Here is a 54692-nt window from a genome sequence, read left to right on the forward strand (position 1 = left end):
GGCCGCGATGCCTCGGCAGGAGGCTTCGACCTCAACGAAACACCGCTCGAAGTCGTCCTGATCGCCGTACCAGGGGTCGTCGATCTCCAGCGTCCCCGCCGCGACGGCGGCCGGGTCGAACGACCGGATCAGGTGCACCTTCGCGGCGTCCTCGCGGGTCCGCGCCCAGCGGCGGAGAACCGTTGCGTGCCCGTTGTCCGCAGCGAGGACGAGGTCGGTGGCCGCCATCCACTTCGGCTCGAAAACCCTTGCCACATGGGCCGATCCGTCATATCCATGGGTGCGCAGCTCGGCCCGCGCTCTTGAGTCGATCGGGTTGCCGACCTCCCAGCGGGTCGTCCCTGCGGAGTCGACGTGGACCGCGTCACCGACGCCCGCCTCCTCCAACAGGTCACGCAGGATGACCTCGCCCATCGGCGAGCGGCAGATGTTGCCGGTGCAGACGAACGTGACGCGCAGCGGTCGTGAGACGGCAGGCATACCCTCACTCATCCGGGGGGGCGGCGTCCTCGTAGCCGTGCGGGTTCTCGCTCTGCCAGCGCCAGGTGTCGGCGCACATGTCGTCGATGGTGTGGGTGGCGCGCCAGCCGAGCTCCTCGTTGGCCCTGGCCGGATCCGCCCAGTACGCCGGCAGGTCACCGGCTCGTCGGGCTACCACGTCGTAGGGGATGGTTCGCCCCGAGGCCCGCTCGAAGGCGTGGATCACCTCCAACACCGAGGTGCCCGTGCCGGTTCCGAGGTTCCAGGTGCGAATCGGGCTGTTGGACATGGCGATCCGGTTCAGGGCCGCGACGTGTCCGGCCGCGAGGTCCTCGACGTGGATGTAGTCGCGCTCGCACGTGCCGTCGGTCGTGGGGTAGTCGGCGCCGAAGACCTGCAACCGGTCCCGCTTGCCGACCGCGACCTGGGCGATGAACGGCATGAGGTTGTTGGGGATCCCCTGGGGGTCCTCGCCGATGGTGCCTGACGGGTGAGCGCCCACCGGGTTGAAGTAGCGGAGCACCGCGATGCGCCAGACCGGGTCGATGTGGGCGACGTCGCGTAGGACGTGCTCGATCATCACCTTGGTGCGGCCGTAGGGGCTCGCGGCGCTGAGCGGTTCATAGTCCTCCTGGTAGGGGACCGGGGCGTTGTCGCCGTAGACCGTGGCGGAGGAGGAGAAGACCAGGGACGAGCACCCGTGCCGGCGCATCGCCCGGAGCAGCGAGAACGTGGACTCGAGGTTGTTCTGGTAGTAGTCGAGCGGGATCTGCACGCTCTCGCCCACCGCCTTGAGCCCGGCGAAGTGGATGACCGCGTCGATCTGCTCGGAGGCGAACAGGTGCTCGGTCTTGTCCTTATCCGTAAGGTCGAACGCGTGCACGGGAATGTTCGTCTCGGTGAGCGCCTCCAACCGGTCGATCACGGCTGGCTTCGCGTTGCCGAAGTTGTCGACGACCACCACGTCGTGCCCTGCCGCCACGAGACGCACGACCGTGTGGGATCCGATGTACCCGGCGCCGCCACTGACGAGTACGCGCATGCGCATACCGTATGTGGTTGCCAGACCGGCGTGGAAAGGTGGTGTCTGTGGGCAAGCACAGTGAGGAACCCAATGGCGGCGTCCCGAGGCTTCCGATGGTCGCGGGGCTTGCCGTAGTCGTGCTGGTCGCCGGCGGGCTCCTCGTCCACCGGGCGGCGAGTGAGAACGGAACCGCGACGACGACCTCGGCGCAGACTTCCCTGACCCGCACCGCAACGGGCACGACCACGTCACCGAGCCCGACGTCCATCCCGTCTGAACCCACCGTCGCCCCGACGACCGCCTCGTCCAGCTCGACCACGACGTCGGCTGCTCAGGCGGCTGCTCAGGCGGCTGCTCAGGCGGCCGACGGGACCGTCCGTGCCGCGCTGGCCGCCTGTGTCTCGCGTCAGGACGCGGCCCAGCCCGTCGTCGGCGCGGTGGCCACCGGGTCACAGCACTGGAGCGAACACGTGCAAGCCGAGACCGACCTCGAGTCCGGTGCGCGCAGCCTCATCGACGTCAAAACGAACACCTGGGGCCCGACCAGAGCATCCGGTCCGGGCGACGTGGCCGCCTACGACGCGTCGGTGGCCGCGTATGCGACTGCTCCGGCATGCCAGTCGCCCGACCCTGCGGTCGTCGCCCTCGCTCCCAACCCAGGCGCGAAGCTCAGAGCGTGCCTTGCCCGGGAGCAGACCCTCGACGCCTACCTCGCCGCCGGGGCCGCGGTGCTGCAGGACTGGCGCGCACACCTCGGTGAGATGGCCGACCACGCGGACGGGCATACGAACTCTGCTGTGGCGCAGGCAAACTGGATCAAGCGCTGGCGCGAGGCCCCGACTCACCTCGTGCCGTACGCGGCCGCGAACGCCGCGCTCGCCGCGGCACCCCCCTGCACCTCCTGACTCGAGGGCTGCGGTCTGGCGACGGTTCCGGCTGCGGTCGCCGGCCACTCAGCGCGTCGTGCAGGACTGTGCCGAGCAGTCGCGCGACAACAACGCGTCGATGAAGACCTGCCGGATGTCCTGCGGGTCTTGGGCCACGTAGCTCTTGCCGCCCGTGACAGCCGCCACCGCGCTGAGGGAGGTCGTGTCCACATCCTGGCCCATGCCGACCGTGATGATGACGACCGGCTTGGCCGGGTCCTTGACCGCCTCGATCCGGGCGAGCAGCTGCTGCAGGGTCAGTCCGGCGGGGTCCTCGTTCTTGCCGTCGGTGAGCAGGATGACCGAGTTGACGCGGCTGGGCACATACGAGGCGACCATCTTCTCGTATGCCGCGAACAGGCTGTCGTAGAGACCGGTCCCACCCGACGGCGCCCCGACCAGGGCCGGCAGGGCATCACTCAGGACCTGGCGCTGCGGTTTGCCGCCCGCGTCGGGCACCGCCTCGTCGAGCTGACGGATCGGCACGGCCTCCTGCCAGTCCTGTCCGGGTCCGCCCTTGTCTATCCCGAAGGTCCAGAGGCCCACCTGCGAGGAGTCGGGGAAGATCGAGACGGCGGTCTGGGCCGCCTCGCCAGCGAGCGCCATCCGGGTGCGGGTGCCCTCCACCTCCTTCATCGAGCCGGAAGTGTCGACCAGGGCAAGCATCCGCGCGTCGGTCTTGACGCTGCTCCAGGTCTTCAGCAGCGCCGTCTGTGCGTCAGCCGTCGGCGTGGGCAGATAGCTGACGGTGCTCGGCAACCCTGGGACGTCGGGCCCCTTCGCTGCGTTGGCACCCGCCGGCCGGAACCCGGCTGCGGTCAGGTCCGCGGTGCCCGTGGTGATGGTGAGCTGGTCGCCCAAGGCCCTGACCGCGCGGCTCGCGGCGGCGCTGATGCCCGACACCGTCGCCAAGGCGTAGTCGTACCGGCCGGTGCCCTCTTTGGGGACGACGGCAACCAGGCTGCCGGGGTGGGCGCGCAGGGTGGCCGCGACTGCTTGCTCGGAGGTGGGGACCAGGCCGGGGCTGCCGGTCACGTTTGCCGCCAGCAGGTCCTGCTCACTGCGCATCGCGGTGTGCGACCAGGTGAGCAGGACCTTGCCGAGGGCCAGCCGGGTGGCGGGGGTGCTGGGGATGGCGGACGAGGCGTTCAGCAGCACGAGTCGGCCGCTCGTCGAGTGCTCCGGGTCGGTCAGCTTCACCGGCACCGTGCTCTGTGCAGGGTCGCCGGAGACCAGGGTCGACCAGGAGGGGTCGGCCAGCGCAGCTCCGGCGGCGGTCGCGACGGCGCTGGGCAGCGCGAACACCAGAGGACTGGTGGCAATCGGGCGGACGTCGGCGGCGAGGACGTCCGGCGCCGCCCCCCGGACGGCATCGAGGAAGACGGACGAGTCGCTCACCCAGGCAGCCGGTTTGTCGCCAGGCCTGCTCAGGGTCGCCGCCTCGTCGGCCGACTCGGCGCTGGTGACCGTGAAACTCTGGCAGGGGTTCATGGTCGTGGTGCGGGCGGCGGCCTGCCTCACCACGGTCAGGGCAGCCGGTGCGACGGTGACGGCGACCGGCGTGGTGGCGCACGTCGGGGTGGCTGAGGGCAGGGTGGTCGTTGCGAGTGCGTCGGCGACCGGGGTGGTGCTGTCCCGCCTGCTCAGCCAGATCCCACCGGTGGCGAGCGCGGCGACGACGACGAGCGCCAGGACCACCAGCGCAGCGAGCGCGCCCGTAGGACGACTCGGCGGGGCGTCCGCCGCGTGTCTTCCCACCACAGGCTCCTGTTCCGGCTGGCGTACCCTCCCTGAGGCGAGCGGACGCGCCCGGGCAGTGTATGCAGCGACTCCCCGATGCGGAAAACCGCGCTCCAGAACACCTCGCGGTCGGTGCTCAGCCTCGTCGCCCGGTCGCGAGTCACGGGGGTGGACAGCTGGTGGACAGCTCGAGGAGCGTGTCGAAGCGACGTGCCTCGACCGGTTGATGGCTGACGACCACGACCGTGATGCGCGGGTCACCAGCGAGCGCCTCGTCGAGCACATCCCGGGCGGTCGCCCGGTCGAGGTGCGCGACGGGCTCGTCCATCAGGATGACCGGTCGCTCAGACAGGTGCGCTCTCGCCACGGCCAGCCGGGCCCGCTCGCCACCGGAGACGCCCCGGCCACCAGTGCCGAGGCGCGTGTCCAGCCCGTCCGGTAGCGAGGCGTACCAGTCGGCCAACCCCGCCCTGGCCAGGGAACGGACGAGGTCGTCGTCGGTGACGGCGCTCGCCTCGGCGGCTGACCCGCCCTCGCCGTGGTCATCCAGGCCTCCGACCGGGGCAGCCAGACGCAGGTTCTCGCGCAGCGAGCTCGTGAACACCCAGGGCTCGTCGTCGACCACGGCAACCAGCGCCCGGACGTCACGCAGCCGCAGGGTGCCGACGTCGACGCCGCCGACGGAGTAGGACCCGTCCGACAGCTCGAGCTGACGCGCCAGCAGCGCGACCAGGGTGGACTTTCCGACGCCGTTGGGTCCGGTCACGAGGACGTGCGTCCCCGCCGGAACCTCGAGGTCGACCGGCCCGAGGTCCGAGCCATCGCCATGCCAGGACGCCCTGGCCCGGCTGAGAGCCAGCCGGATGCCTGCCGCTCGGTCCGCTCGAGGCGGTTCGGCCGCAGCGGTCGGCGGGTCCACGACCGCGGGCTCCTGGTGCAGCACCGCGTCGAGGCGGGCCTGTGCGCCCGCTGCGCGCGCGGCGGCGCGCACGGCGTCGACGAGAGGGGTGAGCGCGTCGACCAGTGCGACCGGCGTGAGCAGAAGCAGTCCCTTGACCGGAGCGGAGACGTCGAGTTCCTGGCACTGGTACGCCACGGCCACCGTCGCTGCTCCTGCGAGGACGAACACTGCGGCCGACAACATCGAGCGGCCACGACTCTGCTGCGCCGAGGCACGACGCAACAGCCGGTGAGCAGCATCCACCCACCCGAGCGCGTCCGCCTCGGCGCCGGCGGCTCGCAGCTCCAGGCTCTGGTTGGCAACCAAGCTGCTGACTCGGGCGACCTCGGCCCGGGCCGCCAGCAGCTCCTGCTGCGACCGGGACTCCAGCCGGTAGGACACGGCGCCGACGACCGCCAAAGCGGCGAGCAGACCGGCCATGACCATGCCCACGGTAGGAGCGACGAGGCCGGCCAGGACCGTCGTGGACCCCCCCGCGACGAAGGCGCCCAGCACCGGGACGGTCACCCGCACCTGCGCCTCGACGACATCGGTCAGGTCGTCGACGACGCTCGCGAGCAGGTCGCTGCGCCTGCGGCGTCCGAGCTTGGCCGGCGTGAGGGGCACGAGCCGGGCATACGTGGCGGCTCGTCGCTCGGCCAGGTCGCGAAGGGACGCGTCGTGCGAACGCAGTCGTTCGGCATAGCGCAGCGCCGGCCGGGCGATTCCGAAGGCGCGGACGGCGACGATCGCCGTGAGCAGCGTGAGGATGACGGGTCGCTCGTCGGCGCGCACGATGAGCCACCCCGACGTCGCGGTCAACGCGATGCCGGCGGTCGTCGATGCCGCGCCGAGCAACGCCGCGGAGACGACCCGCGGGCTGAGCAGGCCGGAAGGGCTGCTGCCGAGATGGTGTGCGGTCATGTCGACGCGGCCACGGTCGGTGTCGCGGGGCTGGCCCCGCTCGGGCGGGCACGGTCGCCGGCCGGCCGGGCGAGGCATACCTGCTGGTCGGCGAGGGCGGCCAGCTCGGGGCGGTGCGAGACGGCGACGACGATGCGGGTGCGTGCGAGGGCGACGATCAGCGCGTGGACAGTGGTGACGGACGCGGAGTCGAGGTGCGCCGTCGGTTCGTCGAGCAGGACGACCGCCGCGGGGGAGAGGGCGGCCCGCGCCAGGGCGAGCCTGGCGCGCTCACCCGCCGAAAGGCCGAAGCCGTCGTCGCCGAGAACGGTGTCCAGGCCGCCGGGGGTCTGCGCGACCACGCCCGCCAGACCCGCGGCACGCAGTGCGTCCCACAGCCTCCTGTCGTTCCACTGGTGCGGCTCGTCCGGTGCTTCCGTCTGGTTGGCAACGCTCGTGCCGAGGGTCAGGTTGTCGCGGATGCTCGCGGGCAGCAGAAGCGGTCGCTGGGTGACCAGGTGCGCCGCTGGACCGCTGACCTGCCCCGCGCTGGGTTCGCGCAGCCGCGCGGCGACTTCGAGCAGCGTGGTCTTGCCCGCGCCGGAGGGTCCGGTCACCACCGTCAAGCCTCGGGGGGCGACCATGTCGACCTCGTTCAGCGCCAGACATTCGGCGCCGGGGTGCTGGTAGGTCACGGCCTGCATGCGGAGCTTCGGCTCGGCAGCGGACGGCCCCTCACCACCGTCGGCGTCGGCGGCTGGACCGGCGTCGAGGGCGGACACGATGGAGTCGAGCGCGGCGGCACCGTCTGCGGCCGCGTGGAACTCCGCTCCGACCCGGCGGATCGGCCAGTACGCCTCCGGTGCGAGCAGGATGGCGATCAACCCGACTCGCAGGTCCAGACCGCCGGAGGCCAGCCGCAGCCCGACCGTGACCGCCACCATGGCCACCGAGATCGTCGCGAGGAGCTCGAGCGCGGCGGAGCTGAGGAACGCCAACCGCAGCGTCGCCAGGGTCTCGACGCGGTGACGCTCGCTGGTGCGGCGAACCGTCACCACCTGATGCTCGCCGCGTCCATACGCCACCAGGGTCGGCAGCCCCTGGACGACATCGAGGAAGTGTCCGGCGAGCGATCCCATCGCAGCCCAACGGCGTTCGGTGGCTTCGCGGGTGGTTCTACCGATGAGGGCCGCGAAGAGCGGGAGAAGGGGGAGGGTGAGTACCACGACGAGTGCGCTCGGCCAGTCCGTCACGGCCAGGGTGACGATGGCCAGGAGCGGGACGACGACGGACGTCACCAGGGCGGGAAGGTAGCGGGCCACGTAGGTCTCGACCGAGGTGGTGCCTTGCGCAGCCAAGGTCGAAGCAGCGTCCGGTGGTGGTTGGTGCTCGGCTGTCTGCGCGAGCCAGCCGGCGAGCAGCGACCGGCGCAACGCCACCGACACCTCGAGGCCCGCTCGTGCGGCGACCCGCTCCGACGCATAGCCGAGCGCGGCCCGCACCCCGAAGATGACCGCGACCCCTGTTGCCGGGCCGGTCAGGCTGGTTCCCCGCACCACTGCGACGACGAGAGCGGCGAGCGCGAAGGCGCCCAGGATTGCCGCGACTCCCTGCGCGGCGCCCACGAGGACGAGGAGTAGGACCGGACGTCGAGCGCTGGGCACCAGCCGGAGCAGCCGGGGGTCGGTGGGTCTCACCGTGCGTCGGGGGTCAAGCGGTCGAGACGGGTCATATGGGGATGTGGTGGACCGCGATCCGCTTGCGGAAGACCCAGTAGGTCCAGCCCTGGTAGAGCAACACCACTGGGGTGAAGATCAGGGCGACAGTGGTCATGATCTTCAGCGTGTAGTCGGTGCTCGACGCGTTGGTGGTGGTCAGCGACCACGCCGGGTCGAGCGTGGACGGCATCACGTCGGGGAATAGCGCGAGGAACAGGGTGGCGACGGCAAAGGCGATGCAGACGAAGGTGCCGGTAAACGCCCAACCTTCAGAGTCACGCAGGTTCGCGACGAGCGCGCCGACCAGGGCGAGGGCGGCGATGACGGTGGTGACCCAGGACGCCGCGGATCCTTGCTGGACACCGATGACCGCGAGGTAGACAACCGCGAGCACGGCGGCGACAATACCGGTACGCGTCGCGAGCCGCCTTGCGGCGGAACGGATCTCGCCGTCGGTCTTCAACGCGGTGAACAGCGCGCCGTGGGTGAGGAAGAGCGTGAGCGTGACCAGACCGCCGAGCAGGCCCATCGGGTTGAGCAGGGTGAAGAGGTTCCCGGTGAACTCCTTGTGGGCGTCGATCGGGACGCCGCGGACGATGTTGGTGAAGGCGACCCCCCAGAGCAGGGCGGGGACGAACGACCCGACCACGATGGCGAGGTCCCACCGGGCCTTCCAGGTGGCGCTCTCTCGCTTGTGCCGGTACTCGAACGCGAGGTTGCGGACGATGAGGGCGACGAGGATGAGCAGCAGGGGGAGGTAGAAACCGCTGAACAGCGTGGCGTACCAGTGCGGGAAAGCAGCGAAGGTCGCCCCGCCGGCGGTGATCAGCCACACCTCGTTGCCGTCCCAGAGCGGGCCGATCGTGTTGATCATGACCCGGCGGCGACGCTCGGTGTCGGCGGCGTCGCGTCCGCGGCCGAGGACGGGCAGCAGCATCCCCACCCCGAAGTCGAAGCCCTCGAGGATGAAGTACCCGGTCCACAGGACACCGATCAGGATGAACCAGACGGTTGACAGCTCCATGCCGGCTCCCCTCGCTCAGTAGGCGAACACGAGAGGCGCGTCGTGGTCGACCTGGTCGGGCGGCACCGGTTCGACGAACTCGTCCGGGCCTTTGCGGACGTAGTGCAGGAACAGCTTCACCTCGACGACGGCAAGCACGCCGTAAAGCAGGGTGAACACCCCCATGGAGGTGAGCACCTCACCGGCGGATACCGATGGGGAGACTCCGGTGGCAGTGGTCATCGTGCCCCAGACGAGCCAGGGCTGGCGCCCGGTCTCGGTGAAGATCCAGCCGAACGAGCAGGCGAAGACCGGCATGAGCGGAGTGAGGATGGCGGCCCACGTCCAGGCCGGGTCCCAGCGACTGTCGCTGCGGGTCAGCACTCGACCGCGTCGCGTCGCCCAGAGGACGACCAGCGCCACCAGGGCCGAGAGCATCCCGACTCCGATCATCAACCGGAAGCTCCAGTAGGCCAGGGGGATGTTCGGGAGATACGTCGAGTCGACGAGCAGCGGGTTGCCGGACTGCCCGAACTCCTGCAGGTAGGTCTGCTGCAGGGGGTTTATGCCTTCGACCTTGCCCGAGAAGGTGCCGGTCGCGAGGAAGCTGAGCACACAGGGGACTGTGACGGCGAAGCGCTCCTGGGTTCCGTCGAGGGACCCGACCGTGACGATCGAGAACGGTGCGCAGCTGTCCGATGTCTGGTAGAGGGCCTCTGCCGCAGCCATCTTCATTGGCTGCACCTCGGTCATGATCTTGCCCTGGACGTCACCGGTCACGGCGACGAGCACCCCCGCGACGAGAGTGAGAATCGCGCCGATACGCGTCATCCGGCGATACATCGAGGCGTCAGACCCGACGTTGCCCGTGTCGGCTCGACGCATCCGGTAGATGCCGACGCTCATCACGATTGCCCCACCCGCCATATAGGACGCGACGATCGTGTGGGGGAACGTGACCAGCTGGACCTTGTTGGTCAGCACCGCGGCGAAGTCGGTGAGCTCCGCGCGTCCGCTCGCCGGGTTGAGCCGGTAGCCAACCGGGTTCTGCATAAAGGAGTTCGCGGACAGGATGAAGTACGCCGACAGCACGGTGCCGACGTGCACGATCCACATCGTGGCGGCGTGGAGCTTCTCCGGGAGCTTGCCCCACCCGAAGATCCACAGCCCGAGGAACGTCGACTCGAGGAAGAAGGCGAGGAGCGCCTCGATGGCCAGCGGGGCGCCGAAGATGTCGCCGACGAACCGTGAGTAGTCGGACCAGTTCATCCCGAACTGGAACTCCTGCACGATCCCCGTGACCAAGCCGAGTGCGAAGTTGATCGTGAACAGCTTGCCGAGCCACTTCGTGATGCGCAGGTCGTCAGGGTTGCGGTGTCGCACCCAGCGCGTGTGGTAGTAGGCAACGACAGCAGACAGCCCGATCGTGATGGGCACGAAGAGGAAGTGGTAGACGGTCGTGATGGCGAACTGCCATCGAGCCAGGGCCAAGGCGTCCACGGGCATCCTCACTGCCGCCAGCGGCGACCTCGCTGCTGGCAACGTACGCCTGCCATCTTGCGCCGCGTTAGGGTCAAAGGTCCCGGCGTCGCTGGTCGACCACGCGGCGCGCCTTGCCCACCGATCGTTCGATCCCGCCCGGGTCACGGACCTCGACGCGGCAGCTGGTGCCCGCCCTCTCCTTGATCCGGGCGGTCAACCGCTCGGAGACGACCTGCCTGTCCACCTCGCCCCAGGTCTCGTGGGTCTCGACCAGGACGGTCAGCTCGACCATCCGGCCCGGCTGGGTGAGGACGCACTGGAAATACGGTGCCAGACCCGGTTCCGCGAGCACGAGCTCCTCGATCTGCGTCGGGAAGACGTTGACTCCACGGATGATCATCAGGTCGTCGGATCGCCCGGTGATCTTCTCGATCCGCCGGAACCCCGGGTATGCGGTACCCGGCAGCAGCCGGGTGAGGTCACGAGTGCGGTAGCGCAGCACCGGCATCGCTTGCTTGGTCAGGCTCGTGAAGACCAGCTCACCGCGCTCTCCCTCCGGCAGCACCTCCCCGGTCAGCGGGTCGACAATCTCGGGGTAGAAGTGGTCCTCCCAGACGTGTAGCCCGTCCTTAGTCGCGGCCGCCTCCTGCGCGACGCCGGGACCGATCACCTCCGAGAGGCCGTAGATGTCGACGGCGTCCATGGTGGTTCGGTCTTCGACCTCGCGGCGCATCGACTCGGTCCACGGCTCGGCGCCGAAGATCCCCACTCGCAGCGACGTCGCCGCCGTGTCGACGCCTTGCCGCTCCATCTCGTCCAGGACACTGAGGAAGTAGCTCGGCGTCACCATGATCACCCGCGGCTCGAAGTCCAGGATCAGCTGGACCTGCCGCTCGGTCATGCCTCCGGAGACGGGAACCACGGTGCAGCCGAGGCGCTCGGCGCCGTAGTGGGCGCCGAGACCGCCGGTGAACAGGCCGTAGCCGTAGGCCACGTGAACGATGTCGCCGGGCCGGCCACCGGCCACGTGGATGGACCGGGCCATCACGTCCGCCCACATCCGGATGTCGTCGGATGTGTAGCCCACGACGGTCGGGCGGCCGGTGGTGCCGCTGCTGGCGTGGATGCGGACTACCTGGGTACGGGGGACCGCGAACATCCCAAAGGGGTAGTTCTGCCGCAGATCTTCCTTGCTGGTCAACGGGACTCGAGCAAGATCGTCGAGGTCTCGGATGTCGTCCGGGTGGACGCCGGCGGCGTCCAGGGTGCTGCGGTAGTGCGGGACCTTCTCGTATGCCTGCGCGACCGTCGCCTGCAGACGCGCGAGCTGGCGCGTGCGCATCTCGTCGAGGCTCCAGGCGAGAGGATCGAGAACGGGGTTCTCGGCGCGGCCGACCGGGGCGGTCACTGCCCGACCGCCGGCGTGACCTCCCCGGAGCCTTCGGGGACCGGGGCGTGTTGATGGACGGGGGTGTCCTGGACGGAACTGCCCTGGTGCGCCTCGTCGGCCCGCATCCGGCGCAGGAAGCCCTGGGTCCGTTCGTGCTGCGGGTTGTCGATCACCGAACGAGGGTCCCCGGACTCGACGACGACGCCGTCGTCCATGAACACGACCCGGTCGGCGACACCCCGGGCGAACGACATCTCGTGCGTGACGACGATCATCGTCATCCCGTCGTTCGCGAGCTCCCGCATCACGTCGAGCACCTCACCGACCAGCTCCGGGTCCAGGGCGGATGTTGGCTCGTCGAACAGCATCAGCTTGGGGCTCATCGCCAGTGCGCGCGCGATGGCGACCCGCTGCTGCTGCCCGCCGGACAGATGACTGGGGTAGGCGTCGCCCCGGTCGCCGAGACCGACGCGCTCGAGGAGGTCGCGTGCGCGCTGTCGCGCTGCCGACTTCGACTCACGCTTGACCTGGATCGGCGCTTCCATGATGTTCTGGACGGCGGTCTTGTGGGGGAACAGGTTGAAGCGTTGGAAGACCATCCCGATCTCTCGGCGTTGGGCCGCGATCGCTTTGTCTCCCAAGCGGTGCAGCTTCCCGTCTGGTGTCTTGGGGTCGGCATAGCCCATCAGGTCGCCATCGACCCAGATGCGCCCGCCGTCGATCGTCTCGAGCTGGTTGATGCAGCGCAGCAACGTCGTCTTGCCCGAACCCGAAGGGCCGAGCAGGCATACGACCTCACCGCCGGCGACGTCCAGGTCGATGCCCTTGAGGACCTCATTGCCGTTGAACGACTTCATCACGTTGACGGCGTGGACCAGAGGCAGGTCGACCATCAGGCACCCCCCGCCCCACCCGGCCGAGCGGCCCGTTTGTCGGGTGGCCCGGACGTCCCGAACCCGCGGCCGTAGTAGCGCTCGAGGTAGGACTGGCCCACCATCAGCACCGAACAGATGATGAGGTACCAGGCGGTCGCGCCCACCAGCGCCGGCATGATCTGAAGGGTTCGGGTACCGATCGCTCTGGTCTGGAAGAACAGCTCGCTGATGACGGGGATCGCCGACAACAGCGAGGTGTCCTTGACCATGGCGATGACCTCGTTTCCCGTCGGGGGCACGATCACCCGCATCGCCTGCGGCAACACGATTCGCCACATAGCCTTGCCGCTGCTCATGCCCAGCGCCTGGGCTGCCTCGGACTGCCCGCGGTCGACCGAGGCGATTCCGGCGCGGGCGATCTCGGCCATGTAGGCCGCCTCGGAGAGGCCGAGCCCGATGATGCCGCCGACGATCGTGCTCGAGATGGCGTAGACGTCGACCGTCGCGAAGGTGAGGTCGTTAGACCAGCCCAGCCACGAAGCCAGCTGCTTGGCGAACGGGACACCGATGTCGAGGGTGCTGTAGAGGTAGCCGAGGCCCGAGCCGATGACAACGAGCAACACATACCGCGGCACCGCACGGAAGAACCAGGTGAAGACGAAGGACACCCCGCGCATCACGGGGTTGCTGGACAGCCGCATCACGGCGATCGGGATGCCGAGACCGATGCCGATCGCCATCGCGCCGAGGGTCCCGATAATGGTGCCTTTCCACAGCCCCTCGAGGACGGGTGACTGGATCATCACCTGGAGCGCGACCGGGAAGTTCCACCGGGCGTTGGTAGCGAAGGAGCTGACGATCATCGCCACGACGACGGCGATCACCGCGAGCGCCACCCACCGCCACGGGTGGGGAACCGGCCGGGCGTCGATGAGGCCCGGCCGGTCCTGCGGCTGCGCTGCCATGTCTGTGGTCGTGGTCAGGGGTTGACGGCGAAGTCGGTGATCGCGCCGGAGTCGATGTTCCACTTGGCGAGGATCGGCTTGTACTGCCCGGCCGCACTCAGTGCCTTGACGGCATCCGCGAGGGCCTGGGCGAAGTCCTTCTGGTCCAGCGGGACGACCCAGCCGTAGGGCGCGGAGTCGTAGGTGTTCCCTAGCTTCTCGAGGGCGCCGCTCGTCTGCTTGATCGCGTAGAGGCCCACGGGTGAGTCGGCGGCCATCGCCGCGGTCTTGCCACCGACAAGGTCGGCGGTGACCTGGTCCTGACCTTCCTGGATGACCAGGTTGATCGCCTGCTTGCCGGCATCGGTGCACTTCTTGCTGCGCGCGGTGAGGTCGTCCTGCTGGGTCGTGCCCTTCTGGACCCCGATGCTGAGGCCGCACGCGTTCTCGGCGTCGACCTTCTTGGGGTTGCCCTTCTGGGTGACCCACTGCGTCCCGGCGCTGAAGTAGCTGACCATGTTGACCTGCTTCTTGCGCGCATCGGTGATCGAGAAGCTGGAGATCCCCACGTCGTACTTGCCACCGGTCACCCCGAGGATAATCGAGTCGAAGCCGGCCGGCTGGTACTCCACCTTGACTCCGAACTTGGCGGCAACGGCGTTGAAGAGGTCGACGTCCATACCGACCACGGTCTTGCCGTCGGCGTCCAGGAACTCGTTCGGCGCATACGTCGCGTCGGTGCCGACGACGATCTTGCCCGCCGTCTTGATCTTGGCGGGCAGCTTCGCGACCAGTGCCGGGTCGACCGTCGCGCTGGCCGCAGCCGTCGCAGCGGAAGAGGAGACACCGCCCGCCGGGGCGTCGGTGGACAGGGAGTTGGAACCGCACGCGGTGAGCGTGACGGTGACGGCGCCGACGAGGGCGAGGCTGAAGGTGGCGCGGCGAGGCATACGGGGGTCCTCTCGGGGGGAATGTTGGTGGCATCCTGCCACCCCGTGTTAGTGAGGGGACGCCTCCGGCTCAGTCAGCGGCCAGGTGACGACGCAGGAAGTGGATCGCAGCCGGGTATGCGTCGAGCCGGTTCTCGCGCTTGGCGAGGCCGTGTCCCTCGTCGCCGTAGACCCGCAGCTCGCAGGGGACGCCCTTCGCGGTCAGGGCTGCGGCCATCTGCTCGGCCTCGGACAGCGGCACCCGCGGGTCGTTGGCGCCGTGGATGACGAACAGAGGCGCCCGCATCTGGCCGAGGTAGGTGATCGGGGACGCGCGCTCGAGGAGCTCGCGGTCGTGTTGGAGGCTGCCGTACTCGCGCTCGCGGTAGGCCCGGCGATAACCGGAGGTGTTCTCGAGGAATGTCACCAATGACGAGATGCCAACGATGTCGACCCCGGCGGCCCACAGCTCGGGCTGCATTGACACGCCAGCAAGCACCATGTAACCGCCGTAGGACCCGCCCCAGAGCGCGGCGCGAGCGGGGTCGAGGCCTTGCGTCGGCAGCCACTCGTGCAGGGCGGCGAGGTCGGCCACGGAGTCGAGCCGCAGGTCGACGTCGTCGAGGGAGTACCACCTCTTCCCGTACCCGACCGAGCCGCGGACGTTGGGGGCGAGGACGGTGAACCCGCTCAGCGCGAGCGCCTGGATGACGGGGACGAAGGTCCGCCAGGCGGCGCTCTCCGGGCCACCGTGGACGTGCACGACGCTGGCTCCGACCGTGTGCGGGTCGGCGTCGCTGCCGGCGTAGACAAAGCAGGGCACCTGCTCCCCGTCGGGAGTCGGGACCTGGTGGACGGTCGGGGTGACGAGCAGGTCGCGCACCTGCTCCGGGATGCCCTCGCGCGCGTCGACGAGCTGAGTCACCGATCCCGTATGCGCGTCGGCCAGGTGCAGCGAGCCGGGGTCGGTGGGTGTCGCGAGCGAGACGACGAACCGGTTGCCCTCCTCGGCCCAGACAACGGTGGGTACGCCGGCGGGCAGGTCGACGTCGCAACGGTGCTGCCCGTCGCCGTCGTGGACGGCGAGTAGGACGGCGCCGTCCTCGACCGTGCCGACGACGAGGGACGCCCCGTCAGGGCTCGCCCAGAGAACGAGGTCGTGGGCGTCGTCCTCGACCAGCGTGTGCCAGGGGCTCCCGTCGACGGGCGCGCTGACGATGGCGGCGAACTCGCGGTCGTGGTTGGAGGTCATCACGATCGCGCCGTCTGGTGCTGACCACGAGAGGTTCTCGTGGGCGGCGTGGTCCTGGGGGTCGGTGATCGAGCGGGTGAACGGGCCGGTGGTCTGCTGGTCGCTGTCTGCGGCGGCTGACCGCACGACCGCCACTGCGGTGCCGTTGGGCTGCAGGTTCAGGGTGAGCACGGCGACGGACTGCTCGTCGTGGGAGACGACGCTGCCGACCACGTAGCCGCCCGCGTCGAAGACCACCCTCTCCGCACCGGAGTCGAGGTCGCGCACGACGACGTCCATGTCGACGTCGTTGCGACGGTTCGTGGAGTAGATGACCGAGGTGGCGGTGACGTCCTCCAGCACGTGCATGTGGGCCGGGTCCGCGACGAGGGGCGTCAGGTCGGCCAGGGTGGCCGGGTGGTCGAGACCCTCGAGCGCCAGCCAGGACAGCTGCATGTTCTCGTCGCCGCCGGTGTCGTGCTGGACGACGACGGCGCGTCGGCCGGGTGCATACCGTCCAGAGCATTTCGAGGGGAGCGCCGTGAGGGCGGTGCGGCGGCCGTCGGGTGTGATCTGGACGAGCTGGACGCTGCCGAGATCGTCGCTCCCGGCAAGGACCCGGCCCTCGTCATCGACGTCGAAGGCCACCCAGGTGCGGATGTCGAGGAGCCGCTCGACGAGGTCGGAGACGTCGGGCTCTGGCACGGAGGTCATCGTTGGAACCTATCCGCACTCTGCACTAGTGGTTCTGGGCGCTCGGGATTCCGAGCGTTCGACACCATCAGTGGGTCAGTCGGCGGCGAGGAGTCGTTCGAGGTAGGTCTCGAGCGGGCTGGTTTCGGGGGTGGCGTAGTGGAGCCGAGCCCTGGGGAGGCCGGGGATGACGGGTGGGGCGGTGGATCGGTGTCGGTGGCCGGTGGGGGTGGTGAGCTCGACGGTGTGCCGCTCGTCGGGTTCGAGGTCGTCGGGTTCCAGCGCGTGGCCGGTATTGGGCTTGTGGCCGGGTCCTGGCCGCTTGGTGAGTCCCGGCGCGTGGTCGAGTCGGTCGACGAGCTCCTGCCAGTGTCGGGAGCTCGATGAGAATCTCGTGGTCACGGGCGCGCCCGGGGTCCGGTCCTGACTCGTCCCCGTTGTCGAGATGCTGAGTGATCCGGTCGCCTAGGAGGCTGGTGTCGTGGGCGGGGGTGATGGTTCGGGCCTGCCAGCCGGGGAGCTGTTTGGTGTGGTTGCAGGGTGTCTGATCCTGGGCCGGTCGCGGCGAGGAGGGCTCGGTCGGTGATGACGAGCTGGACCTCGACCGGGACCGCGGCGGCGGCGTCCTGTCCGGGGACCCGGCAGACCAGGGTGTCCGCCATCAGCTGACCCTTCGACCGCACGTCACCGCCACTGCCGGCGCCGGCGCCGGCGCCGGCGTGTGCGGTGCCGGCGCCGGCGTGTGCGGTGCCGGCGCCGGCGTGTGCGGTGCCGGCGCCGGCGTGTGCGGTGGCTGCCGTCAGGGCGGCGTGCACGGCGACTCCTTGAGCGACCGGCAGCAACGCGGTCACGTAGGTCATGGTGTCCGGCGCTGGCCGGATCGTGACCCGCCGCTCGCTCACGGCCCGAACGGAGCGGGCCAACACGCAGGCGGCGTCCACCCGGTAGGCGACCGCTTTCACCTGCCTGACCAGCTCCTTGTCCCCCAACCGGGCCAGGCCACCATCGAAGGGGTGGGTCCCGTCCACCCCCAGCGTCGCTGCCAGTTCCTCGTCGACCGAACGCCGGTCCCCGGGGCTCAGCACGGCGGTCTCGGCGACGACCAGTCCGGCCCGCCACTCCGTGACCGCCCCGACCTCGAGGGGGCGGCCAGCATCGCCGGCATGTCCCGCACCAACACCACCGCCTCCCGCACGTGCCGGGCCCCCCGGGACGGGGACACCCGACGCGCCAACCCCACCTGACCCGCTACCCCCAACCCCGGCCGGCGCGCCCGACGGATGCGACCTCGAGGCCGACCTGACGTGCTCGAACCGCTGCCACCTTCGGCGCCGGCGCCGGCACCTACGTCGCCGGCCATGTCGACGGTAGCCAGCCGGGCCCGGTCCCGCGCCGCCCGCCACCCTTGGAAGTCGCCCACGTCCGAACACTCCACGGCCCGGGCGGTCCACTGCGCCGCGACCTGTTCCTGGGAGTCCACGAACGCCGCCGTCACCCGTACCTGCGCCCCCGCCGCCGCGGCCTTGACCCGCTCCAACACCGACAACACGTCGACCCGCACCGTGTCGGTCACTCCGGCGGCGCCCGCGGCCGAACCGAGGTCGGCCAGCACCGGTAGCAGACCCTCTAGGTCCGCCACCGTCACCCGCCGTCCCGTATCGAACATGTGTACTACTCTACTAGGTCCGGTCGACATGCCGCAAGAGTTGTCCCCAGGGAATTCAGCTGCCACACAACCACTTCCGTGACATCACCCCCCTGAAACGCGCCCCTGGATGTGGTGGATAGCGCCCGTAGAACCGTGCGCAATCGACCACAAGCACCGGCCACACCCCGCGCGGACGGACGCGACGGCTCACGTCACCGACGGCTCACGCCACCGACGGTGGTCCCGCGTCGAGCAGATGCGCGAGCTTCTCCGGGTTGCGAACGACGTGCATCGCCGTGATCCCGCGGTCCTCGACGGTGAGGAACACGACGCTGTCGAGCTCGCTGCCCGCATAGATCAGCAACGCCGAACCGTGGTTGAGACTGGCGACTTCGACGCGCAGTTCTCCGGCGACGTCCGGGCGGTTGGCGACCGCCACCAGCCATCGAACCGCCTTGTCCCGCCCATGGATCGGCCGCAATGCCGCGCGCCTCAGCCCGCCACCGTCGCTCACCAGCACGACGTCCGGCGCAAGCAGCGCCATGAACGCGTCGATGTCCCCGGACGCCAGGTGTTCGACGAACTGACCGAGCACGGCCTCGTGACGCCGCCGGTCGACCACCAGGGGCCGGCGCGACTGGACGTGACTGCGTGCCCTGCTGGCGAGCTGCCGTGCCGCCGCCTCGGAGCGGTCGAGGGTCGCCGCCACCTCCGCGAAGCTGAGCCCGAAGACGTCGTGGAGGACGAAAGCCGCCCGTTCCAGCGGGGAGAGCGTCTCGAGGACGACCAGCATCGCCATGGACACGGAGTCGGCCAGCTCGACAGTCTCTGCCGGGTCAGGCTCTGTCGCAACGGGTTCCGGCAACCAGGGTCCGACGTAGTCCTCACGCCGGCTCTGTTGGGCACGAACCCGGTTCAGGGCCTGTCGGGTAGCCGCGGTGAGGAGGTATGCGCGTACGTCACTGATCCTGTCGTGGTCCATCGACGCCCACCGCAGCCAGGTCTCCTGAACGGCATCCTCGGAGTCGGCGACACTGCCCAGGACCCGGTATGCGGCCCCGAACAGCTGCGGTCGTAGGGCCTCGAACTCCGCCGCCCTCCCCTCCGCGAGCTCCGCGTCACCGATCCCGGCCCTCGACGCACTCACCCGCTCGCTTCGCGAATCCGCGTGGCCATTGCGGTCAACCACCCGCCGGCCGCAGGTCGCACTGCGCCTTGAAGCCCTGGCTCTCCAGACCGAGAGCGATGTTGAAACGCGATCGTTGGCTCTCCAACGCCACGACGGCCGTGAGCTCGACGACTGCCGGTTCGCCCAGCTCGCGAACCAGGTCGAGCACCATCTCGTCGGTGACCTCCACCGGCGTACGCGACATGGCCTCGGCGTACGCGATGACCTGCCGTTCGAGCTCGGTGTATGCGCAAGACGTCCGCCAGGTCGTCACCGCCTCCAGCTTGTCCCGGGCGACGCCGTGGCCGTGGGAGACCCAGTAGCCGAAGTCAAGGCACCAGCTGCAGCCGACGGTCGCCGCTGCCGCCAGCGTCGCCAGGTCGGTGAGCTCGGCGTCGAGCGCGTCCCACTTCTCGACGCTACGTTCGTGCCGCACGTTGGTCATCAGGACCTTGCGGTTGTGTGCCATCACCAGACCTGGCTGCAGCACATCGCCGTAGGTGCGCCGGCTCCACCACGACATTGCGCGGACGAAGAACCCGTCACGGGCCGCCGAGATGCGCGCGGTGCTTCCACTGGTCGTGCCGGTCGTGCTGGTCGTGCCCGTCATGTCGTTGTCCTGGTACATCGACGTTTCCCACTCTCCTCGGTGATGGTTCCACCGGTGAGACACGCGTCGTGCGCCGAGTGTGACATCAGCGGCGCGGCAGGCTGCGTGAGCGCCCGCGGAACTCCGCGACAACCACCCCGTCCTGCTCGCGGCTCACGGTGACGTCGGTGAGCCCGCTGCGCCCGTATGCCGCTCGAACCTGCGCGTCCGCGACGAGAGCGTCGCCGAGACGGGCTGGGGCGACGAACACCACGTCCGCGCCGGCGGCGACGGTCAGCTCGCCGCCCGAGTTGCAGGCCAGGGCGAACGCCGAGTCGGCGAGCATGAACACGTAGCCACCGTGGGCGATCTCGTGGCCGTTGACCATGTTCTCCCCGACCGTCATCCGGACCACGGCGTGGTCGACCTCGACGACCAACGCCTCCATCCCCAGGTGAGCCGAGGCGGTGTCCCGGTCCCACATGGCGAGGACGTGGGACAGGCCCGCAGCGCCCGTCACGGCATCGTCTCGAGCGCCAGGCTCGGGCGGTAACGCCCACCCGGGTACGCCGCGTCGAGCTCCTCGAGGGTGTGCCGGACCACGTCGTGGCCCAGCTCGCGGCCCCAGGCGAGCGGCCCTTTGGGGTACGCCGTACCCAACACCATCGCGGTGTCGACGTCCTGGGCGCTGGCCTCGCCGCGATGCACCAGGTCGACGGCCTCGTTGACGAGCATCGCGAGGGTCCGTGCCACCGGATCCGTGGTCACCGGACCGCCGACCAGCTCGGCGACGCGACTCTCGTCGGGGGTGGCGCCCACCACCTGGGCCCGGCCGGCCGGGTCGCCCGACGCATACGTGTAGATGCCCTGTCCCGTCTTGCGACCCAACCGCCCACTCGCCACCAGGTCCTGTTGCAGGCGGGTCGGGGCATACCGGGGGTCTCGGTCGGTCTGCTGCCAGACGCTCATGCCGACGGCGAGGTTGACGTCCTGGCCGATGAGGTCGGTGAGCTCCAGTGGGCCCATCCGGAAACCGGCGCCGCGCAGGCACGCATCGAGCGTGGCTGCGTCGGCGACCCCCTCCTCGAGCATCCGCTGGGCTTCGCCGTAGAACGGTCGCGCGACCCGGTTGACGATGAACCCTGGCGTGGACGCACAGGTGACCGGCGACTTGCCCCACCGCCGTACCAGGCTCCTGGCGAAGTCGAGGTAGATGTCCGAGGTCCACGACCCGCGCACCACCTCCACCAGCTCCATGACCGGCGCCGGGTTGAAGAAGTGCAGGCCGAGCACCCGTTCCGGGTCCTGCACCCGGTCAGCGATCTCATCGACGTCGAGACTGGACGTGTTGGTCGCGAGGATCGTCGTGGGCGTCTGGTGACGCGCCAGCTCGGCGAAGATCTCGCACTTGAGCGCGAGATCCTCCCGGACCGCCTCGACGACGAGCTCGCACTCGGGAAGGTCCTCGATGGCGGGTACGACGCCAAGGCGTTCGACGGCTGCGTCGGCTTCGGTATGCGTCAGCCGCCCCTTGTCTACCTGCGCGCGCAGGCGGGCCTCGATCGAGGTGACGGCGTGCTCGACCTGGTCCGGCGAGACGTCGTGCAGATAGACGCGGTGGCCCGCCAGGAGAGCGACCTGGGCGATGCCGGCGCCCATCGAGCCAGCGCCTATGACACCGATGACGCCGATGTCACCCAGGTCGGCGTCAGTCCTGCCCTCGCCGTTCAGCGCTTCCTCGACCACGTTGTCATCCTGCCGCACCATCGCCGCACCATCGCCGCACCAGCGCCACCGAACCGACTGCCGTCAGAGCCACTCCTTGCGTTTGAAGACGAGGTAGAGCGTCGCGGCCAGGCCCACGATGACCCCCGTCGTAAGCCACACGCCCCAGGGTTGCTGGAAACCCGGATAAGGGACGTTCTGACCGAACCACCCCGTCACCGCAGTGGGCACGGCGATGATCGCCGCCCACCCCGTGAGCTTCTTCATCACCGTGTTGAGCCGGGCGTCCTGCAAGGACAGGGAAGTCTCGAAGATCGTCGAGATCATGTCCCGCAGCGACTCCGTCCATTCGGCGGCACGCAGCGCGTGGTCGTAGAGGTCCGACCAGTAGCCGTCAAGCTCGTTCCCGTCCTTGTGCATCTCGGTTCGGTGCCGCAACACCGTGTTGATCACCTCCCGCATGGGGAGCACCACCCGGCGTAGCTCGACGAGCTCCTTGCGGATCCGAAAGGTCCGCTGCTGGGTCTCTCGGGTGCTGGACTGCTCGGCGAACAGCCCGTCCTCGAGCGACTCGATCGCGTCGTCGAGCTCCTGGACCGTGTCGAAATGCCCGTCGACGATGGTGTCGAGCAAGCCGTGCAGGAGCGCGGCGCCGCCGAGCTTCAACAGGTCGGGGTTGTCCCGCCAGCGCGAGACGACCTCCTTCATGTCGAAGACGTCGTTGTCCCGGATCGTCACGATCCCGCGCTGCAGGACGAACGCCGAGATCTTGGTCAGACGCAGTCGCGAGGCGAGCAAGTCGGCTGCGTCCGGCAGGACGTCGGCCCCGCCTTCCTGGTTGGGGATGTCGAGATGAGTGGCGTAGACGCTGACGAACGTGTGGTGGGCATGAAGGGTCGCCTTCGCCCGGCTGACCGCCTCGATGGCGTCCTCGACGGCGAGCGGATCGAGACTCAGCTCGTCGGCGAGCTTCTGCAGGTCGCCGTGGTCCGGTTCGCACAGGTCGACCCAGACCAGCGAGCCGTCCTCCTCGAGGTGGTCGGAGATCTCCTCGAGCGGGAACCCTTCGTCCTTGATCTCGCCGTTGCGCCAGAGCACCGTGCGGACTCCCGTTGTGCTCATAGGTGAAGTCTGCACCTGGCACCTGGCCGATCCCTGCACCGGTGAGCCGTGGCGCCTCTGGTTACCATCGCGAGGTGACCACCACGGCAGCCGCGCCCGACCATCCCTTGCTCGGCAAGCACCGGGAGGTGCTCGACGAGGCCCGCGCTGCGCTCGCGGCACGCTCGTGGTTCTCGCGCTACCCCGAGTCCCCGTCCCCCCGCGTCTACGGCGAGAGCGCCGCGCCCGACGGGCTCGCCGCCTACACCGCCCATCTCGGCTCGACGTATGCCGCGTTGTCCGACCAGCCCTCCGACGGCACCCTCGTGGGCTCCGAGGTGTCCCCTTATGGACCCGAGCTGAGGGTGGCATACCCGCACCTCGACGTCGACGCGGCCCTTGCGGCGGCTCGAGCCGCGATCCCTGCCTGGCGCGACGCGGGGCCGCAGCTGCGAGCGGCCGTCTGCCTCGAGATCGTCGACGCGATCAACCGGCGCGGTTTCGAGATGGCCCACGCCGTCATGCACACCTCCGGGCAGCCGTTCGTCATGGCTTTCCAGGCCGGTGGGCCGCACGCGCAGGACCGAGCGGTCGAAGCCGTCGTGGCCGGCCTGGTCGAGCAGGAACGGGTGCCCAGCTCCGTGGTGTGGGAGAAGCCGGCGAGAGACGCACCGATCCGGATGGTCAAGGACTACCGCCTCGTCCCCCGGGGCGTCTCGCTCGTCATCGGTTGCAACACCTTCCCGACCTGGAACGCCTACCCGGGCATCTTTGCCTCACTCGTGACCGGCAACCCCGTGGTCGTCAAGCCGCACCCCCGAGCGGTTCTGCCGCTCGCCATCACCGTCGACGTAGCGCGGACTGTATTGCGGGACAACGGGTTCGACCCAGCCCTGGTGCAACTGGCACCTGAGGCCGACGGAGAAGGACTGGCGAAGACGCTCGCGGAGCGACCTGAGGTGGCGATCATCGACTACACCGGAGGGCCACGGTTCGGTGAGTGGCTGGAGCGCGAGGCCGCGTCTCGTGGGGCCTTGGTCTACACGGAGAAGGCCGGCGTCAACACCGTGGTCGTCGACTCCGTCGATGACCTGCGAGGAACCCTCGGCAACCTCGCGTTCTCCCTGACGCTCTACTCCGGCCAGATGTGCACGACGCCCCAGAACGTCTACGTCCCTGGAGACGGCGTCGAGACCGACGAGGGTCACCTGTCGTTTGGTGAGTTCGGGGAACGCCTCGCGGGTGCGATCCGGCGGTTGACCGACGACGATGCCGAGGCCGTCGAGCTGCTCGGCGCAACCGTGAACGAGCAGGTCCGCACCAACGCGGCCCAGCTCGGCGAGCTTGCTCTGCGCGGGGGCGGCGAGATCGTCCTCGAACCGCGAGAGGTGACCCACCCGGCATACCCGGACGCGGTCGTCCGCGCACCCGGGCTGCTGGCCCTCGACGCCAGCGCCGAGGAGGTCTACACGACCGAGTGTTTCGGACCGGTGACCTTCCTGATCCGGACCTCGTCGACACGGCAGTCGCTGAGTCGGTTCGTCGAGACGGTGCGGCAGCACGGCGCCATGACCGCCGCGGTCTACTCCACGTCGCAGGAGGTGCTCGCCGCGGCCCGCGACGCGGCCGCCGACGCCGGGGTGGCGTTGTCCGAGAACCTGACCGGCCCGGTCTTCGTCAACCAGACCGCAGCGTTCTCCGACTTCCACGGCACCGGTGCGAACCCGGCGGCCAACGCGGCGTACACCGACGCCGCGTTCGTCGCCAACAGGTTCCGCGTCGTGACGAGCCGGCGCCACGCCTGACCCGCGTCATGGGGACCGCGCCGGAGGCTCAGGAGTTCGCTCGGATCACCTCGGCGTAGTAGCGAGCCGAGTCCTTGACCGTGCGCACCTGGGTGTCGTAGTCGACGCGGATGACGCCGAAGCGGCGCTCGTAGCCCCAGGCCCATTCGAAGTTGTCGAGCAGCGACCAGAGCATGTAACCGCGCACGTCGGCGCCTGCGTCGATGGCGTCACGGACTGCATGCAGGTGACGCCGCAGATAGTCCAGCCGGTCGATATCGTGCACGGCGCCGTCCGGGCTGACCACGTCCGAGTACGCGGCGCCGTTCTCGGTGACCATCAGCGGGAGCCCGGGGTAGTCCTTCGCGGTCCGCACGAGCAGCTCCGTGAGACCGGCCGGGTCGACCAGCCAGCCCATCTGGGTGCGGTGGCCCGACTCGAGGACGAAGTCCACATCATCGGGGCCTGGCCACGGCGGCTGCGATGCAACCATGTGCCCGTCCTCACGGTTGCGCTCGGTGACCCCGTCCCACTTCCGAGCCACGCTCGTCGTGTAGTAGTTGATGCCCAGCAGGTCGAGCGGCTGGTGGATCGCCTCCAGGTCGCCGTCGCGAACGAAGCTCCAGTCCGTGACCGAGGCGGTGTCGGCCAGCAGGTCCTGTGGGTATGCGCCGTCGAGCTCCGGTCCGAGGAACGCCCTGTTCCCGAGCGCGTCGAGGCGGCGCACCACGTCGAGGTCCTCGGCGGAGTGGGGGTCGGCGGGCCGGATCACGTGCAGGTTGTGGGTGACCGAGCAGGAGGCACCCGGGATGGCCTGCCGGATCGCCTGGACGGCGAGCCCGTGGCCGAGGTTGAGGTGGTGGACAGCCGAGAGCGAGTCGGCCTGGCTCTCGCGCCCAGGTGCATGCACCCCCGAGCAGTAGCCCAGGTAGGCCGAGCACCACGGCTCGTTGAGTGTCGTCCACGAGTGCACCCGGTCGCCCAGCACCTCGGCGGCCTTGGATGCATAGCGGCCGAACGCCTCCGAGGTCGCCCGGGTGGTCCAGCCGCCGGCATCCTCGAGCTCCTGGGGCAGGTCCCAGTGATAGAGCGTCGCGATCGGGGCGACGCCCGCCTCCAGCAGCTCGTCGACGAGGCGTGAGTAGAAGTCGAGCCCCTTGACGTTGAACTCACCGCTACCGCCGGGTTGGATCCGCGGCCAGGCCAGCGAGAACCGGTATGCCTGCAGGCCGAGGTCCTTCATCAGCGCGACGTCCTCTGGCATCCGGTGGTAGTGGTCCGCGGCCAGGTCCCCCGTGTCGCCGTGCAGCACCTTGCCCGGCGTGTGCGAAAAGGTGTCCCAGATCGACGGTGTGCGGCCGTCCTCGTCGACCGCGCCCTCGATCTGGTAGCTCGCTGTCGCGGCGCCGAAGAGGAACCCCTCGGGGAAGCGGGGGATGCTGAGTTCGGTGTCGGTCATGTCGGAGTCTCCTGTGATCGGCGCAAGTGGGCGTGCGTGTGCGGTGTGGTCGACGAGCTGGTTGGTGGAACGCAGGACCGAGGGGTGCAGGAACCGGGTCGGGTCGACGACCGCCGAGCTCGCGACCCGGAACTCGTGGGTCTCACCGGCGAGCAGCGTCACCAGGCTGGTGTCGACCACCGCGATGGGATCGACCTTGTCGACCAGCAGGGTCACGTCCCGTTGCAGTGACCCTGCGGACACGCGGACGGCATAGCCCGTGTCGGTCGCGCGCGCCGAGAGACCCGTCCATACGTCGCTGAGGCGCAGGTCCCTCGGCTCGGCGAAGAACCACACCGTCCGCTCCTCGTCGGTCTGCGCGAGAAGGAGCTCGTCGGTCGTCGAGGCTTCCCAGGTGAGCGCGGCGGCGATGGGCACGGTTTCGGACTGTCGGGGCGGCACCGTGGTGGCGATAACGCTCACGGCCCGCTCCAGACCGTCGAATGTCCTGCGATGCAACCGAACTCGTGCGTTCCATGGCTGGTCGGTGTCGTTGCACAAGGCCAGCACCAGACCACGCTCACGCGGTTGGATGGTCAGCAGTCGTTCGGCGTAGGCCGCCTTGACCGCATGCCACAGCGGCTTGCGTCGACCCGCACCGTCGACCATCGCCCACGAGGTGACCGGCCAGCAGTCGTTGAGCTGCCAGACCACCATGCCGGTGTTGACGGGCTGCCACGAGCGCAGGTGCTCGATCCCGAAGCGGACGGCGTGTGCCTGCTGCAGCGACATCGCCCAGTGCCAGTCCTGCAGGTGCTCCGGGTCCGAGGGTGCGTCCAGGTGCGGCCCGATCCCTCGGGCGAGCTTGGCGTCGCCGTCCTCGGCCTTCTGGTGGCTGAGCATCCCAGGCGACCGCGGGCCGAGTGGCTCGTCGTGAACCGCGTCGGTCATGGTCGTCCACGTGGGGGGGCCCTGATAGCCGAACTCCGCGACGAAACGCGGGACCGACTGCCGGTATGCCGTGTAGTCCAGCCGGTTCCACACGTCCCACAGGTGGCTGGTCCCGTGCGCCGGGTCGTTGGGGTGGATCCGTTCGTCGAACGACCACGGGCTGCCGGGGGAGTAGGGCCGCGTCGGGTCGAGCTGAGCGATGATCCTGGGGAGGAGGTCGAGGTAGTAGCCGCGACCCCAGGTGAGGTCACCGAGCTTCTTGCGCCAGCCCCAGTCCTCGTAGCCCCAGAGGTTCTCGTTGTTGCCGTTCCAGAGCACCAGGCTCGGGTGTGGACTGAGCCGGTGCACCGCCTCGGTGACCTCGGCCATGACCTCGTCGCGCAGTGGTGGCTCCTCGGCGTACGCCGCGCAGGCGAACAGGGCGTCCTGCCAGACCATCAGGCCGAGCTCGTCGCAGAGGTCGTAGAAGTCGTCGCTCTCGTAGATCCCCCCGCCCCAGACCCGGACCAGGTTGACACCGGCGTCGACAGCGTCAGTGAGCCGTGCCGCATACCGGTCGCGGTCGACCTGGTGCGGGAAGCAGTCGTCGGGGATCCAGTTCACGCCCTTGACCAATGTCGTGGTTCCGTTGACCTGCAACAGGAACGGTGTTCCGTCCTCGTCGGGGGTCGTGTCTAGCCGAACAGTGCGGAACCCGATCCGGCGCTGCCAGGTGTCGAGCCTCTCACCCGTGTCGTCCGTGTCGTGGCCCACCAGCAGCTCGACGAGCAGGTCCGAGAGCGGCTGTGCGCCGTAGCCTCGCGGCCACCACAGCTCCACGTTGGGCACCTCGAGCACAATGACGTTGTCGCCGGCGGTCGCCGTCGCACTGGCCGCGCGACCGCCGCACTGCAGCCGCAACGTCATCGCCGGATCAGGCGCTTGTGGTCGAGCGGGACCGTCCGGGCTGACGACGACCTGCGCGTGCACCTCGATCCGGCCGGTGCCGTTCTCGACGGTGACGAGAGATCGGACGGGCCCGAGCCTCGCCGTGTGCCAGCGCTGCAGGCATACGGGTCGCCAGATTCCGGCCGTGACCAGGTCGGGCCCCCAGTCCCACCCGAAGTTGCAGGCCATCTTGCGGACGGCGTTGTAGGGGTGCACGTTGACGAAGGGTCGAGGGCCGAGCTCCGCGCTGGCCCTCTCGGCCGCGTCGAGCTGGGCGGCGAAGTCGACGACGAGGTCACGCTGGCCGCGCAGCAGGGCGCCGGTCACGTCGAACCGGTGCGTCCGGTGCATGTTCTGGACCGATCCCAGGAGCGTGTCGCCCAACCGCACCTGACCGACCGTGTCGAGGCCGGCGAACACGAGCTCGACGTGCTCGCCAGCCGCCGGCGGATCGACGTCGAGCGACGTGGTGTAGCGCCAGGACGTCCGTCCGACCCACGCAAGCGTAGTCTCGTTCTCGTCGAGGTAGGGGTCCGGGATCAGCTGCGCCGCAAGGAGATCGGTGTGCACCGTGCCCGGGACGGTCGCCGGGATGGTACGTCCGGCGATCGCCGCTGGTGTCGGCCCCTCACGAGCCTCGAGCTGCCACCTGGTGCCGAGGTCGTCGCTCACTTCACCGCCCCGGCGGTCACCCCGGCGACGAACTGGCGCTGGACGAGCAGGAACCCGATGACGACCGGGATGCTCACCACGAGGGACGCCGCCATGATCTGGTTCCAGTAGATGTTGGTTTGCGTGGAGTACTGCCGCAGACCGACGGCGAGGGTCCGGTTCTCGTCAGTGGTCATCACCGACGCGAACAGCACCTCGCCCCACGAGGTCATGAACGAGTAGATGGCCACAGCAATGACACCCGGGCGAGCTGCCGGGAGGACCACGCGCCACAACGCACCGAGCGGGCCGCACCCGTCGACCATGGCCGCCTCGTCGAGCTCGCGAGGGATGCTGTCGAAGTAGCCGACGAGCATCCAGACCGCGAACGGCAGCGAGAAGGTCAGGTAGGTGATGATGAGCCCCAGCCGGGTACCGACGAGCTGGATCCCCGTGGCCGTGTTGATGTTGACGAAGATGAGGAACAGCGGCAGCAGGAAGAGCACGCCGGGGAACATCTGCGTCGAGAGCACCGTGGTGGTGAAGACGGTCCGCCCCCGGAACCGGAACCGGGAGACCGCGAACGCCGCGACGATCGCGAGCACCACGCTGGCGATGGTGGCGCAGGACGAGACGATGAGGCTGTTGACGAAGTAGTGGGCGAGGGGGACCGTCGACCACATCTCGACGAACGGGTCGATCGTCAGATGGGTGGGCCACCAGGTGAAGTTGTTCTGCACATCGCTGAGTGGTTTCAGCGACGACGAGACCATCGCATAGAGCGGCACGATAGTGAACAGACCGAGAGCGACCAGGACGACGGCGCGGTATGCGCGGAAAGCTCCGGTGTCACGCACTGGGGGCCTCCTTCCGGACGGAGACGGCAGGTGTCGGCGTTCGGGGAGCGCTGTTCTTGGGCTCCGACTTCTCGCGGGTGGCGAGCAGGTAGATCGCCGTGACGACGAGGAGGAACAACAACATCAGGACCGACATGGCCGACCCGACGCCGAAGTTCCAGTTGAGGAACGAGGCGTTGTAGATGTGGAAGGCGATGAGGTCGCCCGCTGCGGGCTGCGAGTTGCCGAACAGGACGAAGGGGGTGTTGAAGTCGTTGAAGGTCCAGAGGAAGAGAACGAGGACCAGCACCATCGTGGTGGGCCGCAACGATGGCAGCGTGATGTGGCGCCACTGCTTGGTGTTGTTGGCACCGTCGACGGCGGCCGCCTCGTAGAGGTCGGTCGGGATGCTCTGCAGACCGGCCATCAGGGTGAGGAACGCGAAGGGCCACAGCCGCCAGATCGCGACGATCACGACGGAGGCGAACGCATTGTTGCCGATCAGCCAGAAGGGCCGGTCGGACAACAGGTGCAGGTTGTCGACTAGGACGTGGTTCACCAGGCCGGTGTCGCGCTGCAGCATGAAGTTCCAGGTGAGGATCCCCGCGTAGGCCGGGAGGGCATACGGGACGAGAAGCAGGGTGCGCGCCAGTCCCCTCCCGCGGAAGGGCTGCTGGAGGGCGACCGCGGCGGCCATCCCGAGGCCCCAGGAGAAGGCGACGGCCAGGGCGGAGAAGGCGAGGGTGACAAGGAAGGACTTCAGCAGCGCGGAACCGATGCTGGCGCTGAAGTCCACCGAGATGGCGTAGTTCTTCAGGCCGGCCCACGGCGCCTGCGACCAGTTCGCGATGTAGAACTTGGTCAGCTTGACAAAGCTCATCCAGATGCCCACGACCATGGGCACGATGTGGATCAGGATCTCCATGATGACGGCCGGAGCCAGCAGGAGATAGGGCAGCAGCCGGTGTCGACGGTCCGACGACCGCTTCCGGCGGGCCCGGGGTGTCCGGGTGACGGGTGGGACTGGCGTCGGGGTGACGGTCGGCGCTGACACGGGATACCTCTTCGCGTTTATGAGCGGTCCGGGGTGTTGGGGTGCAGGTGGCCCGGCAGACGTGCTGCCGGGCCACCCACAAGGACGGCCGGGAGGGTCAGCTGGAGGCGCTGACCTGGTCCTGCGCGGTCTGCAGCGCCGCCTTGACGTCATCGGCCGAGACGGTGCCACCGGTCGCGATCTTGGCGAACATGGTGTTCATGGCCTTGCCCACGGTGCTCTCGAACTGGTCCTCTGCGGGCACGAGCGGGAGCGGCTTGGACATGGTCTCGTAGATGTTCTGGAACGTCTTGGCCAGGTCTGCGTTCGTCGTGAACGCGGGGGTAGCGCCCTGGAGCACGGGCAGCGTCGAGAACGGCTTGCCGAGCGACGCCTGCGTGTCCTTGGAGGTCATGAAGCTCACGAACTTCAGCGCCGCGTCCTTGTTCTTGGTGTTCTTGAACACGGACAGGTTGATGCCGGCAGGGAACGTCGCGATCGCCTTGCCCCCGGCGGGCGACGGGAAGGGCACGACCCCGAAGTCGTCGTCCTTCATACCGTTGGAGGTGATCGAGTTGCCGGCGTTGTTCTGGTTGATGATCATCGCGACCTTCTTCGTCGCGAAGTCGTTGACCGCCTTGGTGCCGTTGTCGTACTGCGCGTTCGAGGTGTTGACGACCTTGTTCTTCTGCATCAGGTCCAGGTAGCGCAGCACGCCTTGAACGTTGGCGTCGCTGGTGAAGGTCGGTTTGCCACTGCTGTCGAACCAGTCACCGCCGTTCTGGGCGGCGTTGATGAAGGCGAAGTGGACGTTCTCGGTGTAGCTTCCCGCCGCGATCGACATGCCGTAGGTGCCCTTGGCGCCGTCGGTCAGCTTCTGCGCGTCGGTGATCATCTCCTCCCAGGTGGTGGGAGGCGTGAGCCCGGCGTCCTTGAACATCGCCTTGTTGTAGTACATCCCGTAGGCGAGCCCGTAAAGCGGAACCGACGTCGGGTCCTCGCCCTCCTTGCCGCCGGTCTTGAGGGCGGTGGGAACAAACTTGTCCTTGCCGCCGATGGCCTTGAACGCTGTGTCGTCGAACGGCATGAATGCGTTCGTCGCCTGGAGCGAGGCGGCCCAGGTGTTGCCGATGTTGAGCACATCGGGGCCGGAGCCGGACGTGATGGCGGTCTGGATGCGCGTCTGCAGGTCGTTCCAGCCGATGACCTCGAGGTTGACCTTGACACCAGTCTGCTGGGTGAACTTGGCCAGCTCGGGCGTCAGCACCTCTTTGTCGTTGTCCAGGCTGGTGCCCTGGTTGCTGGCCCAGTAGGTCAGTGTCGTGCCGGCACCGCCGCCGCCGGCGCTGCCGGATCCGGTGGCCGTGCCACTGTTGCTGCTGCAGGCTGCCGCGGTGAGCGCGACGGCAGGAATGGTCAGCGCCGCGAAGAGTGAACGCAGTCTCACGTGGGGACTCCCTTGTCCGGTGGGTTCTGGAGTGGTGAAGCCGAGGCTCCACCTAACCGGTTAAGGAGTCAACCTAACCGGTTAAGTCGTGACTCTTTCGTGACCATGCCGGTCCTTCGACCTCGTTCATCGGGCGCTGCCCCCTGGGGCGTCCCCCAACCGCTGGCTGCATTCCAGGAGCATGGCGTGGACGAAACCTTGGGGGAGGTTGCCGCGCAGCTGTCGCTGTCGCACGTCGAACTCCTCGGACAGCAGACCGGCCGGGCCGCAAGCAGCGCGTTGCCGTTCGAACCAGCGGAAGGCTTCGACATGGTTGCCGGCGGCAAGCTGCGCGAGACACATGATGAAGCCGCACATGAGGAAGGCGCCTTCGGCTTGTCCGAGCGGCTGGCCGCCGACCGCGTAGCGGTAGACGTAGCCGTCCTCTACGAGCTGCTCGGACACGGCGTCCAGGGTGGCCAGGCTTCGGGGGTCGTCTGGCGAGAGAGCGCCACGGACCGGGGGCAGGAGCAGGGAGGTGTCGACGCGTGGTCGGTCTGGGGCCTGTTGCCAGGCACCGCCCGGTCCGAGTGAGCGTTTCGAGGTCTCGGCCATGATCGCGTCGGCGAGCCCGAGGGCTCGGGTGGTGTCGACCGCGCCCGGTTGGTCGGCGATGGAGCGCAGCCCGGCGACGCAGGCGAGTCGGGACTGGGTCCACCACGCGTCATCGAGCTCCCAGACCCCGGCCTCGGGCTTCTTCCACCGCTTCTCGATGATGTCGACGACCGTGGTCAGGGCCCGGTGGTCCTCGCTGCTGAGGCGGTCGTGACGGGCGGAGGTGGAGTAGAGCTGCAGCATCTCGCCGCAGCTGTCGAGCTGGAACTGGCCGCGGACCCAGTTCCCCACCTTGACCTGCCCGCCCGGATAACCGGGGAGGTCGATGGTCTGCTCCTTGGGTGGCAGGGTGCCGTCCAGCCGGTATGCGGGTGCGATGGTGTCGCCGTGCTCGAGGAGGCGGGCGGTGGTGAAGGCGGTGGCCTCGTCGAGCAGCGGCAGTGGTTCGTGGACGCCGGCGGCGATGCCGGCGTAGGCCTGGTCGCGCAGCCACACATAGCGGTAGTCGTAGTTGCGAGCGGCCTCCGCGCGTTCGGGCAGCCCCAGGGTGGCGGCAGCGACCATCCCGCCGCCCGGTTGGGTCAGGCCCCGCAGCAGGGCGTACGCGTGTCGGCTGTCGCGGGGAGCGGCGGACTCCTCGAACGCGGGGACGTGCTCGCGCCAGTAGGAGGCGGTCGCGCTCCAGGCTCGCTCGGCGTCGACCGGCTCGGGCAGGGTGCGGTCGCTGATCTCGAGGATGAGGTCGTGATGCTCCCCGGCCGGGATCTCGAGTGTCAGCCGTAGCACCCCGTCTTTGCTGTGGGTCGCTTCGGCGGCTCCGGACCAGCGGCAGGTCAGGTTGCCTGCCGTCATGGTCCACCGGCCCTGGTCGTCCCGGCGCTGTTTGGTGGTTGCTACCCGGCCGAAGTCGGCGCCGAGCTGGAGGCTGACGTCGACCGTGGCTGGGCTGGGACCCCCCGGTTCGATCCGTCGCAGCAGGACCAGGCGGTGGGGGTCGGCGGGCTGAGCCAGGGCTTCCCGGCATTCGATGAGGCAAGAGGTGGTCATCCAGCGGCTGCGCCAGATCAGGCTTCCCGGCTCGTAGTAGCCACCCCAGACGAAGGTCTCGGTCGGGGTGACGGCATATACCCCGGTGCCCCCGAACAGGTGCGAGAACACGGCTGGCGAGTCCCACCTCGGGGCGCACAGGAACGATACGTCCCCGCGCGGGCCGAGCAAGGCCCCGCGATGACCATCGGCGAGAAATGCATACTCTCGCAGGGCTTGTGGCGGGTAGCCGACCACCCGCTCCGCTGTTACTGCGTTCATCGGGAGGCCCGCACGGCAAGCGTGGTGGCAGCGCTCGCGGCCGCGACCCCCGCGGTGAGCAGAGCGGGTCGGCGGCGACCGGGGTCGACCGCCGCCAGGGCGAGCATGGTCGCCGTGTGGATGACGTCCACGGCGACGAACACCCGCTGGAGACGATCGGGGGCGATCACCTGTGCGGCGCCTTGGACGAGGTGCCGCGCGCCGAGGGCGCGGATGGCCAGCTCGTCGACGGGGGCCGCCGATCCGCCGTCGACCGCCCGCCAGATGGCGTCTCCTCGCGTCAGCAGCAGCGCTCCCCACGTGGCAGCGAGCAGACCGGCGGCCCGGACGACCTGATCCCGGCGGTCGCTCACCTGCGTCGACCCAGCGCCCACGCCAGCGCTCCGACCGCGACCAGCCCCACGGTGGCGGCAGACAGCTGGGGGTAACGGTGCGCGACCCACTGCTGCGGACTGTAGGCGTGGGCGCGGTCGTCGAAGGCCCCCCGGGCCCCGAAGTCGCGTCCGCCCTCGCCGTCCGCCGGCTCCCAGAGGTTCGCGGGGTCGCCCTCGGTCTTGAGGTCTCCGGTCTGCTGCGAGGAGAAGCCGGTACGGCCCAGGTAGCGGTCGAGAAGTCCTGGTACGAGGGCGTTTGCGGCCAGGGTGCCAACGGTGCTCGCGCCGACCCAGTACTCGCGCCGCTTGGGATGGTCGGCGGCGAAGGCGAGGGCGCGGGCGGCCACCTCCGGCTGATAGATGGGTGGCACGGGCTGGGCGTGCTCGGGCAGCTTGGACAACACCCAGGAGAACTGCGGGGTGTTCAGCGCCGGCATCTGCACCATGGTGACGTGCACGTTGCTGCGCTCGTGAAGCAGCTCGCAGCGCAGCGCCTCGTGAAAACCCTGGATGGCGTGTTTGGCACCGCAGTAGGCGGTCTGGAGGGGGATCCCGCGGTAGGCCAGTGCCGACCCGCAGTGCACGATCGTGCCGCTGTCTCGGCTGCGCATCCGCGGCAGGACGGCCATCGTGGCGTACACGTAGCCGAGGTAGCTCACCTCGGTCGCCCGGCGGTACTCCTGCGGGGTGATGTCCTCGAAACGGGAGAACACCGACGTGAACGCCACGTTCACCCAGACGTCGATCGGACCCATCTCCGACTCGATCCGCTCCACCGCCGCAGCCACGGCGTCGGCGTCGGCGACGTCGACCGAGATGGTGAGCACCTGTCCAGCCCCCAGCTCACGGGCCTCCGCCTCTGCTCCCGCAAGACCCAGCTCACCTCGGGCCAACAGGGCCAGACGGTCCCCCCGGCGGGCGAACTCACGCACGGTCGCTCGTCCGATCCCCCCGCTGGCGCCCGTGATCGCGACGAGTCGAGCCATGACGTCACCATTCCTCTCGAAAGTGCAATTGTTGTGCTCAGCCAATCATTGCATATTCGACTGGATCGCGCGAGACTACCGAGGTGGCCGTACAACGTCCAGCACCCGGCATCTCCACGACGGACCTCGACGTGGTGATGCGGGCGGCCCGCGCCTTCTCCGCCGTCGTCGCGACCTCCCTCGCCCGGACCGATGACGTCGTCACCTGGCCCCAGCTGCGCGTCCTGGTCCTGGTCGCCACCCGTCCCGACGTGACGGCAACCGCCGTCGCTGACGCGCTGGACATCCATCTGTCGAGCGCGAGCAGGCTCTGTGACCGCTTGGTCAACGCTGGTCTGGTGGAGCGCCGCACCTCCACCAGTGATCGCCGCAATCTTCTTCTTTCCTTGACGGCGAAAGGTTCTGAGCTCATCGAGCAGATCATGCAGGACCGACGGCGCGCCTTCACCTCGATTCTCGAGCAGATGACCCCGTCGGACCGGATTGCCTTGCACCACTGCCTCGAGATCTTCGCGCAGGCGGCGGGGGAGCCGCCTGAGGACAGCCTCCTCTTCGGCTGAACCAGACTGGACGACCACGCGTAGGAACGTGCTGCCGGCTCTCTGGCGAAGGCGGTTTGCGTGCCGCTAATGGTTGCGGTATGACAAGTGTATGAGTGTTTCGTCGTCAGCCTGAGGAGCACGCGTGACCGCCACCGTGGATATTGCCATCACCCCGTCCCTGCACCGCGAGCTGCTTCGCGCGGTCCGCGGCGAGGTGCGTTTCGACCTCGGCAGCGGGGCGACCTACGCCGTCGACTCGTCCAACTACCGAGAGGTACCCGGCGCGGTCGTGGCTCCGCTGAGCATCGACGATGCGGTCGCGGTCCTCACCGCAGGCGTCACCGGTGATGCCACGTGAGCCCCGACCAGACGCCGTCCGGACAACACCGACGCGACATCGAGCTCCAGGGGATCATCGACGCGCTGGCCGCATCGGGCGAGGGACGACCGGTGGACGACATCATCAGTGACCTCAGAGAACGCTTGCACCAACAGGGCCTCCCCGCGATGCCCCAGACCTGGGTGCGCGCCGTCGCCACCCAGGCGGCCGTCGGCAACCCCTACGTCGTCTCTCGGCTTACTGCCGAAGACCTCCCCGTCCCCAAACCCGACAACCCCGACCAGCCGTACAGCATCACCTGACCGAGGTTCACGTCGATAGTGCTGACCGTCACGCTGGGTCCTGGCGAGCTGCCGGGGCCGGTGACGGAGCCGGACCGGTGGACTCCCGCACAAGCAAGGTCCCCACGGGTGACCAGCGCTGAAGGTGGGTGCTGCCGTCGATCACCTGGAACAGCAGGTCGGTGGCCAACCGGGCCTTCTCCATCAGCCCGTGATCCATGGCGGTGATCCGAGGCCGTGCCACCACGCACAGCACGGAGTCGTCCCAGGCGACGATCGAGACGTCCTCGGGCACCCGCAGCCCGACGTCGCCGGCGGTCCGTTGCGCCGCTGTCGCCATGATGTCGTTCCCCGCGATGACGGCGGTCGGCCGGTCGTGCCGGCCGCACCCCGTCAGCGCCTCCCTTGTGAGCGCCGCGCCCGAGTCGTACTCGTAGGTCCCCTCGAGGTGGAGGATGGTCATGTCGCGGCGCTGCCCCTCGCGCGTGAGCAGTTCGACGCGTACCCGCTCATGGATGTATGCCATCGGCCCGCTGATATGGGCTATTCGATTGTGCCCCAACGACTTGAGGTGGTCGAGGAGGACGGTGATGGTCTCGATCTCGGGTGTGACGAGCCGGGCTATGTCGTCCCTCTCACCTGGGTGCTGGCGCGAGGTGACGAGTACACCCGGGATCCCGAGAGAGCCGAGCAGCGAGATCCGCGGGTCGTCGTCAAGCTCGTCGTACAGCAGGAAGCCGTCCACGCGACGCTGCCTCGCCCAGCGCCGGTAGACGTGTAGGTCCTCCCCTCCTTCGCCCGTGAGCCGGAGCAGGAGGGCGGCGTCGGCCTCGTTGAGGTACTGCTCGACGCCGAACAGTGTCCGCATGTAGTAGCCCTCGGCGGTGATGACCGTCGGGTCGCGGGCGATGACCAGTCCGATCGTCCCGGACCGCGACGCGGACAGGGCGACGGCGGCCGAGCTGGCTTGGAACCCCAGCTCCTCGGCGAGGTCGAGCACCCGCCGCCGGGTCTGCGAGCTGACCCCGGGTCGTCCGTTCAGGGCATACGACACCGAGGCCTTGGAGATCTCCAGCCGTCGCGCGATGTCGCTGATCGTGACGCGCTCGGACCGCGGTCCCACCTCGGGCGCCCGATCGCTGCTCACGAGGGTGATCCTTCCATCCCGACGGCGCGGGCCACGGTCACTCGAACGGAGTCGGGTCCCCTGCTCCGCGCCTGGTCACCTCGGGGTTGCCGTTCGACCAGTCGACGACAGTCGTGGGCTCGTCTCCGGTCGCGCCGTCCACCACCCCGTCGACGTCGTCGTCGAGCAGCTCCTTGACCTGCCAGCCCTGCGTCATGGCCGTTGCCTCGCCCGGCAGGATGAGCGTGCTGGTCAGCAGTGGTTCGCCGAGCTCGGCAAGGATCGCGAGGTCGACGGCGTGGTCGGGGATGCGTACGCCGACGGTCTTCTTACGCGGCTGGAGCACCCGGCGCGGGACCTCCTTGGTCGCCGGCAGGATGAACGTGTAGGGCCCGGGCGTGGCCGCGCGGATCGCTCGGAACACCGCGTTGTCGATCTGGACCAGCGGACCCAGCTGAGCGAAGTCGTGGCACATCAACGTGTAGTGGTGCCGCTCGTCGAGGCGCCGGATGGCGGCAATGCGCTCCTTGCCCTCGCGGTTGCCCATCCGGCAGCCGAGGGCATAGCCGGAGTCGGTCGGGTAGGCCAGCAGCCCATCCGCCCGGATCAGCTCGGCGACCTGGCGGACGGCGCGCGGGTTCGGGTCCTCGGGGTGGATCTCGAAGAGGCGGGCCATCAGCGGTTTGATCGGGTCATGGAAGGCTCAGCGACGTGCGCGTGCGGGGTCCGGGATGACCGCGTTGAGGATGGACGCCACGATCGAGATGATCAGGGCTCCGACAATCGCGTCCCACCAGAAGCGGTCGACGTGGAAGGATAGGTCGAGGCTGCCGGCGAGCCAGGAGGTCAGCTCCAGCAGGAGGGCGTTGACGACGAGCAGGAACAGCCCGAGCGTGAGGATGACGAAGGGCAGCGACACAATCGTGAGGATCGGCTTGAGGACGGCGTTCAGCAACCCGAAGATCAGTGCCACGACGAAGACGGTGAGGATCGAGCGCGTGGTGTCACCCGTCTCGCCGATGTGGATACCCGGCACGATGGCGGCGGCCAACCACAGGGCCAACCCGTTGACGACGGTCTTGACCAGGACGTTTCCCAACCAATTCATGGCCAGCATCCTGCCACGATGACGTTTCGGTCTCGTCGCACATCGTCGGGGAACGGTGTGCCGTCGGCTTCTTAGGATCACAAGGTGTCCTCTGTCGCCAGGTTGTCGCTCCAGGCGGCCGGTCTGATCATCGCCATGGCGATCCTCGGCTGGGCACTGTGGGCCTGCGCTCCGTTCTCTGGGCGACCGGGGGTACGCGCCTGGGGAGGGGTGGTCGGCCGCGAGGGCCGCGGCTGGCTCTACCGCGACGGTGGCCGGTTGGTGTTTGTCCGGTCCTGGCGCCGGTATGCCGTCCCGTTGCGGTCGGACCCCAACCAGGCGGTGCGTCGGTACGTCCGGCCGGACTCGCGGTTGGTGCCGCGGGTGGACGCGAATGTGCTGCGGGACGGTTCCCGCGTCGTCCACGATGTGGGTGCCACGGTCGGGCCGAGGGAGGTCGAACGGCTGGTTGCTCCTGACCGGGCAGGCAACAGAGTGACGTTCCGACAGCTGGTGCCGCGCTGGGGGATCCTCCCGGCGTCGGTGCTCGCGGTCTGCGTCGTGTGGCTCGCGGTCTGGGGGGCGGCCGCCCCGATGACGGCGACGGTCGTCGAGTGGTCGGACCCGACGGGTGCGGCCAGCTGCGCCGTGTCCTGGCGCCTGCCGGACGGGAGCCCTGGACGGGCCGAGCTGGGTTGTCACGGGAGCGGCGTGGCCACGGGAACCCTGGTGCCGATCAGGGCGCTGGCAGCGCCGCTGCAGGGCATGGCGATGGACGCTCGGAGCGACGCCGGAGCGTGGTTCGCCATCGTGACGGGAACGGGTGCCGTGGCCGGGCTCGGGTTGCTGGCGTTGCGGGCGTCCACGACGACGCGTCGCCGCCTGGTCCAGCTCTACCCGGTGCCCGACGGGGGATCGGGACTGCGCGGGCCGACTGCCGACACCGCGCTCCGCCGCGCCGAGAGGAAGTCGCTGCACGAGCTGGCGTTCGCAGTGCAGCTGGCGGAAGGGCATGCGGACCTGGAGGACAACGACTTGGTTCGCACCCGGTTGCGTGTTCTCGTGACCCATCAGGGCACGGCCCGTTTCGTTCTGACGCTGGCCAGTCCGGCGCTGGTCGCAGCTTTCGTACTTCTCGACTTCCCGTGGTGGGCCGTCCTCGGACTCTGCGCTGCCGTGGTGGTTCTCGCCGCGCAGAGATGGCGTCGTCCCATCCAGGTCCTGCGAGCGATGTCCAGCTCCCCCGACGCGTCGAGGACGACCAGCTGGCCCGAAGCCACGGCCTGGCGGCGTCCCGACGGGACCGTCGCCGCCTGCCTCTTCGCTCACGGCCGGCTGGCCTGGGTCATCCCGGTCGACCGGGTGTTCGCGCCCGGTGCCGCAGTCCTGGTGCACGGGAACCCCGCAGTCCCCGGCCCGGTCTGGCTGAGCGCCAACGGGGTCGGCCTGCTCGCCGGGGTGCCGGAGCGCGGATCGGACTGGCGGGAGGAGCAGCTGCGGGCCAACCTGGTCGCCGCAGCCTTCGGTCGTCCGCTTCCGGCGCGGTACTGGACCTGATTACGCCCGACCCTAGAGTGGTCGGCATGACGACGACGCCTGCCCAGCCCGAACGGGTCCGGTTGCGCGGCGCGCTCGGCCGGTTGCCGGCGTACGTGCCCGGGAAGCCGGCACACCTGCGCGAGGGGCTCACGGCCTACAAGATGTCGAGCAACGAGAACCCCTACCCGCCGCTCGACAGCGTCCGTCGCGTCATCGAGGACGCCGCGGCCGTCGTCAACCGCTATCCCGACATGGCCGCGACGTCCTTGACCGCGGCGATCGCTCACGCGGTCGGTGTCGAGCCTTCCCACATCGCCACAGGCACCGGCAGCGTCGGCGTCCTCGGTCAGATCATTGCCGCCACCTGTGACGCCGGCGATGAGGTCGTGTATGCCTGGCGCTCGTTCGAGGCATACCCGATCGTCGTAGCCCTGGCCGGCGCCTCGTCGGTGCAGGTCGGGCTGGACAGCCAGGCGCGGCACCGGCTTGACGCGATGGCCGCCGCGGTCACCGAGCGCACCCGGGTCGTCATCGTGTGCTCGCCGAACAACCCGACCGGCACGGTGGTGCACCGCGGCGAGCTGAACCGGTTCCTCGACCGCGTGCCGGACGACGTCCTGGTGGTGCTCGACGAGGCATACGTCGAGTTCGTCGCCGACGACGAGGCCCCAGACGCGGTCGAGGTGTGGCGCGAACGGCCGAACGTGTGCGTCCTGCGGACGTTCTCCAAGGCCTACGGGCTGGCGGGCCTGCGGATCGGGTATGCCATCGCGCACGACCGCGTAGCCGCTGCGCTGCGTCAGACGGCGGTGCCGTTCGGGGTGAGCTCGATCGCCCAGGTGGCGGCCGTCGCGTCCCTGGGGGCGGTGGCCGAGCTGCAGGAACGCGTCGAGGCGCTTGTTGCCGAACGCGCCCGGGTGGCCGAGGCGCTGGGAGAGCAAGGGTGGAAGCTGCAGGCCAGCGAGGCCAACTTCGTCTGGTTCCCGTTGGGCGAGCACTCGACGGCCTTCACCGCCGCGTGTCATGAGGCGGGCCTGATGGTGCGGCAGTACGGCGAGGACGGCGTCCGCGTGACGATCTCGGAGCCAGAAGCCAACGACCGGCTGATCGAGGTAGCGGGCGAGTTCGGGCCGCGCTGACGGGACGGAACCCGGTTCACCCGCGCACGTCAGGCCACGCAGCGCATCGACGTGCACGGGGGGTCGGGCTGTTGCGCGCAGGGTCGTCGAGTCGCGCACAAGGTACGAACGATGCGCGCAGGGTCGTCGAGTCGCGCTGCGCATGGGCGGTGAGTGCGAGTCGACGGATGTGCGCGCAGGTCCTCACGCGTCCTTTCCGCGAACACGACGTCTCCCGGCGTCGGAGCCATCGAGCCTGAGGTCACGCGGCCGTACTTGACGAACCCGTCGAACTCGATCACGACGCGCGACCCCTCCAAGAGAAGGTCGACCACGGCGAGGAACGCACCGTCCTCGATGCGGAACTGAGGGGTGGACGCCAGCCTCATGGCTCCGGTGGCATGGCGCAGCCGCGTTTCGCCGGGCGACTCCGAGCGGCCGTCGACCTGTCCGAGGATATGGCGCACCCGCCAGACGTGCGGACCTTTGACCAGTGCTGCGCAGCGAGCCAGGTCCTCGGACGAGACCAGGCCCCGGTGTGCAGCAGCGTCTGCCGCGACGAGCGCTGCCATCGACCCGTTGGTCACCCCGGTCTGAACAATGGCGACGCCGACCTCCATGACGAGGTCACGGTGCGCAGACCCGGCAACGTGTTGATGCACGGTCAGACCCCGCCGGCGCCTCGACTGGTTGTCTGCGCTCCTGGTGAGATGCACCTGTCGAAGATCCGCGGCAAACACGAGGAGGCCGTGAGAGGACCAGGGCGGAGTGGTGGCTGGCAACGGCGCGACCGTCAAACGCACGGATCTGAGCCCTGGCCTGGATCGCGTGCAGCCGTCGTCGGTGCTCGGCCGGATGGTTGGTATCGGGAGACATCGGCGGCGGGGGCAGGCTGTACCACCCCCGGCACACATGGATCAGCTCCCCTGCGCCGACCAGACGCGCCAGGTCATAGGCAGACAGCCCAACCGCGTGCGCATCGGCGACGGCGACCAACCCCTCTGCATCTGCAACCGCCTGCCATCCGTCCATAGACCCAGTTTCCGAAGATGGCGACAGTGCGCGCCATCCGGCGTCGGGAGCCTGTGGATGGTGGTGTGAGGCGGTCGCACGGTGTGGATAACGTTCGGCCAGATGCGGCAGCCGACACGTGCGGGCACGCGCGACGTGTGCGCGCACCTTGGTCGAGACACGCTTACCGCCCACCGTGCGCGCGCATCGTTTCAGGTGCGCGGTTGCGTCGAAGATGCGCGCAATTCGCATCGGTGCGTGCTCCACCATGGAGGTGCGCGCTGACCGAGGGAGCACCTGCCGGCGCGGTGCGGACCCCCGCATACCGTCTGCGCGCCGTCCGCATTGTGAGATATGAAGGGCCCCGGCTAGATTGGCCCGGAACGGCTCGATGGTGAGTTCGGCCCTACCGGGCCGCGCTCATCTCGAGAACATCTGGACACGTGGCGATATCGACCGGCGACCCCGGACGGTGTCGTGACTGGACCTGGGGGCCTCCCCGTGGTCGCCGAGAAGGAGCATCGCGTGAGTAGCCAAGACAGGGACCACACCTCGCAGGCTCGGGGCGGGACCACCCTGACGGCTGCGGTTCCCGCGGTCGGTGACGGCGGTCCCGACATGGTGCAGCTGCTCACGCCCGAGGGCCAGCGGGTGGCGAACGAGGCCGCCTCGCCGTATGCCCATTACGTGGACGACCTGACCGACGACGACCTGCGTGGGCTCTACCGCGACCTGGTCCTGATCCGCCGGGTCGACGCCGAGGCCACCGCGCTGCAGCGGCAGGGCGAGCTCGGCATCTGGGCGTCACTGCTCGGCCAGGAGGCCGCCCAGGTCGGCTCCGGCCGTGCTCTCAAGAAGCAGGACTACGCCTTCCCGACCTACCGTGAGCACGGCGTTGCCTGGTGCCGCGGCGTCGACCCGCTCAACCTGCTCGGCCTGTTCCGCGGCGTGAACCACGGCGGCTGGGACCCCAACGAGAAGAACTTCCACCTCTACACGATCGTCATCGGCGCTCAGACGCTCCATGCGACGGGGTATGCCATGGGGATCCAGCGTGACGGCGCGGTGGGCACGGGTGACCCCGACCGCGACGCCGCTGTCATCGCCTACTTCGGCGACGGCGCCACCTCGCAGGGCGACGTCAGCGAGTCGTTCGTCTTTGCCGCGGTCACCAACGCGCCGGTCGTCTTCTTCTGCCAGAACAACCAGTGGGCCATCTCCGAACCCAACGACCGCCAGACCCGGATCCCCCTCTACCAGCGCGCTCGCGGGTTCGGGTTCCCCGGGGTGCGGGTCGACGGCAACGACGTGCTGGCGGTGTATGCCGTCACCAAGCACGCGCTCGAAGAGGCCCGGTCCGGCCAGGGGCCATTCCTGGTGGAGGCGTGGACCTACCGGATGGGCGCCCACACCACATCGGACGACCCCACGAAGTACCGGGTCTCGGCCGAGGTCGAGGTCTGGAAGCTGCGCGACCCGATCGAGCGGCTGAAGGCATACCTGGCCCACGAGGGCAAGGCGGACCAGGCGTTCTTCGACCAGATCACGACCGAGGCGGACGCCCTCGCGGCCGACGTGCGCGAGGGCTGCCTGAGCATGCCCGACCCGACGGGCGAGGCGATGTTCGACCACGTCTACGTCGAGGACCATCCCCTGGTGGCAGCCGAGCGGGCCGAGTTCCTGGCCTACCAGGCGAGCTTCGCCGGCGCGCACGAGGAGGTGTCGGCATGACGCAGCTCACCATCGCGAAGGCCATCACCAGCGGGCTGCGCCAGGCCATGGAGAAGGACCCCAAGGTCGTCCTCATGGGCGAGGACATCGGCAAGCTCGGCGGTGTCTTCCGAGTCACCGAGGGTCTGCAGAAGGACTTCGGCGAGGACCGCGTCATGGACACCCCGCTCGCCGAGGCTGGCATTGTCGGGACGGCGATCGGGATGGCGCTGCGCGGTTATCGGCCGGTGGTCGAGATCCAGTTCGACGGGTTCGTCTACCCCGCGTTCGACCACATCGTCAGCCAGGTGGCCAAGATGCGGGCCCGCTCGCTCGGCACGATCACGTTGCCCATGGTGATCCGCATCCCGGTCGGCGGTGGCATCGGCGCGGTCGAGCACCACAGCGAGTCCAACGAGGCCTACTTCGCGCACACCGCCGGACTTCGGGTGGTTGCCGTCTCGAACGCACAGGACGCGTACTGGGGCATCCAGCAGGCCATCGAGACCGACGACCCGGTGATCTTCTACGAGCCCAAGCGCCGCTACTGGGACAAGGGCGACATCGACGAGAGCGGCCCGTCGCACGGGCTCTACGACGCCGCTGTCGTTCGCGAGGGCTCGCTCTGCACACTCGCGGCATACGGCCCGATGGTCAAGACGTGCATGCAGGCCGCGCAGGCCGCAGCCGAGGAGGGCACGGAGCTCGAGGTGATCGACCTGCGCTCGCTGAGCCCGCTGGACCTCGACACCGTCGTCGCCTCCGTGGAGAAGACCGGTCGGCTCGTCGTCGTGCACGAGGCCTCGACCTTCCTCGGGCTCGGTGCGGAGATCGCCGCAGCGGTGACGCAGCGGGCGTTCTACCACCTCGAAGCGCCGGTGCTGCGGGTCGGCGGCTACAACCTGCCTTACCCGCCGAGCCGGCTCGAGGAGGAGTTCCTCCCTGACCTCGACCGGGTGCTGGACGCGGTGGACCGTTCGCTCAAGTTCTGATCTCACGCCGAGTATCGCTGCTCATCAAAGGAACTGACCGTATGCCTGTCAAAGACTTCCGTCTGCCCGACCCCGGCGAAGGGCTGACCGAGGCCGAGCTGGTCACGTGGCGCGTCGCTGTGGGCGACACCGTGAAGGTCAACGACATCGTCGTCGAGATCGAGACGGCCAAGTCCCTCGTCGAGCTCCCGGTGCCCTTCGCCGGGACGGTCACCGCGCTGTTGGTCGGGGAGGGCGAGACGGTCGAGGTCGGCACGCCGATCATCTCCGTCGACACCGGCGGCAGTGCACCCGCACCGGACGCGACGGCAGTGGCCACGGCTCCGGCGGAAGGTGCCGTCGAGCCGGGGATGGTCGGGACTCCGGCCCCCAAGGTCACCTCCGCGGACGGCGAGCCCGAGATCGAGGAGGGCAAGATCGGCGGCACCACGTCCACGGGCCGCACCGCGGTGCTCGTGGGTTACGGCGTCAAGCAGACCGAGGCCAAACGCCGCCCGCGTAAGGACGCCGGGTTGCCGATACGCGACCCCGACGAGTTCGTGCCTGCACCCGAGCGAACGGTCGGCGAGCACACCTCCCGCAGTGCTCGCACCGGACCCGGCGGCGTTGCGGCCCTCACTACAACGCCCGGCGCAGGGCGCGCGCTCGCCAAGCCTCCGGTGCGCAAGCTGGCGAAGGACCTCGGCGTCGGCCTCGACCAGGTCGCGGGGTCGGGCGAGGGCGGCACCATCACCCGCACCGACGTCGAGAGCCACGCTGCCAACGGGGCCGACGAGCAGGGCGCGAACGGCCATGGCCATACCCCCGCGAACTCGGACCGCGAGGGCTCATCGTTGTACGCGCCGCTCAGCGGGCAGAGGTACCCGGCGAACTCGCGCGGCGAGACACGCATACCGGTCAAGGGTGTTCGCAAGATGACCGCGCAGGCGATGGTGGCCTCCGCGTTCACCGCGCCGCACGTCACTGAATGGGTCACGGTCGACGTCACCGCGACCATGGAGCTCGTCGAGAACCTCAAGCGCGACAGGGACTTCCGCGAGGTCAAGGTCACCCCGCTGCTCGTCCTCGCGAAGGCGCTCTGCCTCGCGCTGCGCCGCAACCCGGGCATGAACGCGGCGTGGGACGAGCAGGCGCAGGAGGTCATCGTCAAGCACTACGTCAACCTCGGCCTTGCGGCGGCGACCCCACGCGGTCTGCTCGTCCCGAACATCAAGGACGCCGACCAGATGTCCATGCTCGAGCTCGCCAACGAGATCGGCGAGCTGACAAGGGTCGCGCGCGAGGGACGGACGCAGCCGGCCGACATGGCCGGCGGCACCGTCACCATCACCAACGTGGGCGTCTTCGGCGTCGACAGCGGCACCCCGATCCTCAACCCCGGCGAGAGCGCGATCGTCTGTTTCGGTGCCATCCGTAAGCAACCATGGGTCGTGACGAACGCTGCCGGTGACGATGAGATCGCGATCCGGCACGTCACGCAGCTCGCCGTCGCGTTCGACCACCGCCTGATCGACGGTGAGCTGGGCAGCCGTTTCCTCGCCGATCTCGCCGCGATCATGGCGGACCCCAGCAAGGGGCTCGTCTGGGGCTGACGGCAGCGTGCCCAGCAGCGGGCGTCAACCGACCTGGATGTGCCGACTCCTCAGGTCGTGACGAGGTTGCGCAGCGCGATCCGAGCCAGCGGCAGGTACGCCAGCACCACCAGCGCAGGACCGTCGACCTCGAGGGTGGTGTCGCTACCCCCGTCCGGGCGCACGAGCACCTCGTGCTCCAGGCGCAGCACGACAGGCCCGGCGTGCACCCGCCACGACCACCAGCGCCGCACCTCGTCGACGCGCAGCACCTCGAACGAGATGAGCACCCCGACAGGTCCGTGGACCAGACCGGTCATCCCGTCGACGATGCGCGGTCCCGATGCCTCCACGCCTCGGATCTGTGGCGACCAGGACGACCAGACGTTGGGGACGGCATACCGCTCCCACACCGTGTTCGGGTCGAGCCGCCCGGATGTCCTGACGCCGCGCCTCACCCCGCGACGCTACGCCCCGGCCACCGCGAGGTGACCGGGGCGTAGCCAAAGCGGTTCTAGCGGGCGCTCGTGTGGAGCTGGTCAAGGACCGCCTTCATGTCCATGGCCTTCGTCGTCTCCGGGCTCGCTGACCGCTGCAACGCGGTGGTTGCCGTCGGGTCGGGCTGGGGCACCGGGTCACACTGGACGTCGGAGCGGTTGCCGGACACGCGGGCCGGGAGTGCACCGGTGGCGAAGTACGCGGCGATCTTGTCGTCCGTGCACGCCACCCCGGAGAACGAGCCTGCGTGCGTCGTCCCGCCGACACCCTCGATGAGGACCGACTTCGGGAAGATGCGCCGGGTGTAGAGCGAACCCGCATACGGGGTGGCCGCGTCGTGGGTCTCGTCGATCAGCAAGATCGGCGGGGCTTTGGACCCGTCCACGGTCACCGGTGTGCCGGACTTGCCGGCCCAGGTGATGCAGGGCGCGTTGTACCAGGCGTTGGACCAGGTCTCGAACGGGTGCTGGCCATAGATGGTCCAGTTGTCGACCTTCCACTTCTGCCAGGCCTTAGGCCAGGAGGTATCGGTGCACTGCACCGCGTTGTAGACGGCGTAGCCGTTGTCGGCGCCGGGACCTTGGACCCCGTTGGCGCTGTCGTAGAGGTCCTTGATGGCGCTGAAGTCGCCCTGGTTGACCGCCTTCGAGAACGCCTCAGCGGTGCTCTCCCAGCCGTAGACGTAGTAGCCCGCGCCGAGGAACGCGTCGGTCCACTCGTCCGGACCGATCAGACCGCCCGCCTGCGGGTTGGCGCGCAGCTGGTTGAGGACCCGGTAGTAGGTCTTCTCGATCGCAGCACCGTCGTTGCCGAGGTGGTAGACGCTGTCGTACTTGGCGATCCAGTCGAAGTAGATGCCGATGTTGGCGTCGAAGGCGACGTCCTGGTCGAGGTTGGCCTGGTACCAGACCTTGCGCGCGTCGACGTTGCTGTCGAAGACGAACCGGCGCACCCGGTCAGGGTGCAAGGTCGCGTAGACCTGGCCCAGGTAAGTGCCGTAGGAGAAGCCGAGGTAGTTGATCTTCTTCTCTCCGAGGGCAGCTCGGATGCTCTCCATGTCGGCGACGGAGTCGGTCGTCTTCATGTGGTCGAGCAGCCCGCCACCTGCTTTGGCGCAGTCGGCGGCATACCGGGCGGTCTTGTTGCGCCAGATCTGTTCGACGCTCGGGTAGACCGGCACGTAGTAGGGCCGGTCGTACCCGAAGTAGTTGCCGTCGCAGGTCAGCGAGGGCTGGCTCGAGCCCACACCGCGCGGGTCGAACCCGATCCAGTCGTACGACTGCCCGCCGCCGTTGGGGACGATGTCGCGGAAGATGGAGTAGATGATCCCGGAACCTCCCGGGCCACCGGGGTTGACCAGCGTGATGCCCTGGTACTGACTGTCAGGTGTGGTGTGCTTCAGCCGCGAGACGGCGAGCTTGATCTTCGTCCCGCCGGGCTTGGCGTAGTCGAGCGGAACCGTGACCATCCCGCACTCAGCGCCGAAGCGCACCAGCGTCGGGTTCGTGCAGGCCCCCCAGGCGATGGGAGGGGGTGTGTATGCCGGTGCAGCGGGCTGCGCGGCAACCGTGGCCGTGGCCTGGGCCGAGGGGGCGAGCGCGAGCCCTCCCGCGACGGAGCCGGCGAGCAGGCCGGCGGCGGCGACGACGCTGGACAGTCTTCTCATGTAGTGCCTTCCCTGGTGGAGAGGAGTGCGGGGATGACCGCAGGCCGCACCTTCGACCCGGGTACGGGCGAGAGGAAGCACGGGATCCTGTCAAACCCCGATGAGCAGGATGTGCGCGGCCGAGGCCGAGCCTGCCACGACATGAGCGACCCGGCTACCCCATACGTGGAGGTAGCCGGGTCGGTTTGCACACCGCGGCGCTCAGCGCGCCTCGCGAACGTTGCCTAGTGCAGCTTCTCGCCGTGCTCCATGCGGTGCCGACCGCGCTTGCGGCTGCGCGCCGGGTAGTCCTCGACTGCCGAGGTGACGGCCGCTGGATCACCGGAGTCATCAGAGCCACCGGACGGCGCCCCCACGAGGGCGGGTTCGGCATCCTGCTCGAGCGGAGCGTCCTGCGGGGTGGACGCCGACACGGGGGCGTGGCCGTTCTGACCCGCGATAGCCCGGTTGTCGGCTGCCCCCGCCTCGTGGAACGCCTCGTTGCTGCGCAGCTCCACCCGAGGGAGGAACCAGGTGACCGCGAAGGCAGCGAGCAGGATGAAGGTCGCGACGAAGAACACCGCCTGCATCGACGACGAGAACCCCTCGAGGTAGGGGTGCGCCAGCCGGGGGTCGATCTTCTGCACGAACGACGAGTCGCTGAGGGCACTGTTGAACGCCGCGCCACCGTCGGTGGCCGCGCTCTTGATGCCGGCGATGAACTGCGCGTTGGCCGCTGGGTTACCTTGCGGGTCCTGCAGTGCCGCGAGGAAGTCGGGTGACTGCCGGGCGGCGTTGTAAGCGGCCGGGATGTTCTCGGCCGCCTTGGAGAACAGGATGGACAGGAAGATGGCGGTGCCCAAAGTGCCGCCGATCTGGCGGGTGAAGGTCGCCGATGACGTGGCCACCCCGATGTCGCGGGGGCTCACGGCGTTCTGGACGGCCAGGGTCAGCGGCTGGAAGTTGAACCCGAGGCCGACGCCGAAGAACACCATGATGATCATCGAGATCCAGGTGGCGGTGTCCGCTCCGATGTAGTGGAACCCCCACATGGACGCGGCCAGCAGGCCCGCACCGATGATCGGGTACTGCCGGTAGCGTCCGGTCCGAGAGATGATCTGGCCGGACAGGATGGAGCCGAACATGATGCCGATCGTGAGCGGCAGCAGGAGCAGACCCGCCTGCGTCGGGCCGGCGCCCTTGACGATCTGCAGGTAGAGCGGGAGCGCGGCGAGACCGCCGAACATGCCCATACCGATGAAGACCGATGCGATCGACGCCACGCCGACGGTGCGAATCTGGAACAGGCGCAGGGGGATCAGCGCCTCCTCGCCCATCGCGCGCTCGACGACGAAGAACCCGGCCACACCGAGGATGCCGATGCCGTAGCAGAGCAGCGCGTTGGTGGAGCCCCAGCCCCACTCACGACCCTGCTCGGCGACGATGAGCAGCGGCACCAGGCCGACGGTCAGCATGACCGCGCCCCACCAGTCGATCCGGTGGTCGCGACGCACGTGGTGCAGGTGCAGGGTGCGCGTGACGACGAAGAGCGCAGCGATGGCGATCGGGACGTTGACGAGGAAGACCCAGCGCCATCCCGTGATGCCGAGGATGGTGCTCTGTCCGGCGAAGAAGCCGCCGATGACCGGGCCCAGGACACTCGAGGTGCCGAAGACGGCGAGGAAGTAGCCCTGGTACTTCGCCCGCTCACGCGGCGGGACGATGTCGCCGATGATGGCGAGGGCGAGCGCGAAGAGGCCGCCGGCGCCGAGCCCCTGGATGGCCCGGTATGTCGCCAGGGTCCCGATCGAGGTCGCGAGCGTGCAGAGCATCGAGCCGATCGTGAAGATCGAGATCGCGAACAGGAAGAACGGCTTGCGACCGTAGATGTCGGAGAGCTTGCCGTAGAGCGGGGTGACGATTGTTGAGGTGATGAGGTATGCCGTCGTCACCCAGGCCTGCGCGGAGAGACCGTGCAGGTCGTCGGCGATGGTGCGGATCGACGAGGCCACGATGGTCTGGTCGAGCGCCGCGAGGAACATGCCCATCATCAGCCCGATGAGGATGGTGATGATCTGCCGGTGGGTCAATGGCGCGTCGGGACGGTCGAACTGGTCTTCGCCGGGTGGCCCAGCGGGGACTGCGGCTGTGGTGTCGGTAGCCATGTCAGGACTCCTGGTTGTGGTTCGTGGACGTCACCGGTCCGGCGGACACGAGGATGCGGGCCTTGAAGGCCTCGAGGTCGTCGCCGAACCGGGTGAGGTAATGCTCGAAGGTCTGGGCGTCGTCGTCCGACCATGAGGTGAGAATCTGTTCGAACCACTCGCCGCGGCCACGGATAAGCTTCTCGATCACCTCGCGGCCCATGGGGCTGAGGGAGAGGAGCTGGGCCCGACCGTCGTCGGGATCCCCGATCTTCTCCAGCAGACCGTGCTGGACGAGGTGGGATACCTGGCGGCTCACCGTTGAGACGTCTGAATGGATGCTCTCAGCGACCGCCGACACCCGACGGGGCTCGCCGGAGACGCTGAACAGCAGGGCGTAGTGCGAGGGATCCACGGCCGCGTGCTGACGCGGGGCATGGTGCCTCATCGAGGCCATGATCTTGATGACCCGGATCACGGTATTGGACATCGCCTCCGCGGTGCTGAGCTCGACCGGCATCGGCGGCCCCCTCCCCTGGTGGGAGCCCGCGAGTGACGGGCTTGGTTGCATGAACCACGCAACTATGCCACGAGAAACTTGCATGCGCCACACAAGCGCTGTCCTGCGGCTGGTCAGCTGGTGATGACAAGGTTCTCGAGGACCGCGGCGGCGATGTCCGCGTCGCCGGTGACCGAGTAGACGAGGTCGTCTACCGATCGTCGTCCAGCGCCCCGACGGGTGAGCGCGTCCGTCGACAGGACGATCGAGGTGGTCGCCATAGGGGCGCTGGCGGTGTCCTCGTCGTGGGACTCTCCGGTGAACAGCTCTTCACCCCAGGTGCGGCGCTCGGCGTCGAGCACCACTCGTGCACCCGCCCGGGCCATGACTGGACCAGTGACGTCGACGATGACCGCATGACCCACGGGGACGGCGGCGTCGCGGGCGACGACCCTCGGGAACGCGCTGATGATGGCCGCCACGAACAGGGAAGCGGCCGCGGTGTCGAGGTCGCCGGGTCGACCCACGGCTGTCCGAATGTCCTGCTCGTGGACCCAGATGTCGATGGCGCGCAACGTCATCGCTCGCGAGGCGGTGGTGCGGCCGAACGGACCCTTGACGGCGCTGTCTTCGTTGAGCGAAGGGTCCCGCATGGCCGAGAGCCGACTGGCGATCACGTCCTCGAGCTCACCGACGACGTCGGTCCCCTCGCGGTCGCGGCGGTCCTGGACGAAGAGCTCGATGAACTCGCCCTGCGCGTTCTTCACATGGGGCAGGTCGGGCACGTTGACCGACGGAGGTGTGGCACCGTCGAGCCACGACTCGAGCCCGACGACGTGGCTGAACTGGTCCTTGACGCTCCAGCCGGGGCACTCGGTGGGTTTGTCGAAGTCACGCGCCGTCAAGGTCTGGCCGAGGTCGACCACCGCACGGGCGGTCTGCTCGTAGGCGGCCACCAGTCCGGCGAGGTCGGTCGGTGGCGCCGGGTGCTGAGGCATACAGGCACTGTATCTACGCTGATGGGGTGGCCATCCCTCGAGCATCGGTGGGCGGCGCACCGGCGACGGTGACGGCGCCCGCTCGTGGGGCGGCAGTCGCAGCCCTCGCCGTCGCGCTTTTCGCCTGCGTCGTGGCGGTCATCGTGGGCGGGGCCGCGACGCCGGTCGTCGAGGGGCTCGCAGACGTCGGACCGGTCGTCCGATGGGGCCTACCCCTGCTGACGGTCGTTTACGACGCGAGCGCTGCACTGACCGTCGGGCTGCTGGTGCTAGGTGCCTTCCTGCTGCCGGGGCACAGCACGCCGGCCACTCTGCTTCGTGCCTCCCGGTATGCCGTCACGACGGGACTCGTCTGGGTGGTCGCCGGGCTCTTGCTAGTCGTGCTCGGCTTTTCGGACGCGGCGGGGACGCCGCTCGGCGACGGCCAGTTCTGGACGCAGTTCGCAACCTACGTATGGTCGCTGGAGACCCTCCGAGTCGGGCTGATCAGCGCTGCGCTCGCGGCAGCTGCGGTCACCGTGGCCGCGTTCGCACTGCGGCGGGGCGGTGTTGCCGCCGCCGCCATCCTCTCGATCGGGGCCGTGCTGCCGCTGGCGCTCGCCGGGCACGCGAGCGGAGGAACGGACCACGAGACTGCGGTCAACACTCTTGCCGCCCACCTGGTCGGTGCGCTGCTCTGGGTCGGCGGGCTCATGGCGATCGTCGTGATGCGGCCACTGCTCGGCCGTCACCTACCCATTGTGGTCTCGCGGTTCTCCACACTGGCGCTCTGGTGCTTCGTCGCCGTCGCCGTTTCCGGCGTCGTCAGCGCACTGGTCCGGCTGGGTGGTGTCTCCGAGCTCGGTAACCTGACAACCCCATACGGGGTTCTCGTCGTGGTCAAAGCCGCGTGCCTCGTGCTTCTCGGGCTGCTGGGGATGCAGCAACGCCGTCGGGTCGTCGACCGGATGGGCGACGGTCGCGCTGCGACGTCGGAGCGGGCGTTGTTCGTGAGGTTCGCCACGATCGAGACGTTGGTGATGGGTGTTGCCTTCGGGTTCGCGGCCGCACTGAGCCGGAGCGCACCGCCCAACCTCGACCTGCCGGTGGACGTCAGCCCGGCGGTACGGCTCACCTCCTACCCAGCGCCTGCTGCACCGGACGGCAGCACCTGGTTGACGCTGTGGCGGTATGACTGGCTGTGGGGTGTTGTCGCCGTGGTCGCGATCGGGGCCTACCTGGCCTGGGTCGTCCGGCTGCGGCGCCGAGGCGACCGGTGGAGCGTGATGGCCACGCTCAGCTGGGTCTTCGGCTGGGTCCTGATGGTCTGGGCGACCTGCGGCGCTCCCGGGGTGCTCGGTCGAGTCTCGTTCTCGTGGCACATGATCGAGCACATGGTCATCGCGATGTACGTGCCGACGCTGTTGGTGCTCGGCGCACCCATCAGCCTCGCGCTGCGCGCCATTCCGGCGCGGGGAGACGGGAGCATCGGGTTGCGGGAGCTGCTGCTCGGACTCGTCCACTCACGGCCGATGCGCGTGCTCGCCAACCCGGTCGTCGCTGCAGCGTTGTTCTTCTCCAGCCTCGCGATCTTCTACTTCTCACCGCTGTTCGGCCTGGCGCTGGCGACGCATACCGGGCACGTGCTCATGGTCGCCCATTTCCTGTTGACCGGATACCTCTTCGCCTGGGTGCTGGTAGGCCGCGATCCCGGGCCGCCGAAGTGGTCGCCGTCGCTGCGCCTGCTCATCCTGCTCGTCACCGTCTCCTTCCACGCGTTCTTCGGCGTGGCTCTGATGTCGGGGACGGTCCTGCTCGCCCCCGACTTCTTCTCCACCGTGCAGATCCCGTGGATCCCCGACGTCGTCGCCGACCAGCAGCTGGGCGGCAGTATCGCCTGGGGTGTCGGAGAGCTGCCCACGCTGGTGTTGGCTATGTTCGTGGTCGTGGACTGGGTGCGCACCGACGCAGCGCTCGCCCGCCGCACGGATCGGCAGGCCGATCGCGACGGTGACGCCGAGCTGGTGGCCTACAACGAGCGCCTGAAGGATCTTGCTACCAGACGTGGGAGCGGGGGGGTCTAGGTATGCGGGTCGCCCTCATCCAGCTCGGGTACGACGACAGCGAGGACGTCGCCGACCGGGTCGACCGGGTCGCCGAGATGGTTCGTGCGCAGCGCGGTCACGACCTCGTCGTGCTGCCGGAGTTGTGGGCTCCCGGCGGGTTCGCCTACGACACATGGGAGTCGCGCGCCGACACGCCGGCGGGAGCGGTCGCCCAGGCGATGAGCGCCGCGGCCCGCGATGCCGAACTCACCCTGCACGCGGGGTCGATCGTCGAGACGAGCACGGACGGGAGCACCGGCCCCGAGGGCAAGGACCTCTGGAACACCTCGCTCCTGTTCGGGTCAGACGGGGCCCTCCTCGCGACCTATCGCAAGATCCACCGGTTCGGTTTCGGGGCCGGGGAGCCGGCTCTGATGGAGGCGGGCGAGCTGGTTGTCACGGCCGAGCTGCCGACCGGGGTCGGCGACGAGACGGTGACAGCAGGTCTGTCGACCTGTTACGACTTGCGGTTCCCCGAGCTCTACCGGGCCCAGCTAGACCGTGGCGCAAAGGTTTTCGTGATTCCGGCTGCCTGGCCTCGGATGCGGGTGACGCACTGGACGCTGCTCGCGCATGCTCGCGCAGTCGAGAACCAATGCGTCGTCATCGCCTGCAACACCGCCGGCACCCACTCGCGCCACGAGATGGGCGGTCACTCCCAGGTCATCT

Annotated in this window: 48 protein-coding genes; 12 read left to right on the top strand and 36 right to left on the bottom strand. The window is 69.0% G+C overall.

All coding sequences use genetic code 11. The annotated features are described in order from the left end of the window. Nucleotides 1-480 (bottom strand): low molecular weight protein-tyrosine-phosphatase (locus ABI385_RS05930; protein ID WP_348102824.1); only part of this gene is annotated, 480 nt, incomplete at its 3' end. Nucleotides 481-484: 4 nt separating this feature from the next. Next, entirely contained in the window at nucleotides 485-1522 is a 1038-nt protein-coding gene (gene galE, locus ABI385_RS05935; RefSeq protein WP_348102825.1) for a UDP-glucose 4-epimerase GalE, read from the bottom strand. A gap of 47 nt (nucleotides 1523-1569) precedes the next feature. Between galE and ABI385_RS05940 the strand changes: the two genes are divergently transcribed. Then, complete coding sequence (locus tag ABI385_RS05940; RefSeq protein WP_348102826.1) at nucleotides 1570-2409, top strand: hypothetical protein; 840 nt, start codon at nucleotides 1570-1572, stop codon at nucleotides 2407-2409. Between the two features lie 48 nt (nucleotides 2410-2457). Here the strand turns inward: ABI385_RS05940 and ABI385_RS05945 are convergent, their stop codons facing one another. The 18 genes from ABI385_RS05945 to ABI385_RS06030 form a co-directional block, all read right to left on the bottom strand. Further along, entirely contained in the window at nucleotides 2458-4188 is a 1731-nt protein-coding gene (locus tag ABI385_RS05945; RefSeq protein ID WP_348102827.1) for a VWA domain-containing protein, read from the bottom strand. A 142-nt stretch (nucleotides 4189-4330) separates the two neighbouring features. Then, nucleotides 4331-6034 carry a thiol reductant ABC exporter subunit CydC gene (cydC, locus tag ABI385_RS05950; RefSeq protein WP_348102828.1) on the bottom strand — a complete coding sequence of 568 codons (1704 nt, stop codon included), beginning with the start codon at nucleotides 6032-6034 and terminating at the stop codon, nucleotides 4331-4333. Then, entirely contained in the window at nucleotides 6031-7710 is a 1680-nt protein-coding gene (cydD, locus tag ABI385_RS05955; protein WP_348102829.1) for a thiol reductant ABC exporter subunit CydD, read from the bottom strand. Before cydD ends, cydC begins: the two co-directional genes overlap by 4 nt. Nucleotides 7711-7741: 31 nt before the next feature. Beyond that, entirely contained in the window at nucleotides 7742-8755 is a 1014-nt protein-coding gene (gene cydB / locus ABI385_RS05960; protein ID WP_348102830.1) for a cytochrome d ubiquinol oxidase subunit II, read from the bottom strand. Nucleotides 8756-8770: 15 nt separating this feature from the next. Further along, a complete protein-coding gene (locus ABI385_RS05965) occupies nucleotides 8771-10234 on the bottom strand; it encodes a cytochrome ubiquinol oxidase subunit I (protein ID WP_348102831.1) in 1464 nt (487 codons plus the stop codon). Nucleotides 10235-10307: 73 nt separating this feature from the next. After that, nucleotides 10308-11558: a phenylacetate--CoA ligase PaaK gene (paaK, locus tag ABI385_RS05970; protein ID WP_348102870.1), complete on the bottom strand. Its 1251-nt coding sequence runs from the start codon at nucleotides 11556-11558 to the stop codon at nucleotides 10308-10310. 62 nt (nucleotides 11559-11620) lie between these two features. Then, entirely contained in the window at nucleotides 11621-12499 is an 879-nt protein-coding gene (locus tag ABI385_RS05975) for an amino acid ABC transporter ATP-binding protein (protein WP_348102832.1), read from the bottom strand. Further along, entirely contained in the window at nucleotides 12499-13446 is a 948-nt protein-coding gene (locus tag ABI385_RS05980; protein ID WP_348102833.1) for an amino acid ABC transporter permease, read from the bottom strand. Before ABI385_RS05980 ends, ABI385_RS05975 begins: the two co-directional genes overlap by 1 nt. 14 nt (nucleotides 13447-13460) lie before the next feature. Further along, nucleotides 13461-14375, bottom strand: coding sequence for an ABC transporter substrate-binding protein (locus ABI385_RS05985; RefSeq protein ID WP_348102834.1), 915 nt, complete (start codon nucleotides 14373-14375; stop codon nucleotides 13461-13463). Nucleotides 14376-14445: 70 nt separating this feature from the next. Beyond that, the gene (locus tag ABI385_RS05990) at nucleotides 14446-16299 is read right to left on the bottom strand and encodes a S9 family peptidase (protein WP_348102835.1); all 1854 of its coding nucleotides are present in this window, start codon (nucleotides 16297-16299) and stop codon (nucleotides 14446-14448) included. A 75-nt stretch (nucleotides 16300-16374) separates the two neighbouring features. After that, complete coding sequence (locus ABI385_RS05995; RefSeq protein ID WP_348102836.1) at nucleotides 16375-16680, bottom strand: hypothetical protein; 306 nt, start codon at nucleotides 16678-16680, stop codon at nucleotides 16375-16377. Continuing rightward, a complete protein-coding gene (locus ABI385_RS06000) occupies nucleotides 16677-17363 on the bottom strand; it encodes a hypothetical protein (protein ID WP_348102837.1) in 687 nt (228 codons plus the stop codon). The genes ABI385_RS05995 and ABI385_RS06000 overlap by 4 nt, the downstream gene beginning before the upstream one ends. Then, nucleotides 17357-17944, bottom strand: coding sequence for a hypothetical protein (locus tag ABI385_RS06005; RefSeq protein WP_348102838.1), 588 nt, complete (start codon nucleotides 17942-17944; stop codon nucleotides 17357-17359). Before ABI385_RS06005 ends, ABI385_RS06000 begins: the two co-directional genes overlap by 7 nt. Before the next feature lie 205 nt (nucleotides 17945-18149). Beyond that, nucleotides 18150-19073: an RNA polymerase sigma-70 factor gene (locus ABI385_RS06010; RefSeq protein ID WP_348102839.1), complete on the bottom strand. Its 924-nt coding sequence runs from the start codon at nucleotides 19071-19073 to the stop codon at nucleotides 18150-18152. Nucleotides 19074-19107: 34 nt separating this feature from the next. Next, nucleotides 19108-19704, bottom strand: a complete 597-nt coding sequence (locus ABI385_RS06015) for a carboxymuconolactone decarboxylase family protein (RefSeq protein WP_348102840.1) — start codon at nucleotides 19702-19704, stop codon at nucleotides 19108-19110. An 85-nt stretch (nucleotides 19705-19789) separates the two neighbouring features. Beyond that, nucleotides 19790-20203: a hydroxyphenylacetyl-CoA thioesterase PaaI gene (paaI, locus tag ABI385_RS06020; RefSeq protein WP_348102841.1), complete on the bottom strand. Its 414-nt coding sequence runs from the start codon at nucleotides 20201-20203 to the stop codon at nucleotides 19790-19792. Beyond that, a complete protein-coding gene (locus ABI385_RS06025; protein ID WP_348102842.1) occupies nucleotides 20200-21450 on the bottom strand; it encodes a 3-hydroxyacyl-CoA dehydrogenase NAD-binding domain-containing protein in 1251 nt (416 codons plus the stop codon). The genes paaI and ABI385_RS06025 overlap by 4 nt, the downstream gene beginning before the upstream one ends. Nucleotides 21451-21492: 42 nt before the next feature. Then, complete coding sequence (locus tag ABI385_RS06030) at nucleotides 21493-22530, bottom strand: magnesium transporter CorA family protein (protein WP_348102843.1); 1038 nt, start codon at nucleotides 22528-22530, stop codon at nucleotides 21493-21495. 74 nt (nucleotides 22531-22604) lie between these two features. Between ABI385_RS06030 and paaN the strand changes: the two genes are divergently transcribed. Then, on the top strand, nucleotides 22605-24314 hold the full coding sequence (gene paaN / locus ABI385_RS06035; protein ID WP_348102844.1) for a phenylacetic acid degradation protein PaaN: 1710 nt from the start codon (nucleotides 22605-22607) through the stop codon (nucleotides 24312-24314). Between the two features lie 28 nt (nucleotides 24315-24342). Here the strand turns inward: paaN and ABI385_RS06040 are convergent, their stop codons facing one another. The 7 genes from ABI385_RS06040 to ABI385_RS06070 form a co-directional block, all read right to left on the bottom strand. Next, entirely contained in the window at nucleotides 24343-28281 is a 3939-nt protein-coding gene (locus tag ABI385_RS06040; RefSeq protein WP_348102845.1) for a GH1 family beta-glucosidase, read from the bottom strand. Further along, complete coding sequence (locus ABI385_RS06045; protein ID WP_348102846.1) at nucleotides 28278-29117, bottom strand: carbohydrate ABC transporter permease; 840 nt, start codon at nucleotides 29115-29117, stop codon at nucleotides 28278-28280. Before ABI385_RS06045 ends, ABI385_RS06040 begins: the two co-directional genes overlap by 4 nt. After that, nucleotides 29110-30150 (bottom strand): sugar ABC transporter permease, encoded by a 1041-nt coding sequence (locus ABI385_RS06050; protein ID WP_348102847.1) that lies wholly within the window; start codon nucleotides 30148-30150, stop codon nucleotides 29110-29112. Before ABI385_RS06050 ends, ABI385_RS06045 begins: the two co-directional genes overlap by 8 nt. A gap of 97 nt (nucleotides 30151-30247) precedes the next feature. Then, nucleotides 30248-31576, bottom strand: a complete 1329-nt coding sequence (locus ABI385_RS06055) for a sugar ABC transporter substrate-binding protein (RefSeq protein ID WP_348102848.1) — start codon at nucleotides 31574-31576, stop codon at nucleotides 30248-30250. A gap of 126 nt (nucleotides 31577-31702) precedes the next feature. Next, nucleotides 31703-33478 carry a glycoside hydrolase family 15 protein gene (locus ABI385_RS06060; RefSeq protein ID WP_348102849.1) on the bottom strand — a complete coding sequence of 592 codons (1776 nt, stop codon included), beginning with the start codon at nucleotides 33476-33478 and terminating at the stop codon, nucleotides 31703-31705. Next, complete coding sequence (locus tag ABI385_RS06065; RefSeq protein ID WP_348102850.1) at nucleotides 33475-33831, bottom strand: hypothetical protein; 357 nt, start codon at nucleotides 33829-33831, stop codon at nucleotides 33475-33477. The genes ABI385_RS06060 and ABI385_RS06065 overlap by 4 nt, the downstream gene beginning before the upstream one ends. Next, nucleotides 33828-34838, bottom strand: coding sequence for an SDR family oxidoreductase (locus ABI385_RS06070; protein ID WP_348102851.1), 1011 nt, complete (start codon nucleotides 34836-34838; stop codon nucleotides 33828-33830). Before ABI385_RS06070 ends, ABI385_RS06065 begins: the two co-directional genes overlap by 4 nt. Before the next feature lie 83 nt (nucleotides 34839-34921). Here ABI385_RS06070 and ABI385_RS06075 point away from each other — a divergent pair, with 83 nt between their 5' ends. From ABI385_RS06075 to ABI385_RS06085, 3 genes are all read left to right on the top strand, one after another. After that, nucleotides 34922-35398: a MarR family transcriptional regulator gene (locus ABI385_RS06075; protein ID WP_348102852.1), complete on the top strand. Its 477-nt coding sequence runs from the start codon at nucleotides 34922-34924 to the stop codon at nucleotides 35396-35398. Between the two features lie 124 nt (nucleotides 35399-35522). Continuing rightward, on the top strand, nucleotides 35523-35738 hold the full coding sequence (locus ABI385_RS06080; RefSeq protein ID WP_348102853.1) for a hypothetical protein: 216 nt from the start codon (nucleotides 35523-35525) through the stop codon (nucleotides 35736-35738). Beyond that, nucleotides 35735-36022: a hypothetical protein gene (locus tag ABI385_RS06085; RefSeq protein ID WP_348102854.1), complete on the top strand. Its 288-nt coding sequence runs from the start codon at nucleotides 35735-35737 to the stop codon at nucleotides 36020-36022. Before ABI385_RS06080 ends, ABI385_RS06085 begins: the two co-directional genes overlap by 4 nt. 28 nt (nucleotides 36023-36050) lie before the next feature. Here the strand turns inward: ABI385_RS06085 and ABI385_RS06090 are convergent, their stop codons facing one another. Genes ABI385_RS06090 through ABI385_RS06100 form a run of 3 tightly spaced genes read right to left on the bottom strand, consistent with a single transcriptional unit; the run spans nucleotide 36051 to nucleotide 38235 of the window. Beyond that, nucleotides 36051-37148 (bottom strand): LacI family DNA-binding transcriptional regulator, encoded by a 1098-nt coding sequence (locus ABI385_RS06090; protein ID WP_348102855.1) that lies wholly within the window; start codon nucleotides 37146-37148, stop codon nucleotides 36051-36053. Between the two features lie 37 nt (nucleotides 37149-37185). Then, on the bottom strand, nucleotides 37186-37803 hold the full coding sequence (locus ABI385_RS06095; protein WP_348102856.1) for an L-threonylcarbamoyladenylate synthase: 618 nt from the start codon (nucleotides 37801-37803) through the stop codon (nucleotides 37186-37188). A 27-nt stretch (nucleotides 37804-37830) separates the two neighbouring features. Beyond that, the gene (locus ABI385_RS06100; protein ID WP_348102857.1) at nucleotides 37831-38235 is read right to left on the bottom strand and encodes a phage holin family protein; all 405 of its coding nucleotides are present in this window, start codon (nucleotides 38233-38235) and stop codon (nucleotides 37831-37833) included. An 84-nt stretch (nucleotides 38236-38319) separates the two neighbouring features. On the opposite strand from ABI385_RS06100, the gene ABI385_RS06105 reads away from it, so the two are divergent. Beyond that, complete coding sequence (locus tag ABI385_RS06105; protein ID WP_348102858.1) at nucleotides 38320-39771, top strand: hypothetical protein; 1452 nt, start codon at nucleotides 38320-38322, stop codon at nucleotides 39769-39771. A 26-nt stretch (nucleotides 39772-39797) separates the two neighbouring features. Then, a complete protein-coding gene (gene hisC, locus ABI385_RS06110) occupies nucleotides 39798-40892 on the top strand; it encodes a histidinol-phosphate transaminase (RefSeq protein ID WP_348102859.1) in 1095 nt (364 codons plus the stop codon). Nucleotides 40893-40921: 29 nt separating this feature from the next. Here the strand turns inward: hisC and ABI385_RS06115 are convergent, their stop codons facing one another. Beyond that, nucleotides 40922-41533: a hypothetical protein gene (locus tag ABI385_RS06115; protein WP_348102860.1), complete on the bottom strand. Its 612-nt coding sequence runs from the start codon at nucleotides 41531-41533 to the stop codon at nucleotides 40922-40924. 925 nt (nucleotides 41534-42458) lie between these two features. Here ABI385_RS06115 and pdhA point away from each other — a divergent pair. Genes pdhA through ABI385_RS06130 form a run of 3 tightly spaced genes read left to right on the top strand, consistent with a single transcriptional unit; the run spans nucleotide 42459 to nucleotide 46176 of the window. Continuing rightward, on the top strand, nucleotides 42459-43613 hold the full coding sequence (gene pdhA, locus ABI385_RS06120) for a pyruvate dehydrogenase (acetyl-transferring) E1 component subunit alpha (protein WP_348102871.1): 1155 nt from the start codon (nucleotides 42459-42461) through the stop codon (nucleotides 43611-43613). Further along, a complete protein-coding gene (locus ABI385_RS06125) occupies nucleotides 43610-44584 on the top strand; it encodes an alpha-ketoacid dehydrogenase subunit beta (RefSeq protein WP_348102861.1) in 975 nt (324 codons plus the stop codon). The genes pdhA and ABI385_RS06125 overlap by 4 nt, the downstream gene beginning before the upstream one ends. 41 nt (nucleotides 44585-44625) lie before the next feature. Then, on the top strand, nucleotides 44626-46176 hold the full coding sequence (locus ABI385_RS06130; protein WP_348102862.1) for a dihydrolipoamide acetyltransferase family protein: 1551 nt from the start codon (nucleotides 44626-44628) through the stop codon (nucleotides 46174-46176). A 50-nt stretch (nucleotides 46177-46226) separates the two neighbouring features. Here ABI385_RS06130 and ABI385_RS06135 read toward each other — a convergent pair whose 3' ends face one another. From ABI385_RS06135 to ABI385_RS06155, 5 genes are all read right to left on the bottom strand, one after another. Then, nucleotides 46227-46613, bottom strand: coding sequence for a hypothetical protein (locus ABI385_RS06135; protein ID WP_348102863.1), 387 nt, complete (start codon nucleotides 46611-46613; stop codon nucleotides 46227-46229). Between the two features lie 56 nt (nucleotides 46614-46669). Beyond that, nucleotides 46670-48319 carry an alpha/beta fold hydrolase gene (locus ABI385_RS06140; protein ID WP_348102864.1) on the bottom strand — a complete coding sequence of 550 codons (1650 nt, stop codon included), beginning with the start codon at nucleotides 48317-48319 and terminating at the stop codon, nucleotides 46670-46672. Nucleotides 48320-48543: 224 nt separating this feature from the next. Next, a complete protein-coding gene (locus ABI385_RS06145; RefSeq protein ID WP_348102865.1) occupies nucleotides 48544-50463 on the bottom strand; it encodes an MDR family MFS transporter in 1920 nt (639 codons plus the stop codon). A 1-nt stretch (nucleotide 50464) separates the two neighbouring features. Continuing rightward, the gene (locus tag ABI385_RS06150; protein ID WP_348102866.1) at nucleotides 50465-50962 is read right to left on the bottom strand and encodes a MarR family transcriptional regulator; all 498 of its coding nucleotides are present in this window, start codon (nucleotides 50960-50962) and stop codon (nucleotides 50465-50467) included. A 113-nt stretch (nucleotides 50963-51075) separates the two neighbouring features. Beyond that, nucleotides 51076-51939 (bottom strand): maleylpyruvate isomerase family mycothiol-dependent enzyme, encoded by an 864-nt coding sequence (locus tag ABI385_RS06155; protein WP_348102867.1) that lies wholly within the window; start codon nucleotides 51937-51939, stop codon nucleotides 51076-51078. A 26-nt stretch (nucleotides 51940-51965) separates the two neighbouring features. Here ABI385_RS06155 and ABI385_RS06160 point away from each other — a divergent pair, with 26 nt between their 5' ends. Together ABI385_RS06160 and ABI385_RS06165 are read left to right on the top strand one after the other, a co-directional pair. Continuing rightward, nucleotides 51966-54002 carry a cytochrome c oxidase assembly protein gene (locus tag ABI385_RS06160; RefSeq protein WP_348102868.1) on the top strand — a complete coding sequence of 679 codons (2037 nt, stop codon included), beginning with the start codon at nucleotides 51966-51968 and terminating at the stop codon, nucleotides 54000-54002. 2 nt (nucleotides 54003-54004) lie between these two features. Continuing rightward, nucleotides 54005-54692: nitrilase-related carbon-nitrogen hydrolase (locus ABI385_RS06165; protein WP_348102869.1), on the top strand; the 688-nt coding region annotated here is incomplete at its 3' end.

Source organism: Lapillicoccus sp. (assembly GCF_039935575.1).
Classification (GTDB): Bacteria; Actinomycetota; Actinomycetes; order Actinomycetales; family Dermatophilaceae; genus Lapillicoccus.

Excerpts from the sequence above, each read along its gene's own strand:
- cydB (WP_348102830.1), bottom strand. The coding sequence starts at position 8,755 with ATGGAGCTGTCAACCGTCTGGTTCATCCTGATCGGTGTCCTGTGGACC.
- ABI385_RS05990 (WP_348102835.1), bottom strand. The coding sequence starts at position 16,299 with ATGACCTCCGTGCCAGAGCCCGACGTCTCCGACCTCGTCGAGCGGCTC.
- ABI385_RS06070 (WP_348102851.1), bottom strand. The coding sequence starts at position 34,838 with ATGGCTCGACTCGTCGCGATCACGGGCGCCAGCGGGGGGATCGGACGA.
- ABI385_RS06140 (WP_348102864.1), bottom strand. The coding sequence starts at position 48,319 with ATGAGAAGACTGTCCAGCGTCGTCGCCGCCGCCGGCCTGCTCGCCGGC.
- ABI385_RS06145 (WP_348102865.1), bottom strand. The coding sequence starts at position 50,463 with ATGGCTACCGACACCACAGCCGCAGTCCCCGCTGGGCCACCCGGCGAA.
- ABI385_RS06030 (WP_348102843.1), bottom strand. The coding sequence starts at position 22,530 with ATGAGCACAACGGGAGTCCGCACGGTGCTCTGGCGCAACGGCGAGATC.
- ABI385_RS06125 (WP_348102861.1), top strand. The coding sequence starts at position 43,610 with ATGACGCAGCTCACCATCGCGAAGGCCATCACCAGCGGGCTGCGCCAG.
- ABI385_RS06060 (WP_348102849.1), bottom strand. The coding sequence starts at position 33,478 with ATGAACGCAGTAACAGCGGAGCGGGTGGTCGGCTACCCGCCACAAGCC.
- ABI385_RS06005 (WP_348102838.1), bottom strand. The coding sequence starts at position 17,944 with ATGTTCGATACGGGACGGCGGGTGACGGTGGCGGACCTAGAGGGTCTG.
- ABI385_RS06150 (WP_348102866.1), bottom strand. The coding sequence starts at position 50,962 with ATGCCGGTCGAGCTCAGCACCGCGGAGGCGATGTCCAATACCGTGATC.
- ABI385_RS06130 (WP_348102862.1), top strand. The coding sequence starts at position 44,626 with ATGCCTGTCAAAGACTTCCGTCTGCCCGACCCCGGCGAAGGGCTGACC.
- ABI385_RS06155 (WP_348102867.1), bottom strand. The coding sequence starts at position 51,939 with ATGCCTCAGCACCCGGCGCCACCGACCGACCTCGCCGGACTGGTGGCC.
- paaK (WP_348102870.1), bottom strand. The coding sequence starts at position 11,558 with ATGCGCACGCGCCAGCTCGCGCGTCTGCAGGCGACGGTCGCGCAGGCA.
- cydC (WP_348102828.1), bottom strand. The coding sequence starts at position 6,034 with ATGACCGCACACCATCTCGGCAGCAGCCCTTCCGGCCTGCTCAGCCCG.
- ABI385_RS05985 (WP_348102834.1), bottom strand. The coding sequence starts at position 14,375 with ATGCCTCGCCGCGCCACCTTCAGCCTCGCCCTCGTCGGCGCCGTCACC.
- ABI385_RS06100 (WP_348102857.1), bottom strand. The coding sequence starts at position 38,235 with ATGAATTGGTTGGGAAACGTCCTGGTCAAGACCGTCGTCAACGGGTTG.
- ABI385_RS06095 (WP_348102856.1), bottom strand. The coding sequence starts at position 37,803 with ATGGCCCGCCTCTTCGAGATCCACCCCGAGGACCCGAACCCGCGCGCC.
- ABI385_RS05975 (WP_348102832.1), bottom strand. The coding sequence starts at position 12,499 with ATGGTCGACCTGCCTCTGGTCCACGCCGTCAACGTGATGAAGTCGTTC.
- galE (WP_348102825.1), bottom strand. The coding sequence starts at position 1,522 with ATGCGCGTACTCGTCAGTGGCGGCGCCGGGTACATCGGATCCCACACG.
- hisC (WP_348102859.1), top strand. The coding sequence starts at position 39,798 with ATGACGACGACGCCTGCCCAGCCCGAACGGGTCCGGTTGCGCGGCGCG.
- ABI385_RS06025 (WP_348102842.1), bottom strand. The coding sequence starts at position 21,450 with ATGGTGCGGCAGGATGACAACGTGGTCGAGGAAGCGCTGAACGGCGAG.
- ABI385_RS06015 (WP_348102840.1), bottom strand. The coding sequence starts at position 19,704 with ATGACGGGCACGACCAGCACGACCGGCACGACCAGTGGAAGCACCGCG.
- ABI385_RS05980 (WP_348102833.1), bottom strand. The coding sequence starts at position 13,446 with ATGGCAGCGCAGCCGCAGGACCGGCCGGGCCTCATCGACGCCCGGCCG.